Source organism: Bacteroidota bacterium, from assembly GCA_026391695.1.
In the GTDB taxonomy this organism is placed as follows: Bacteria; Bacteroidota; Bacteroidia; order Bacteroidales; family JAGONC01; genus JAPLDP01.
The window spans coordinates 1-57,671 of record JAPLDP010000088.1 but is presented as its reverse complement, the minus strand read 5'-3'; the positions used below and the strand labels follow the sequence as shown (position 1 = coordinate 57,671).

Genomic DNA, 57,671 nt, shown 5'->3' with positions numbered 1-57,671 from the left:
ATAAGCGAGGTAAAGGCCCGATATGTATACCCAAAAAGATCGGCGACTTCATGAGCGGGTCTGTTTTCGACAAAATACATCCTAAGGGCTTCATACTGCTTATGCGCCACTAATGTCGGTGTAAAGAAGAAAGATACTGGTTCCATGTACTGTATATTATTTTTAATATGCCGTATACAAAAATAAGAAGACGGACGGGTAAATGCGATATCTTATTGTATATCTGAGCGTAAGCAATAATAAAAGGGTAAATCAAGGTAATAAAAATACGGGTAATTACTAACGTGAAAATCTATGATGAATTGAAAAAGAAGAATCAAAAAAAATATTATAATCATTTTTTTTCTTCGATAGAGAAAACAAAATTGAGTTTACCTGAAAAGTATTTTCCTAAAAAGGAATTTTTGCAATTTCATTTAGATACTATTTTTAATTCCAGAAATCCCTAAATGATCAAACTGAAAAAAAGGTATTACTATATCCAATTTTTTCCTTAATGCCTGAATATTCCAGTTGAATCGGCGCCACACTGAGTACATATTTTGGCCAAACTGAACATTTAATTCCGGTCAAACTATACATGCCATTCCGTTAAAAGTGAATATCTTAGAAGAAAAATCTCCTTTTTTTTGATTTCATACCTGTTTATTCCATCAATATTATTCCTTATTCCAGCGATGATGACAACACTAAACTGAATGTTTTAGACAAACTGAGGTTGGTTGCCATGAAAAAGAATAGAAAACCAATACTTTATGAGTTACCAACAATTAAAAGATTCTGCCAATTTATATAGTAAATTTGCAGTGAAAGAGGAGGGACAATGGAAATACGGACAGACTTATATCTGGGTGACTGTAAAGAGCAACTTAAATTACTCGACGAAAATTCCGTCGATCTTATCGTTACATCGCCACCGTATGCCGATCAGCGAAAGGATACATATGGAGGCATTCATCACGGTAAATACGTTGAATGGTTTTTACCAATTTCTGAACAGCTCCTCAGGGTTCTTAAACCAACAGGGACTTTTATTTTAAATATTAAAGAGAAAGTCGTTGACGGTGAGAGAAGTACTTATGTGATGGTACTTATTTTAGAAATGCGTAAACAAGGTTGGCTTTGGACAGAGGAATTTATATGGCATAAAAAAAACAGTTATCCCGGCAAATGGCCAAATCACTTTCGTGCTGCTTGGGAACGACTTCTTCAATTAATAATAAGTAATTAATTTTTAGATATTTCTAATTCGGGTAAGGCAAATCTTGCAAGTCCACACTTAATTTCTGGCTTTCTAATTCAATCTATAAAACCCAAAGAATATCTCTTTAAAATGACGACTATGAGTTATGAAGGAAAAATGCTTGAAGATTTAAATATGCCAACTCGAAAAGAAGTTGAAGACGCAATATTAAGATCGCTGTTCAAACACAATGGAGTGATTAAGGAATTTGGTGCAGGAGAAGAAATTGTCAGTGAAATTGCAGTTGATTTTAATTTGAATTTAAAACAATTAAATGCTTTTCTAGAAACTACTGTTAGAAAAGAAAACCGTTTAAAGAAATCCTCGCTTTGGCATCGTTTACTTTTTCGTGCTGCTGATAATTTAGCTAAAAATGATTTGGTTACTCGACCAACAAAAACAATTCATATAACCAACAAAAGGGAGTGGATGCTAACAGAAGCAGGTTATGACAAAGCATTAAAAATACTTGGTATTCCACTAGTTCAAAAAGAAACCTTATCTATTAAATCTTATGAAGTTCAAAAAATAGTTAAAAAGCTTAATGAGCAGCAAAGACCTCAAAATTATACTCCATTTGAAAACAGCAAAAAAGTAATGGCACTTACTAAGGAGGTAAAACTGCGGTATAGAGGGTTTCGTCAAGCAATTATTGAAGCCTACGACTGCAAATGTACGGTTTGTGGGATGAAGATTACTTCTCCTGATTCATTACAATGGGAAGTTGAGGCAGCACATATTGTCCCTTACCGTTTAAATGGCAAAGATGACATATGGAATGGTTTAGCTTTATGTCATTTACATCATTGGGCGTTTGACGTTGGTTGGTTTACCTTGGATGATAATTATAATGTTCAGGCTTCAACTCAAATTCAGTATTTACCAAATGATTTTGGTAAAATCGGCGATTATAATTTTATTTTTGAATTAACAAAAGAAAAACAGAGAATTTATTTACCAGACAGAGTAGAAATTTTTCCACATCAAAATGCCATTGACTGGCATCGTCAAAATATTTTTCATCATTAATTCAAACAACTATGAATAAAAATACGATATTGTATTCCTTGAATGTACAAGATGCTCAAACTGTTTCTCTGGAGGTGATTGGAAGAAAATTAAATCCGGATGAAATAAGAAAAATAGAGGACCTGATTGCTCAAAATATAAAGTGGTATGATGTTATTGCAGATGCTATTCATGAAGTAATTGACTTAAATAAATAGTATCGTGGATATAGTTTCATGAAATCCATAGAGCAAACCGAGTATAAATCGAAAGGTAATTATTATAAAATCTGTGGGAAACGATTCTGGGAGTTAATTTCCGGGGAACCTGATTTATACATAAAATTAATTGAACCTCTGGGTCATGAAGCTGAGAAAAGAAATATTGAATTCAAAAAATCTTATGGAAGCCTCATCAACAGATTAACAAAAGAATTTCTTGAAGATTTCTGTAATGAAAATGGCAGTATTAATTGGGAAAAGCTGCTGATCTTTAATTCTTCCTCTGATCCCCAAGGTTAACCGGTATATTAAGTGAATATTCTGGAGCAAACTGTACCACTAATTCCAGAGCAAAGTGTACTACTTATGAGGGTTGAAATGGATTTGTCATGGGAAATCGGTTTTCAAAAGACCTGACATTCCGGCAGAAAGTGTACTATAACGTAATGAGTTTACCTTTAGCTATTATGTATTATTTGAAATTGTCGGTAATTCTTTGTTTATCCTCATTTTCTTTATCGTTTTTGTGATAAAGTTCAATGAAGATAATTTTTTGTTCTTCTTTAAAGTATGCATAAATCAGGCGCAATCCCGAATTTACTCCACGGCCTTTCAATGCTTTACAGGCAATCCTTTTTACTTTGATTACGCACGTTTCCAGGCCCAGATTATCCATACGAAAGCTGAACGGTGGTCTATCACCGGGCTTCTTTCGCAGGATAGTTTTCACCTCTTCCAGGTCATCGTTCAATGTCCGGTACCTTTTCAGAAGCTGTTTTAAATCCTTATCAAATTCTGAGAGTGTAAAGAATTCCATCATCTAATCATCGTTTTCGTCATACACTCTCACAGAGTAGGGGAGTTCCCTGTAAAAAGCTAACTCATAGCTGATTTCTTTCCCTTCATCTGTGACCTCACAAGGCAAATCATTATGCGAATAATCGCTGATTGCTGTTGCCGACCAATCGCTCATTTGCGCAATGACCCTGTCAATCACTTCTTTTTCACTGGCTTTTAATCCGGTTAAATCTGCTTTCACCAAAGGCAGATAACGAATTTTCGGATAACCATGGTAGTCGGTTTTAACTCTTTGCAGGTCATTTTTTTCGATCATCTGATTGATGATGGTATCTAACTTTTGCGGAACAGGCCCATAAGGTAACTTACGGTATGTTGCGCCTGTCAGATGTTCCTCATATAACTCATAATAATTGAAATCGGAGAAGTAAAGCAGCTTGTAAAGGACAGTCTCGCCGACATTCGGCTTACCTGCACATCTTTCAAGAATATATAAAAGCACATTCTTAAACTTATTGACTTGCAAAGTGGGGACAGAAATACGTTCCTCCGGCTTTTTGGCTTTAATTTCTGCCTCAGCTTCAAGATCCTGGCTTTCATGAAAATTAGCCGACATGAAATCATCTAAAGAAAAACCCAGGACAATTGACAACTTTTGCAACTCCAAGGCATCAATACTTCGGTTGCCCAATTCAACTTGGGCTAATGACGGTCGGGAAATATGAAGTTGTTTAGCCAGAGCTTCCTGCGACAATCCCTTCAGTTTGCGAAGTCCGGCTATCCTCTGACCTATTTGCTTTTGTGAAAGTTGTATGCTCATTTCAATTCGTGTTTTGCTAAATAATGGTACAAAAATAATTAATGTTTCAAAATAAAACAAATATATGTTTTAAATTCCGACATTAAAAGATTCTATTAATTTGATTAACCACAAAGGAACACGAAGGCATTCACCAAGGAACACAAAGGGCTTTAGAAATTATTTTATTTTTGAGGCACTAAATCCCTTAAATCATCATCTAAGAAACACCGGTAATGAAATGTTTCATGCTTGCCTGTTGTCGTGCCCTAAAATAAGTTTACACCCAATCGAACATCGGCCATCAAAAATCGACCATCGTGCAATCATCCTGCTTATCAGGTGCTCATTACAAACGCCTACTAACCTAAAGGATTATTACTCCTTGTCCTGTCTTCTGAACCCGATCTGGTGTTGGCTTTTATAATCAGCCTCATCCTGCTTTGCCTGGTCAAGCTGCCGAAGGTACTCGAAGATCAACTGTATCTTCTGATCCTGTTCAACATCTTTACTCTGCAATTCCTCGAGCTTTCTAAGTATCTCTTTTTGTGTTTCAAGCCATCCACGCATTTTAGTAAAGACACGGATAATCTGGATGTTTACCTGAATGGCGCGATCGCTGTTCAAAACACTTGATAACATGGCTACTCCTTGCTCCGTAAAGGCTGACGGAGGCTTTCGTAATCCCATCTTCTCGCGATTGGATATCACAATTTGTGATATCCAATTTTTCATCTCCCCGGATGTCAAAACAAACATAAAATCTGCCGGAAAGCGCTTTTGATTTCTTCTGACAGCTTGATTAAGTACCCTAGTTTCAACATTATATAATCCTGACAGATCCCTGTCAAGCATCACTTTCTGTCCCCGTATGAGATAAATCTTGTTCATGATGACTTCCTCAGGAACTATTAGCGTGTTTTTTTCAGCCATGGGTATTTGTTTTTCGACTGCAAATCACTCTTTCCATTAATCCGGAATAACCGGTTTTATGACCCTGTTTTTCAGAAAATCCGCCAATGAATATCGAACATTCGAACATTCGAACATTCGAAGTGGCCCGCCCCTGCGCAAGCAGGGGAAGTTGAAGTGTAAGGCGAAGGAGAAGGCGAAATAATTTTCGAAGTAGAAGGAGACCTGACATGAGATCTTAATGCGAACCGGTTAAAAGTGCCACCAAATCGCTAAATCTCAATTGACTAATTGACTGTCTTGTCCTAAAATAGGTTTACACCCACCTCGAACATCGGCCATCGACAATCGCGCAATCATCTTGTCGCCCCGCCTCCGAAGTCAAGGCCGATCATTTTTGGACTTTCATTCCACATCGGCCATCGGCCATCGACAATCGCGCAATCATCTGGTGTCTACCTTATCAGAAAACAATCCTGCTTTTCCAGGGGCAATATCGCCGGAATATGGGGTAATCCGGTAGATAAATTTTTTTGTATTTCCTGCTAAATATCCCGGAAAAAATCTGATTATCTGCAAATTCCGCCATTTATTGCATTCTTAATCCTTAAAATTCCCAATATCTATGACTGTTTTTCAATAGTTTGCCTCAGAATGTCATACCATTGAATGTCACCTGGCAGAGAATCGTTTTGAGTCTCTCCAATTACGAATTAATTTTATTCCATCAACCATTAATATGACAAACATGGAAACCTTTACACATCTTTCAGAATCCCATGGCGGTTTATTGTTCAGCCTTTTCTATCTGGCCGCCTTCATCGTGATGATTAGCCTCATGCTCATCCAGGGTATCAGGAGAAAGTACCCTGTTACTCCATGGATCCTCATTATTACGTTCAGCGTTTTGTTTTTGGTGTTAGGCAGTAAGTTGTTCACCTATGCTCCTGAACAGATAAAAACCTTTATCACAGGCCATCCGTTGACGAACAACGGATGTAAGACCATGCTAGGTGCCATAGCAGGGGGAATGGCAGGCGCATTCCTTGCCAAAATGCTGCTAAGGTTCCGCTATCCTTTCATCGATATGCTTGCCGGGACTTTTCCCCTGGCGATGGCCATTCAGCGTATGGGCTGCCTGTTTGCCGGCTGCTGTTATGGCCAGCCGACAACCCTTCCGTGGGGAATAAGCTATGGTGTCCATTCCCATGCCTATCATGCCCAGCTGATGCAGGGACTTATCCAGCCGGGAGACCTCACCTCGCTGCCGGTCCATCCTACACAGCTATATGATATCCTGCTCTGTCTCTCCATTGCCATTATCATTTACATGGCCCGGAAAAGATGGACCGTGCCGGGAAATAAATTCCTCTTTGCCATCCTTCTCTATGCTTCCGGCCGCTTTCTCAATGAATTCCTGAGGGATCCCGGCTCCAACCTGTTTTACGGTGAGGTGGTCCACGGGTTCAAATATGTCCAGTGGATACTTCTGCTGGCCATCCTCCTGCTGACCCTGGCTATCGTCATACGTAAAATGACATGGCGGTCTGTACCGGCTCTGGTCCGGTACAGGGAAAGCACAGTCAGAAATTCGTTTGTATTCCTCCTGACCATCTCGGTTATCTATCTTGGAAGGAACTGGTTTAGCGCTGCAGAGTTAATAATTCTGGTACTTGTCGTTTTACCTGCAATCGTCCTCATGGCATGGCAATGGAACCGGCGTATGTCTGTGGCCGGTCTGCGATGGATTCCTGCTGCGGCCTGTATGGTTTATTTCGTATTCACAGGGCAGAAAGCGGAACAAAAAGATCCGGAAAAGAAATCCTCGTACATGACAATCGGAGTGGATGGTATGTTCGGAAAATTTGATTACACCGTTAAAACATTGGTTCGTGATGAATGTGGAGATTATATGGCTGATAATTATACACGTCTTCACAAGTATTATGCATATGGAATAAGTTATTCATACAATCTGACACAAGGAAAATACCGTAAGGACGCGCTGGTAGTCCGGTTGCATTACGGGCAGGAAGATGAATTTGTCCCCCATGCAAATAAGATCACGCACCGGCTTTTCGGTATCACACCGTTTTATCAGTTCGACAGCAAATGGATCGGATTCGGGCTGGGATTAAATGCAGGAAAGCTCCGGTACGCAGAAATTGCCCGTGAGGATGCTGTTCTTGAGGTAAATGACACGTATATAAATCCTTTGTTTAATGTCAGGGTTGGAACTAATGTTTTCTATGCCGTTTACAGGTATTCGGATAACGCACCATCGTCCTCGCCGTTTCCAAGGCATAAGATCGGTCTGGGATCAGGTGCTGGAAAAACCGACGGGACAACCATTGAAGCCGGTCTCTCGGATATTAATTGCCACGGATTTCCTAAAGCCGTTTATTTCTATATGTTGGTGCCTGTCAAGAATAAATATGAGATCATGTCATTTGTTTCTATTGGGCAAAATGAAGACAATAACCGGATGAATTACCAGGTTGCGTTTGGGTTGCATTACCAGTTCAATAAAAAATAAATTTCCTTAGATTTCAGGGACTCCAACTACCGATGTTAGTTTGAGTCCCTATATGCTATGGGACTCAAACCGCCGAAGGTGGTTGGAGTCCCAATCTTTTTTACCTTTGAATCCTGGGACTCAAACTACCAACGGTAGTTGGAGTCCCATTCTTGGCATATGAACAATAGGACTATCTATATAATCAGCGCTCTTGTTTTTCTTCTGACTGCCTGGTTCTCGGAAGGATATAATCACCCGGATGAACATTTCCAGATCCTTGAATTCGCCGCGATGAAGCTGGGACAGAATGATACGGCGCACCTTCCATGGGAATACGGTGCTGAAATGCGGCCGGCTATACAACCTATGATTGCTTATGGCGTTCACAAAACCTTTTCCTTCATGGGGATAAATGATCCCTTCTTCATCACGTTTTTTCTTCGCCTCCTTACTGCTGCAGTCTCATTTCTTAGCATCTATATGCTTTTCCGGCTTTATTCGGTTTCCTTAGTAGATAAAAAGCTGGTCACTGCCTTCCTTTTAATCTCGTTCCTGCTCTGGTTTTCATTATATAACAGCGTCCGTTTCGCCTCTGACACCCTCTCCGGCAGGGTGTTTATCATCGGCTTTGCCTGGCACCTCCTGAGAAAAGAAGAGGATATCACCAAATACTTTATTACAGGCCTGCTCCTCGGACTCTCTTTTATCCTCCGCTACCAGATGGTTTTTATGATCGCCGGTTTTGTTGCATGGCTCCTGTTTATTAAAAAAGCAAGCATACGAAACCTGGTGATGCTTTCGCTCGGCTTCTTGCTGATTTTTGGCGTGGGGATATTGGCCGACCGTTGGCTATACGGAGATTGGACACTGACAGCATGGAACTATTTCCAGCAGAATATCCTTTTCGACAAGATTTCCGGATTCGGAGTCCATCCCTGGTGGTATTATTTCGAACAAACATTTATCATTGCACTTCCTCCTTTCAGCCTGGTCTATATTTTTGCTGTAGTACTTTATTTTATTTACAAGCCAAAGGAGATCATCACCTGGACTCTTGCACCTTTTCTGCTGGTTCATTTTATTATCGGGCACAAGGAGCTTCGCTTTCTCTATCCGATGATCGGATTTCTACCTGTCATGATCATCAGCGTATGGGATCATCTCCTGCAAAAAAGAGTTGAAAAGTTAGCACAGAACATATTTGTAAAAATCTTTATCAAAGCCTTCTGGATTACAAATTTTCTGTTGCTGCCGGTGATTATTTTTCGCCCTGTCGATGACCGGATGCCGATATATAAGAAGCTATTCCACGCTAAAAGCGGACCAGTGCTTGTTTACTACAAAGAGCAGGATCCCTATCAGTGCTGCCTTGACATGTACTATTACCGGAGACCCCAGCTGTTCACCAGACAGATCGATTCCATCAGCCAGATAAACCCTGGCCCTGATACCATTACCTATTTTGTCACGGTGAAACCTGTTGAATTCCGGGGAACCTCTTACAAGCCGGTACTCATCTATTCTGCTCTGCCTGAATGGATGAAGCGGTATGATTTTAACGGCTGGGTGGAGAGGACAAAGTTCTGGAGGGTTTATAAGTTAGAGCGTTAATAGGACTCAACCCGCCAAAGGCGGTTGGAGTCCTAATCTTTTTTTTACCTTTGCGCGCTGCATTTCCTGATGTGTTGATTATGAATAAGCAAATGGAACGAACCGAATACCACCTGCAATCGCTTGTTTCCGGAAGACTATTCGAAGATACCGGTTGGATACTTGATGCTCCGGGAGAAGAAAAACCTTCACTGCTCAGGGCAGTCTTCAAGAAGAAACAGTTATACATCCGCGACGCTAGTTTTGGTCTCTTCAAGTTTGCTGACTGGCTTCCGGTAAGGAATATACTTAAAGATTCTTCTGCACCGGTGACATACAAAAGCCAAGGCCTCGCAAAGCAGCTTGGGCTGCATAACCTTTTCATCACCTTCAGCGGATACTGGCCGGAGAAAGGGGTCTTCATGAAGACCTGTTCATTTAAAGAAACCGAAGCCTATTCGGTGTGTGCCCGTCTGGAGCCGCACAACGGTGAGGTGCTCGTCGTGGCGTCGGCAGGTAACACAGCCAGAGCCTTTGCACGGGTGTGCTCCGACAATCACATTCCGCTGCTGCTCTGTGTACCTGAAGATAACCTCGATGCCCTGTGGTTCGATGAACCACTTAACGACGATGTGAAACTTTTTGTCACCTGTGCCGGAGGCGACTATTTCGATGCCATACACCTATCCAACCTGGCGTGCAATCATCAGCGGTGCATTCCCGAGGGGGGCGCCAAAAATATAGCGCGGCGTGATGGCATGGGCACTACGGTGCTGTCGGCAGTGACAACGATTGGACGCATACCGGATTACTATTTCCAGGCTGTAGGCAGCGGCACCGGCGCCATTGCAGCGTGGGAAGCCAACCTGCGGCTGATAGAAGACGGAAGGTTTGGTGAGAAAAAGATGAAGCTGATGGTGTCGCAGAACATTCCCTTCAAACCTATGCATGATGCCTGGAAAGCCGGCTCACGCGACATACTGCCGATGGATGATGCCATCGCCCGCGACTGCATCAGGGAAATTGACGCCAAGGTCCTGTCGAACCGCAAGCCACCCTATACGCTGGTAGGAGGGTTGTTTGATGCGCTTACCGACACCGATGGCGATGTGATCATTGCCACTAATGCCGAGGCACGCGCTGCCGCCAGCCTTTTTGAACAGACTGAAGGCATCGACATACACCCCGCAGCAGCCATTGCCACCGCCAGCCTCATCAAAGCCATAGAGGAAAATCAGGTCGGAAAGGATGCCGTCATTATGCTCAACATCACCGGCGGAGGAGAGAAACGTTTCAGGCTGAATAAAAAGTTCAATTATCTAAAGCCATCAGTGGTCTTCGATATACATCCGGATCCGGAAATGGTGAAAAGAAGCATTGATGATATATTTTAATTATGCGTAATCGCGAGCAACAGATCATCCGCACATCGTGGATAGGGATAACAGGTAATGCTATTCTGTCCCTGTCGAAGATCATCCTGGGATTGCTGTCGGGTAGCTTGGCTGTTGTAGGCGATGGCATTGACTCGGCCAGTGATATCATCACATCGTGGATTACCCTTTTCACTGCCCGCATCATCTCCCGCCCGCCGGACCATAAATATGCCTATGGCTATGCCAAGGCCGAAACCATCGCCACCATTGTCCTGGCCTTTATCATCTTCTTCGCCGGCGCCCAGCTGTGCATCTCCACCATCGGCATCATCATCAGGGGCGAAACAGGCACCATGCCTACGATGCTCGCCATATATGTCACTATCGCCTCCATTGCCGGCAAATTGTTCCTAAGCATCGTCCACTTCAGGGTGGGCCGGAAAATAAACAGCGCCATGCTCATCGCCAATGGCCGCAACATGCAGAATGATGTCATCATTTCATCCGGCGTGTTGATAGGGTTGACTTTTACCTTTATCCTGAAGCTTCCTGTTGTCGATAAAATCACTGCTCTTTTCATCAGTTTCTGGATCATGCGGGTTGGATTCCGCATATTCATGCACACCAACACCGAGCTGATGGATGGCGTGAAGGACCCGGAGATATATCATAAAGTTTTCGAAGCAGTTCAAGAGGTTGAAAATGCACATCATCCCCATAAGGTGCGTATACGGCAGATGGGGAATCTCTATCTTATCTCTATCGACATTGAAGTGGATGAGACGGCGAGTGTGAAGGAAGCCCACGCTATTGCCAAAAAGGTGGAGGAAAGCATCAAAAATAAGATTGTGGATGTGTATGATGTGGTGGTTCATGTGGAACCTTCAGGCAATGAGGAGGATGAAGCGTTTGGCGTGTCTGGGAAAACGCTGGGGCGATAAGTTTATTAAGAAATAGTTCAAATTATTTTATATAACTTTTAGTGTTCCAGAGGGGTGCACTGCTGTAGATTGAATAGTTATGTAATTAAAGATTTGGCTCATAGATGCAGACTTTTTTAGCATATTTCTCTTCTTCTTTCTTTGTCTGCCACACAAAGAAAGAAGCAAAGAAAAGTCACCGCTGCATAAAAATCACTAAAAATTGAGCACTCAGGCTAAAATTTATGAATTCCCCCGATTAAAATCGGGGTCAAACAGCATAAATTTTTTAACGCCTTCGTGCTCAATTTTTTTTACGTGATTTTTATGAGGCGGTGTCTTTTTAAAGGCCTTAGGGTTTGTAGGCGGGGCACCCACTGGGCGAAGATTCCGTTAAAAGCCAGACGGAGAAGTGAGGGAGCGAAGCGACCGAACGGCTCGGCTGGCTTAGGAATCGAGCCCTTAGTGGGTCGCCGAAAACCCAGGCTGTCCTTTTCTTTCGTACTTTCTTTTGGACACTCAAAAGAAAGTACATAAATAGAAAACATTCTCTATCCATCTCTCTCTTTCAATGAACTTCAACTCTATTCACATCAAAGTATATTAGCAAACCTAAGATCAAAAAATTGTTGTCATTTCGCATTCACGCCGGTAAATCAATTTATCTGGCACACCAAAATAATATTTAGCCCTTTTTATATCTTTGCACTTGCATTTCATTGTGAACAGCTGAGTTCTTAAAAAAACACTGATGATTCTATTCTTTCAAGGCCGGAATAAAATTTTCGCCGTTGGTACCCGGGAAATCATATCACAAAATGACCTTCAAAAGCTAAGCTGGTTATTTGACCAGGTCACCCGGCTGGACATGCCGGAAATCGGCGGTTATTTTATTGGACCGCGGAAAGAGATGATCACCCCCTGGAGCACCAATGCTGTGGAGATCACACAGAACATGGGCATTATTGGGATTATGAGAATTGAGGAGTTTTCTCCTGTCGCTTCCAAAGAGCATCCTTACGACCACATGCTGCAGCAGCTTTATGCCGGCCTGACGCAGGATCTTTTCACCATTCACCGGTTGCCGGATCCCATTTTATATATTGATGATATTGGTGCCTATAACCACCAGGAGGGCCTGGCCCTCAGCGATGAGGAGGTTGCCTATCTGGAAGGGCTGAGCCATAAGCTGGGCAGGAAGCTCACCGACAGCGAAGTCTTCGGCTTTTCGCAGGTCAACTCGGAGCACTGCCGCCATAAGATATTCAACGGCACCTTCATCCTCGATGGGAAGACTATGCCGCATTCCCTTTTTGACCTCATCAAGCTCACGTCGAAGAAGCATCCCAACAGGCTGGTGTCGGCCTATAAGGACAACTGTGCCTTTTTCCGCGGGCCGCGCATTGAGCAATTTGCGCCGGCGACACAGGACAAAGCGGACTTTTTCAGGGTCAGGGACATCGATTCGGTGGTGTCGCTGAAAGCTGAAACACACAATTTTCCGACGACGGTAGAGCCCTTCAACGGGGCGGCAACAGGCAGCGGCGGCGAGATACGCGACAGGATTGCCGGCGGGAAAGGTGGCACAGCCATGGCCGGCACAGCAGTCTACATCACCTCATACCCGCGCCTGGAACCCACGCGGTCATGGGAACAGTATACGGAACCACGGCCATGGCTCTATCAGACTCCCGAGGAGATATTGATAAAAGCATCCAATGGCGCCAGCGATTTCGGCAATAAATTCGGCCAGCCTCTCATTTGTGGCAGCTTGCTGACCTTCGAACATTTTACCGCACTGAAGAAATATGGCTATGATAAGGTCATCATGCTGGCAGGCGGTATAGGACATGCCAGATATGAAGATCATGAAAAGGATGCGCCGGGTGCGGGCGATAAGATCATCGTGATGGGCGGTGACAACTACCGCATTGGCATGGGCGGCGGCGCCGTATCATCTGTTGCAACAGGCGAGTATGGCAACCAGATCGAGCTGAATGCCGTGCAGCGCTCTAATCCCGAGATGCAGAAGAGGGTATACAATGCAATCAGGGCTCTGACAGAATCGGACCACAACCCTATTGTGTCGATACATGACCATGGCGCCGGCGGTCACCTGAACTCCCTGTCGGAACTTGTCGAAAAAACAGGCGGCACGATAGATCTGTCTAAGTTGCCTGTCGGCGACCCTACGCTGTCGGCAAAAGAGATCATCGGCAATGAATCGCAGGAACGTATGGGCCTTGTCCTGAAAAGTGAAGATGTAGACCTATTGAAACATATAGCCGAACGGGAACGGGCGCCCATATATGTTGCCGGTGAGGTGACGGGTGATCAAAAATTTGTCATTGAGGACAAGGTGACACATCAGAAACCTCTGGATCTCAAGTTGGACGACATGTTCGGCAAGCCACCCAAAACTATCATCACGGATATCGATTGCAATATTCCTTTTGATGAAGTTGAATATGATCCTTCCTGTCTTGAGAAATACCTTGAAGATGTGTTACAGCTGGAAGCTGTGGCTTGCAAGGACTGGCTAACCAACAAGGTGGACCGGTCGGTCACGGGCAAGGTAGCCCATCAACAGACAGCGGGTGTGGTGCAACTGCCTGTCGGCAACCTCGGCGCGGTGGCGCTGGATTACCAGGGTGAAAAGGGTATTGCAACATCTCTTGGCCATGCATCTGTTGCCGGTCTCGTCCACGCTGTCAGTGGCGCCCGCCTCTCCATTGCCGAAGCTCTCACCAATCTGGTATGGGCGCCGGTGGACGATGGACTTAAAGGCATTTCGCTCAGCGCCAACTGGATGTGGCCGGCTAAAAATGCAGGCGAAGATAAACGCCTGTATGATGCCGTAAAAGCTGTCAGCGACTTCGCCATTGCACTGGGTATTAACATTCCCACAGGAAAGGACTCCCTGTCGATGACACAAAAATATCCGGGCGGACAGGTCGTCATTGCTCCGGGAACAGTGATCATCACTGCCGCCGGCGTGGTGAAAGATGTCAGAAAAATCATCAGCCCGGTATTAAAAGATGAGCCGGATTCGGTGATGATCTATATTGATTTTTCACGCGACAGTTACCATCTGGGTGGCAGCAGCCTGGCACAGGTAGTTAATAAGCCGGGCAGGACTGCGCCGACAGTGGCTGATGCCGGCTACTTTTCAAGGGCTTTCCAGGCTATACAACACCTCATTGATATAGAGATGATCCATGCGGGCCATGATATCTCAGCAGGAGGCCTGATCACTACCCTGCTCGAAATGACCTTTACCAGTAATCACATCGGAATGGATATTGACCTTACAGGGATCGGGGAAAAGGATACCATCAGGCTACTATTCAGTGAAAATCCTGGCATTATCATCCAGGTCAGTAAAGATTCCAGTGCCTGTGACTATCTGGAAAAAGAAGGCATAGAATTTCATATTATCGGTAAATCTGTTATGAATCGCCGTTTGGCTGTGATTCATGGCGACAGGAACTATTCATTTGATATCGACTCTCTGCGTGATATCTGGTTTAAGACATCATATCTGTTCGACCGCCGGCAATGCGGCCCTGAGCTGGCTCTGAAACGTTACAGCAACTATAAAAAGCAGGTGTTGGATTTTAACTTCCCAGCTCATTTTACCGGGAAGGCAAGCCAATACGGTATAGACCTGAAACGCAGGTCACCATCAGGCATCAAGGCTGCAATCATCCGCGAAAAGGGTGTCAATGGCGACCGCGAGATGGCCTGGTCGTTGTATATGGCCGGCTTTGACGTGAAAGATATCCACATGACCGACCTTGTCGCCGGCAGGGAAACCCTTAAGGATATCCGGTTCATTGTTTTTGTCGGGGGCTTTTCCAACTCCGATGTCCTGGGCTCGTCGAAGGGATGGGCCGGTGCATTCTTGTACAATGAAAAAGCGAAAAAAGCCCTGGAAGATTTTTACAACCGGAAAGATACGCTGAGTCTGGGCATCTGCAATGGCTGCCAGCTCATGATGGAACTTGGGCTGATCCATTCGAACAGTGCGCCAAAGCCTCGTATGCTATTGAATGCCTCCGGCAAGTTCGAGTCGGCATTTCTTGGTGTCACTATTCACGAAAATCATTCTGTCATGCTGGGTTCGCTGGCCGGCAGCCGCTTGGGTATCTGGGTGGCACACGGTGAAGGACAATTTGAATTCCCGCAAGGTGAGCACTTATATAATATTCCTGTCAAATTCACTTATCCTGAATATCCCGGCAATCCAAATGGCTCGATGTATGCAGCGGCGGCTATATGCTCTGATGACGGCAGACATCTGGCCATGATGCCGCATATCGAACGGGCCATGCTCCCCTGGCAATGGGCTTATTATCCCGGTGACAGGAAAAAGGATGAAATATCCCCCTGGACAGAAGCCTTTGTGAATGCCAGGGAATGGTTGAAATCAAAACGGTAAAGCATGAGTATACACATACACGCTGCGAAAACAGATGTTGCACCCACTGTCCTGCTGCCCGGCGATCCGCTGCGGGCTAAGTTCATAGCCGAAAATTATCTTGAAAATCCTGTTTGTTATAACCAGGTCCGCGCCATGTACGGTTATACTGGAACATATAAAGGGAAAAAAGTGTCGGTGCAGGGCACAGGCATGGGCATCCCATCGGTGGCCATCTATACCCATGAGCTCATCTGCGATTATGGTGTGCATAACCTGATACGCGTGGGTTCCTGTGGTACTATACAGCCTAAAATTGGTCTCAGGGATGTCATCCTGGCCATGGCGGCGTCCACCGACTCCAACTTCAACATGCAGCGCTTCCGCAACATGGATTATGCCCCAACAGCCAGCTTCGCCCTTCTTAGAAAAGCATGGGATTATGCCGTTACGCATAATATAAAAGTCACTGTCGGGAATGTACTGACATCCGACATCTTTTATTATGAAGACGGACAGTCGGATCCTTTTAACATATGGCGAGACTACGGCGTGCTGGTGGTGGAAATGGAAACCACCGCACTCTACACCATCGCCGCCCGCCACGGCGTGAATGCCCTTTCTATTCTGACCGTCAGCGACAATATTGCTATTGGAGAAAAGTCAACCACAACGGAAAGGGAAACAGCTTTCAGGGAAATGATTGAAATTGCGCTGGAAATAGCGGAATGATTCAGTGATCAATGATCAATGATCAGTAATAGCCCAGGCCAGCGTAATTTTCTTTCATAAAAAATAATGCAATGTGTTGTTCTATATTTTTTTTTAACTTACGCTCCTTTTTCGAAACCCCATGTAACCAAAATCTAATTCTATGGAAGTAACCAGGATTTTTGATTTGTTACCCCATTATAAAGAGAAATTCACCCCTAAAGATGATACGCTGGCAGGCAAAGAAGATGGAAAATGGATGAAATATACGATCGGTGATTATATCGATTTTGCAGATAGCCTCAGTTATGCTTTCCTGTCTCTTGACGTGGAAAAGGGTGACCGGATAGCCACCATCAGCAACAATAGACCGGAGTGGAATTTCCTTGATATGGGCATATTGCAGATGGGAGCCATTCATGTGCCTATTTATCCCACCATCAGCGAAGCGGATTATAAATATATACTGAATCATGCCGAAGTCAAATACGTGTTCATTTCAGGCAAGGAAATACTCCGTAAGATCGAGCATATCCTGCCTGACATTCCTTCTTTAAAAGGCGTCTACGCTTTCAGGAAGACTACGGACTTGAAACACTGGAGTGAACTGGTCGAACTGGGCAGGCAAAACCAGCAGCCTGGCAAGCTGGAGGAAATTAAAAAGAGCATCACCCCTGATGATGTGGCCACGTTGATCTATACATCCGGCACCACAGGCCAGCCCAAGGGTGTTTTACTCTCACATAATAATCTGATCAGCAATTTTAAAGCGGTATATCACATTTTTCCCGTTGATGAATTCTGTAAAGCACTCAGTTACCTGCCATTGTGTCATGTTTATGAAAGGCTGGTCAATTATACCTGCCATTATAAGGGGACATCAATTTATTATGCTGAAAACTTCGGTACCATCGTCGATAACATCAAAGACATCAGGCCGCACATTGTCACAACTGTTCCGCGCCTTCTGGAAAAGATTTATGATACCATTATTGCCAGGGGATTGAAATTAAAAGGATTGAAGCGGATGATTTTCTTCTGGGCTGTTCACCTTGGATTACAGTTTGAACCGGATAGTGCTAATGGATGGTACTATGAGATGCGTTTAAAACTGGCTAACAAACTTGTTTTCAGCAAATGGAGGGAAGCCCTTGGCGGCAGGTTCAGGGTCATCGTATCGGGAGGTGCTGCCTTGCAACCACGCCTGGCACGTATATACACTGCTGCCGGAATACCCGTTCTGGAGGGATATGGCCTGACGGAAACGTCACCGGCCATCACTGTAAATGATCTGGTAAAAGGTGGCCGTAAGTTCGGAACAGTGGGACCTGTGATCAAAGATGTACAGGTCAGAATTGCCGATGATGGAGAGATCCTTTGTAAAGGCCCGAATGTGATGATTGGGTATTATAAGGAACCGGGAATGACACGTGAAGCTGTCGATCAGGAAGGTTGGTTTCATACCGGAGACTTGGGAGTTATTGAGGATGGGAAATTTCTTAAGATTACCGGAAGGAAAAAAGAAATTTTCAAAACATCTTTTGGGAAATACATCAGCCCACAACCGATAGAAAATAAATTCAAGGAATCACCATTCATCGACAGCCTGGTGGTCATCGGTGAAAATCAGAAGTTTGCTGCTGCCCTCATCGTTCCCGATTTCGAACACCTGAAGTCATGGTGCAGGATTAAAGGCATCGATTATACCACAAACGAAGACATCATCAAGCTGCCTGTGATAAAAAAACGATACCAGGTAGAGGTTGAAAAATTCAACAGTTTTTTTGGCGCTACAGAGCATATAAAAAAATTTGAATTACTCGACCACGAATGGTCAGTCGAATCGGGCGACCTCACAGCTAATCTTAAGTTAAAAAGAGAGCTGATCTGTGAAAAATATAAAGATATCATTGCCAGGATATTCAATATTTCAGACGACCTTTAATCTCATCATCACCCAAAATATCATCTATGACCAACATGACGCGAATTTTTGATCTGCTGGATCAATACCGGCAACAGTATATCGGCAAGACAGATGCTCTGTTGCACAAGGAAAATGGAGAATGGAAAAAGTTTTCCGCATCCGATTACGTGTCAATTGTCGACCAGGTGAGCACAGGTTTGCTTTCGCTGGGGATAAAGAAAGGCGACACCGTAGCCACCATCCTTAATAACAGTCCTTTCTGGAATTTCTTCGATATGGGGCTCATGCAGATCGGAGCTATACAGGTGCCTGTTTACCCGACCATCAGCGCCGACAATTTCAAATATATTTTCAACGAGGCAGAAGTCAAACTGATCGTCGTTTCCAACATGGATATTTACAGCAGGATACAAGGGGTGTTGAAAGATGTTCCGACATTAAAAGACGTGTACTCTATTGATGCGATCGATGGTCTGAGGAACTGGAAGGAATTACTCACCACCGGAACGGAAGAAGACTATGCCTTACTTAAGCAGATAAAACAAGGTATCCTCCCCGGTGACCTGGCTACCATCATTTATACTTCCGGAACAACAGGGCGGCCTAAAGGAGTAATGCTCTCACACTGGAATTTTATCACCAACTTCCTGGCGCTGTCAGAGATTTTGAAAGACAACATGGTGGATCATGCGCTGAGTTTTCTGCCACTTTGCCATGTGTATGAACGCATACTCAATTATATGTACCAGAATAATGGCATAACCATCCACTATGCCGAAAGTATCGATAAGCTGGGCGATTATATCCGCGAGGTACACCCTGAAATTTTCTGTGCCGTGCCCAGGGTCATCGAGAAGTCATTTAACAGGATCATGGCAAAAGGCAGGGACCTGAAAGGCTTGAAGAGATTAATCTTCTTCTGGGCTGTTAATCTCGGTTATAAATATGAGCTGAATAATGCCAATGGCTGGTGGTATCATTTTAAATTGAAAATAGCCGACCGTCTGGTCTTTTCCAAGTGGCGCCAGGGCTTGGGAGGGAAGCTGGACACTATCGTTTCGGGCGGCGCCACACTGCAGATGCGTCTGGCCAAAGTATTCCGTGCTGCCGGAATTAAGGTGATGGAAGGCTATGGTCTCACCGAAACATCGCCAGTTATTGCGGTTTCGAACTTTAAACCTGATGGTGTGAAGTTCGGCACTGTCGGGTATCCCCTTCCCGGCGTCGAGGTCAGAATTGCCTTCGACGGCGAAATCCTCTGCAAAGGGCCCAATATCATGCTGGGCTATTTTAAACATCCTGATGAAACTAAAAAGGTGATTGACACTGACGGATGGTTTCACACCGGTGATATCGGTGCCTTTGAAGATGGTAGATACCTGAAAATTACCGACAGGAAGAAAGAAATGTACAAGACATCCGGTGGTAAGTATGTCGCTCCGCAGGTTGTAGAAAATAAATTCAAGGAATCGCCATTTATTGAGAATGTCCTTGTCATTGGTGAGAACCGCCACTTTACCTCAGCCATTCTCATTCCGAATTTTGAACATCTCCGCTCCTGGTGCCGTGTTAAGGAGATAACATACACCACCGACAGCGATGCCATTCATAATCAACGTATCATTGCCAGGATACAACGCGAAGTGGATGAAACCAATGAAAAGCTTGACAAGACTGAGCAGGTCAAAAAATTTGAATTGCTCGATAAACCATGGACAGTAGAAGATGGCGATCTTTCACCTACACTCAAATTGCGCCGGAATTACCTGGAGGGAAAATACAGGGATCTGATCGAAAGGATGTATGCATCAGCCGGCGAATGACGCTAGTGCAATATCTTGTAAACCAGCTCTTTCAGAAGACCGCCATCCGGGGTAGTCACATTATCAACTCCCTTTGATTTAAGATCATATTCCCTCAAGAGGGAGATGACTGTCGTTATTTTAGCAGGGGAATAGTTTTGTGCCGCATTGGAGTAATCCTGTACAAAAAAGGGATTGACCGACAGCGCTGTCGCCACAGCATTCTTTGATTTGTCGGCCAGGTGATGATACATCAGAACCTTGATAAAGAAACCGTACAGAATGGATACCACTTTGACCAGCGGATTATCTTTTTCATTGGCTGCAAAATAATTGATGATCTGGTTGGCTTTTAAGATATTTTTGTTGCCCAGTGCCTTCTGCAGTTCAAAAACATTGTAGTCTTTGCTGATGCCAATATGTTGTTCGATATGGTCTTCGGTGATCTGTGTCGGCGCCGGTATGTTGATCAGAAGTTTTTCCAGTTCATTTACAATCCGGGTAAGGTCAGTGCCGAGGTATTCGGTTAACAATATGGCTGCTTTTGGCGTAATGGTGAAACCTTTTTGCTGCAGGTACGCACGGATCCAGTCAGGTATTTTATCTTCATAGAGCCTGAAGGATTCAAAAAAGATCCCGTTCTTTTCCACCGCTTTGAATAAACTCCGCCGTTTATCGATCTTCCTGTATTTATAACAGATGACAAGAACAGTTGATTTCAAAGGATTTTCAATATAGGACTGGAGGTCTTCAACTTTACGTATATCCTGGGCTTCTTTGACGATCACCACCTGGTGGCTGGCCATCATCGGATATCTTTTAGCTATGGATATGATACTCTCCGCATCGTTGTCGTGGCCATACAGGATGGTTTGGTTGAATGCCTTTTCGTCCTCTGCCAGAACATGTTCTTCGATATAATCCGAGATTTGGTCAATGAAATAAGGCTCCTCGCCGCATAAAAAATATACCGGGTGGTAGATCTTTTTATTCAGATCGGTCATTATTTGGGGAAAGTTCATTGGGACATGGTTCTATTTGGGTTTCAAGTTTCAGGTTCCAGGTTCCAGGTTTCAGGTTCCAGGTCACGGGTTCCAGGTCACGGGTCTCAGGTTACGGGTCTCAGGTCACTTAAAGACGCTAAAATATATAAAAACCTGCAACTTGCCACCTGAAACCTGCCACCTGAGACCTGCCACCAGGCCTATATCAGACATATTAAAATCTCAAATGCTTCACCGTCATCCCGTTATTTATCAGTTGTCTTAAAGAATCCACACCGATTTTCAGGTGCAGTTCGACAAAATTTTCTGATACATGCATATCGCTTTTTTCCGTTTTGATACCTGATGATATCATGGGTTGATCAGAGACGAGGAGCAGGGCGCCAGTGGGGATTTCATTGGCGAAACCCACGATGAAGATCGTGGCTGTTTCCAGGTCGATGGCCATGCATCGGGTTTTCCGCAGTTGTTTTTTGAAGGCGTCATCATGTTCCCACACCCTGCGGTTTGTCGTGTACACTGTTCCTGTCCAGTAGTCATGCTGATACTCGCGGATGGTTGTTGAAATGGCTTTTTGCAGGCTGAAGGCAGGAAGAGCGGGCACCTCAGGCGGAAAGTAATCATTGGATGTACCTTCACCACGAATAGCTGCAATAGGAAGAATGAGGTCTCCCAGCTGATTTTTCTTTTTCAGTCCGCCACATTTACCCAGGAAAAGGCATGCCAGTGGTGAAACAGCCCCGAGCAGATCCATGACTGTGGCTGCATTGGCACTACCCATGCCGAACTTGATAATCGTGATATCACCGGCAGTAGCGCTCGGCATCGACCTGTCCATTCCCTGTATGGGCACATTGTACCATTCGGCAAAAAGTTCCAGGTATTGACTGAAATTAACTAATATGATATATTTTCCGAACTCTTCAAGCTTAGTTGCCGTATAACGTGGAAGCCAGTTTTTAACAATATCTTCTTTGGTCTTCATGCGATGAATGAATATGTCGCAAAATTAACCATTTATGATTGCATGAACCACACAGGAAGCATATTTTGGCATGAATAGTTTGAAACATTTGCAGGTTGGTTAACAAGAAGTAAATAAATCAGATGGCCCATTTTCCGTTTTACAGGCAGCTTGACGCGATGGACTGCGGTCCGACGTGCCTTAGGATGATTGCAAAATATTACGGGAAGGACTATTCCCTGCAGACATTACGTGACCGCAGCTATCTGACACGCGAAGGTGTGTCGTTGCTGGGCACCAGCGATGCAGCCGAATCCATAGGATTTCGCACACTGGGAGTGCGCATCAGCTTTAAAAAGCTGGCTGACGAGGCACCACTGCCGGTCATTGTCCATTGGCATCAACGCCATTTTATCGTCGTTTACAAGATAAAAAAGAATATCGTCTATTGTGCCGATCCGGCATACGGTCTTATAAAATATTCCGCTGAAGAATTTAAACGTGGATGGATAAGCACACGGAAAGATGAAGAAGAGCAGGGTGTATGCCTGCTATTGGAACCCTCGCCCGACTTTTATGCCGCCGAGGATGAGAAAATCAACAAGAAAACCTTCAGCTTTTTATTCTCATACCTGAAACCATATCGAAAATTCTTCACACAGCTTATCCTTGGAATCTTACTCGGAAGCCTACTTCAGCTTATATTCCCCTTCCTCACCCAAGCCATCGTCGACATTGGTATTAACAACCAGGACCTGAGCTTTATAACACTGATACTTATCGCCCAGCTTGTCCTTTTTATCAGCCAGACATCGGTGGAATTTATCCGTGGATGGATATTATTACATATCAGCACCCGTGTGAACATATCATTAGTATCCGACTTTCTGATAAAGCTGATGAAACTGCCTATCGGATTTTTTGATACCAAGATGGTGGGCGACCTCATGCAGCGCATCAGCGATCAAAAGCGCATTGAAACATTCCTGACAGGTTCGTCACTGAATATCATATTTTCAACCTTCTCATTCATCATCTTCGCCTTTGTTCTGGCCATATACAGCATGAAGATATTTGCCATCTTCCTTATTGGAAGCATCCTTTATGTGGTGTGGGTTTACCTGTTCATAAAAAAACGCCGTGAGCTGGACTATAAGCGTTTTGCCCAACTGGCTGAAAATCAAAGCAATATTATCCAGCTCATCAATGGTATGCAGGAGATCAAGCTGAATAATTGTGAAAAACAAAAACGGTGGGAATGGGAGAGGATACAATCAAAGATTTTTAAGATCAACATCAAAGGCTTAACCATCAATCAGTACCAACAGGCGGGAGCCGGATTCCTGAACCAGCTGAAGAATATCCTTATCACTTTCATAGCAGCCAAATGTGTTGTTGACGGCAGCCTGACCCTTGGCATGATGGTGGCTGTTCAGTATATCATTGGCCAGCTTAACAGCCCCATAGAGCTGATGATCAGCTTTATGAGGTCGGCGCAGGATGCTAAAATAAGCCTTGAACGTCTCGGCGAGATACATCAGAAAGATGATGAGGAGACCCCTGCCGAAAGCCGTATTACCATCATCCCTGAAAATAAATCTATTGATATCGCAGATCTCTCTTTCCAGTATGAAGGACCGCATTCACCTCATGTGCTGAAGGATATTAGCATGAGTATACCGGAGAAAAAGGTGACCGCTATTGTGGGGCCGAGCGGCAGCGGTAAAACAACGCTTATCAAACTGTTGCTGGGTTTTTACAGGCCGGTGACAGGTGAAATAAAAGTGAGCGATGTCAGGCTCAGTAACCTGAGTAACCACATGTGGCGCTCCACCTGCGGTGTGGTCATGCAGGATGGCTTTATTTTCTCCGACAGCATCGCCAGCAATATTGCCATAGGTGATGAATATATCGACAAGGAGAAACTGCTTTATGCTGTAAAAGTGGCCAATATTCAGGATTTTATCGAGACATTACCTTTGGCATATAACACGAAGATAGGTGCTGAAGGGACCGGGCTGAGCCAGGGACAGAAACAGCGTATCCTGATAGCCAGGGCAGTATATAAAAATCCCGACTACCTGTTTTTTGATGAGGCTACCAATGCTCTCGATGCCAATAATGAAACCGTCATCATGAATAACCTGCAGAACTTCTTTGTTGGCAAGACCGTTGTCATTGTTGCACATCGCCTCAGCACCGTGAAAAATGCCGATCAGATCGTGGTGATCGACAAAGGCCGCATTTTGGAACAGGGTACTCATGAGGATCTGGTTAAGAATCGCGGGGCATACTATTTTCTGATTAAAAATCAATTGGAGCTGGGCAGTTAATGAACTCTGATAAATCACAAAATACGAAACGCATAGAGTTGCGCAGCGAGGAGATCGAAGAGATCCTCGGGAGACCGCCACGGAGACTCCTGCGTATAGGTATTACACTGATATTCATCGTGATCGTAGCTATCCTCACAAGCAGCTGGTTTTTTAAATATCCTGATTTTATCACCGCCTCTGTCGAGGTGACTTCTGAAAATCCCCCTGCCTTTCTGGCTGCCCGCGTAAATGGAAAGATCGAAAAACTCCTTGTAACCGATGAACAACCTGTCAGTAGTGGCGATGTCCTGATCATTATTGAAAATCCTGCCAATTATCAGGATGTTTTTCAACTGAAACAGAGCCTGGGAAAATTCAGGGACTTCCTGAACGGTTTTCATACAGCGGTCATTGATACCAGCATGTTCCACAAGGATTATATACTCGGTGGAATTCAAACCTATTACGGTGTACTGGTCACTAAATATGAAGAGTACATGCATTTTCTCAGGTTGGATTATTACACTAAGAAAATCCAGTCACTCAGGCAGGAGCTGAGCATGCACAATATGTATTACGAACGGCAGTACCGTCAGAAGGTCATCCTGGAAGAGGACTTTGCTCTTATGGAGAAGGAATACAACAGATATCTTAGGTTATACGACAGCGCTGCCGTATCTGTATCCGTTCTGGAAAAAGTCAGAAGTGATTACCTTGGGAAACAGCTGGCATTTGAAGAAGCCAGAACCAACCTGGCCAACATAAAAATAAACATATCCAGGCTGGAGCAAAATATTCTGGATCAGCAGTTACAGCAAGAGCAGAAACGGTCGGAATTACAGCTGGCCGTTAAGGAAGCTTATGAAACACTCACAGGGGAGATTGATGTGTGGGAAAAGGATTATATTTTGAAATCTCCAATTGAGGGAATAGTCACTTTCAATAAATACTGGAATGAAAATCAAAATGTTGAAGAGGGTGAAGAGGTGATGGCCGTGGTACCAGCACAGGAAAGCCGTATCATCGGGAAGCTGGAGCTGAACACACGGGGAGCCGGCAAGGTGAGATCAGGACAGACTGTCAACATCCGGTTCAATAATTACCCATATATGGAATTCGGAATGGTCAAAGGCCGCATTGATAATATGTCGATGGTCCCATCGGATAAGGACTTCTATCTTGTTGAGGTGTCTTTTCCTGAGGGATTGATCACAAATTACGGGATCAGACTCGACTTCAGCCAGAAAATGCTTGGACAGGCCGAAATTGTCACCGATGATATCCCGTTGCTGGTGCGCATCATTCAGCCTCTCAAGTCATTGCTGAAGAACCGTTCCTTCAGGCAAATACCTGAAAAATCCCCGGACAAGACGGTCACCCCCCATGATTAAGCTGAATCTCCCCTCATATCAACCCAGATATCAGGAATTCAGGGATACACAGAAAATTTTCGACCCTGTCCGGAAAAAATATGTCCTTCTCACCCCGGAAGAATGGGTGAGGCAACATGTTCTGAATTACCTGCTCATTTATAAGAAAGTTCCCGGTTCCCTTATTGCCGTTGAAAAGAAATTGATGATAAACCAGATACTGAAACGAACCGACATCGTCGTTTACAATAATCTGACCATGCCGGTCATGCTGGTTGAATGCAAATCACCGAATGTAAAGATCAACCAGGATATATTTGATCAGGTTGTACGATACAATCTGTCGCTGAAGGTTAAATATGTCATGGTGACAAACGGCCTGGAACACTATTGTTGCAGGATGGATTACGAGAATCAATCCTGGGCATACCTTACCGAAATTCCCGATTATTCAGCCTGGTGATCTTGTGTCAGATATCTTTTATCAGCTCCAGGAATCGTTTATAGGGTATAGCCAGGAGGCTTTCAGCATGAAAGGCTCCGTTAGCCTGGCTGATCATCGACACTTTCGTCGCAATTTCTTCATTGGGTGCTTCATAAATATCCAGAAAATCGTATTGGCCGAGAATGGCATAATGTGATATGAATTTCACTTCCGGACATTTTTTTCTCACCTGTTCAAGCCAGTTTCTGCCAAGCTTGGCCCTGTCTTTCATTTGCGACAGGACTTCAGGCGATAATTTTGTTAACAAAATATAGGTCGGCATAGTCTCCCTCCTTATAATATTTGGTTGTTTAGTTACATGCTAATATAGTAAAATTCCACGTAGACTTCAAATTTTTTTTCGAATACAATAAAAACTTCAATGTCACTTGAGGAAGCTGTCTTATAAATTCGTGCAAAAAATATTTTATTTCTTAAAAAAAATTAAATTTGCATACCATAATATTCGTGTAATATGAAAAATACAATCATTCAGATCGGTTTATCGATAATCATCATCCTTTTGGCTTATTTGGTATACAGGAGTGTGATGCAGCCTGTTAGGTTTAACAGGGAAAAAGATATGCGATCGGTACAGGTCGTTCAGGGGCTTAAAGATATCCGGATCGCGGAAATAGCATATAAATCCAAACATAGCAAGTACACATCGAACTTTGACACCCTGCTCGATTTTATAAAAAATGAACAAATCCCTGTCATCAAGATGATTCCGGATCCCAATGATACCACTTTTACCAAGACTATTCTGGATACGATAGGTTATATTCCGGTCTACGATTCGTTATTCTCAAAAAGGGAGGGCTTCAGGATCAATGATCTTCCTGTTATCCCGTTCTCCAGTGGCCAGAAATTCAAGCTTGATGCCGGCGAAATAGAACGAAGCAAAGTGAGGGTGCAGGTCTTTGAAGCGTCAGCCCTGAATGAACAGTTTCTTACCGGACTCAATCCACAGTTGGTCAATAATATGAATGATAAACTCTCATCTACAAACCGGTTTGTGGGCTTAAAAGTCGGTTCTATGATAGAGGTTACAACTGACGGCAACTGGGAGTAGTGATTACTATGCTGTTATGCCGGATTTTTTCACTGAAGATTTTTTCTTTGCTGATGAAACACTGAATCAGGAAAACACCGAAACATGCCGGTTGTCCATCCAGCTGTGTGCGGAGGGACTTGCTTTTTCTATCCTGAATCCTTCTGCCAACCTGTTTTTAGCTGTCGCCCATCATCAGTTTACACCGGGATATAAAAAGTCCTATGCGGAGCAAATCACCAGTTGTATACAGCAGAATCCATGGCTTTCAAAGTCTTATGAAAAGGTTGGGATCATTGCTGAAACCTTGAAATCAACACTGATTCCTGAACCCTTATACATGGAGGAAAAGAAACTGTCCTACCTTACCTTTAACCATGATCTCCTGGCTGACGAAGTAGTGATGGCTGATAAATTATTGAACCTCCAGGCTTATAATATATTTGCCTTGCCCAATGACCTTTTACATTCACTTAAGGAACTCTTCCCCTCCTCCGGCATTCATCACTTTTCGAGCTCGCTGATTGAGATCCTTCTCATGAAATTTAAAAACCTGGATACGGAAGATACTGTTTTTACCTATGTACGTCCATCTTTTTTTGATGTGATGTATCTGAGAAATCAACAGCTGTTTTTTTGCAATTCATTTAAATACAGTACCAAAGAGGATTTGATTTACTATCTCATTTTTGTTTTTGAACAATTGAAAATGAATCCCGAGAAGGTCCAGTTAAAGATTATGGGTGAAATTTCAAAAGAAGATGCTGTGTTTGAAATGCTGTTCAGATATATCCGTCATATTGAATTCATTGATAGGAATGAGGACTTTGTTTACAGCCATGTCTTTGACAGTTTGCCAAAACATAGTTACTATAATTTATTAAACTTTCATTTGTGCGAATTATAAGCGGAAAATTCAAAGGGCGCAGGATCATCCCTCCAAACAATCTTCCTGTTCGTCCTACAACTGATCAGGCTAAGGAGGCTCTGTTCAATATCCTGTCGAATTCGTTCGACTTTGAAAACGGTAAGGTGCTCGATCTGTTTGCCGGTACAGGCGGCATATCGCTGGAATTTGCCTCCCGTGGATGCCCTGATGTCACCTCGGTGGAACTCCATTTCAAATGTTCCCAATTCATTAAAACTATGTCATCGGCTTTGGATATCAGGAGCATCAGAGTGATCAGAACAGATGTGTTCCGGTATATAAAATCGTCGAAGGGAAAATTCGATCTTATTTTTGCCGATCCTCCCTATGACCTGGCAGGGCTGGAAACCATTCCAGAAAAAGTTTTTAAAGCCGCCATTCTGAATGAAGGCGGCATATTGATACTTGAACATCCCAAAGGCTTTGACTTTACAGGACACCCTTGTTTTACGGATATGCGCCGCTATGGGCATGTAAACTTCTCATTTTTTATGAAAAGCTCAACCACAAATACTGATCATTGATCATTGAAATCCACCTCTTCTGGCACGAAAGGTCTCGCATCACCTCCATTTCTCAATATGTCCCTCACAATGGAAGAATTCAATGCTGTGTATTCGGATGCCGTCAGCAGAAATACTGTTTCGATATCAGGATCTATCTGTTTATTGATCTGCCCGATACTGCGCTCAAATTCAAAATCCGCAGATGTCCTTAGTCCACGCAGAATATATCTGGCCTTTACTTTTTTGCAGAAAGTGACTGTCAGCCCTTTATAACTTGTAACCGAAATGGTCGGGTATTTCTCAAAGACTTTTTTAATCCAGAGCATTCTCTTTTTCAAAGGAAAGTACTGCGACTTTTCGGTATTTTCCCCGACAGCGATGATGATTTCATCAAAAAGAGGAACAGCCCTTTTAATGATGTTTTCATGACCTTTTGTGATGGGATCAAAAGATCCTGGAAAGACAACGATTTTTTTCATGGATGGGATTTTAGACAAAATTAATAAATCCATTTTTTCCGCATGATTTTATATTTTTGTTGCAATAAAATCATTGAGTGATTTTAAAGTAAGCATGATGGACCGAAGAGTAGATATTTCCACTAAAGTAAGCGGCTACCTGCTGCAGATCAAGGCTGTTAAGCTGAGCCTAAAGGAGCCATTTACATGGGCCTCCGGAATCAAATCGCCTGTTTATTGCGATAACCGCATCACATTGTCATATCCGAAAATCAGGACATATATACGCCAATCGTTCGTTAACGTGATCAATGAAGAATTTGGAACCATCGACCTGATAGCGGGTGTAGCCACAGGTGCTATTGCCCAGGGTGCGCTGGTGGCGCAGGAACTGGGGCTGCCCTTTGTTTATGTGCGATCGGAGAAGAAAACGCATGGTCTCAGCAATGTCATTGAAGGTCATGTGGAATCCGGCCAGTCCGTCGTCGTCGTTGAAGACCTGGTATCTACCGGCAGCAGCAGCCTTCATGCTGTTCAGGCCCTGCGTGAGGCAGGCTGCAGCGTCAAAGGAATGGTCGCCATCTTTACTTATGGCCTTAAAAAAGCACTAGATAATTTTGCGAGCGAGAACTGCAAACTCATCACACTGACAAATTACAGTGATCTTATCGATAAAGCCCTGGAAGAAAATTACATCAGACCTGACGACCTGAAAACCCTAAAAAAATGGTGCGAGGATCCGGAAAAATGGGGACAGCCCGTATAGAATGACAATTTCAGGGCATGCTCATCACCACACCACGAACCAATTTTCTGAATATCTTGGTAAACAGGCTCAAAGAGATTTGTGAAAGACAGGTTTAACCACCGGTAAAAATAAATTCAATTTCTTTCTGATGACAGGTAAGTTTCTGACCATCGGAGCATTCAATCATGAGCCGTCCAAACTCATCCATACCTGTAATTTTGGCATGAATGTGCCTCTCATGGTAACGGTATGGATGAAAACGGCCATAACGGTACAAATGCTTCAGATAGTCACCATCCAGTTTTTCCAACTCCCCATGTATTAGTTGCATATATCGTTTATTCAGATCATTACACAAAAGTTCCAGGCAGTCGTTCAGGTCATGATGCTGGCCGGTTATCATTTGTAATGACACAGGATTGGGGGCATCACCCCTGAAATGTAATTGGTTTATGTTGTAACCGATGCCTGCGACAGCATAAAGAAATGTATTCCCAATGATGGCATTATTGATCAGTATACCGGCAACCTTCCGGTCGCCAATGTAAAGGTCATTGGGCCATTTGATATGTATAGCCGACATGTTAATGAAACGGGTAGTGAAATCAAACAGTCCAAGCGCTATGACTTTATTCAACAGGAACTGGTTTTCGGCAGGGATGCATGTCGGATACAGGATGATGCTGAATGTCAGATTCATATTGACTTCACTTTCCCAGATATTCTGTTCCTGCCCCTTACCTGCAAACTGATTTCCAGCAACAATGACAGTCCCTTCGGTTAGCAACTCCTTTTCAAGTAAAGAGAGGGCGTACCTGTTGGTCGAATCAACCTCCTCAATTTCAAAGATTTTCCGGCCTATTACTTGTTTCGGTGATTCCATGTCATACAGTCTCACATGCAAAGGTAGTGATCTTTATGGTACAGATTTTGCGCATAGACACTCTCCTGTTCAAATGACAGTCATCTGGAACTAACATTCAACAGATTATTAATTATTAATTTCAATTTCTCCCCTGTCTTTGAACAAAATACATGTCTGGTAAGTTAATAATTACGTAACTTTGCAAATAAACCGGATAGAAAAACATGGCCAGAGGCAAGAAAAATAATGAAACCGGAAGTTTAGTGGAAGCTGTTGTTGAAGCGATTTACAAAAGAAAAGGCCGGAATATCTTAGGCCTCAATCTTGAAAAGATTCCCAACGCTGTTTGCAAGTACTTCATCATTTGTGATGGCACATCCATAACGCAGGTATCTGCAATAGCCGAAAGCATCGATGGCGAAGTTAAAAAAAAACTTGGTGTCGATCCCTGGCACAGTGAAGGCTATGAAAACGCAGAATGGATATTGCTTGACTACGTGGATGTTGTCGTACATATCTTCCAGGAAAAGACCAGGTCTTTTTACCGGCTTGAAGAACTTTGGGCAGATGCAAAAATGAAAAAATACCGGTCTGAAGAGTGATTTTATTCCCTTAACTTTAAAAATGAATTAGAGAGGACATAATGGCAGAAGATAATAATCCGCAAGGTTTACAAAAAAATAAAAGCACCAAGCCGAAGTTCAGCTTTTATTGGATTTATGCCATACTGGCGATAATATTTTTTGGCACGTATTTCATCAATTTCCAGGGTGATGCCAAAGAGATTGACCAGGGCCAGCTGAAGAAGATGTTGGAAAGCCAGGATGTGGAAAAGATTGTGGTGATCAACAAGGAGTATGCTGAGATTTATATCAGGAAAGAAAAGCTGAATGAATCTCCATATAAGGATCTGAAATCCACCGGATTCAGAGGCCCGGCCTACCAGTATAAATATACATTCACCTCTCCTGAGACATTTGAGGAGTTTGTTCTTAAGACACAGGAAACCCTGCCAACCCCGATTTATATAACCAACAAGACCAAACGCAATTGGGGAGGCGATATACTCGGATGGTTGCTCCCTATTGGCCTGCTGCTCGTAGCATGGATATTCATCATGCGGATGATGAGCCGCGGAGCCGGTGGTGGAGGCGGCCAGATATTTAATATAGGCAAGTCCAAAGCGAAATTATTCGACAGGGATACCACCGTAGCTATTAATTTCAATGATGTTGCCGGACTGGAAGAGGCCAAAGTGGAGGTGATGGAAATAGTGGATTTTCTGAAAAATCCCTCAAGGTATACTGAGCTGGGGGGTAAAATTCCTAAAGGTGCTTTACTCGTTGGTCCTCCGGGGACGGGTAAAACCCTGCTGGCCAAAGCGGTGGCGGGAGAAGCCAAAGTGCCTTTTTTCTCCATTTCAGGTTCTGACTTTGTTGAAATGTTCGTTGGCGTCGGCGCATCGAGAGTCAGAGACCTCTTCAAGCAGGCAAAAGAAAAAGCGCCATGTATCATCTTCATTGACGAAATCGACGCCATAGGCAGAGCCCGCGGGAAAAATCCTATTACCGGCGGCAATGACGAGCGCGAAAGCACCCTGAATCAGCTCCTCACCGAAATGGATGGTTTTGACACCAACACGGGTGTCATCATTCTGGCTGCCACCAACCGCGCCGATATCCTTGACCGTGCCCTGCTCCGCGCCGGACGCTTCGACAGACAGATATACGTTGAACTGCCCGACATTAAGGAAAGGGAGGCAATCTTTAAAGTGCACATGAAACCTTTAAAGCTCGATGATACAGCGAAGGTAGAATTCTTGGCCAAGCAGACACCCGGATTTTCCGGTGCCGATATTGCCGCTGTATGTAATGAATCGGCATTGATTGCCGCACGCAAAGGTAAAAAGATCATCGGCAAACAGGATTTTCTCGATGCTGTTGACCGCATCATCGGTGGTCTTGAAAAACGTAACAAGATCATTTCACCGGAAGAGAAAAAGGTTATCGCCTTTCATGAATCAGGGCATGCGGCTGTGAGCTGGCTTCTGGAGCATGCTCACCCGCTGGTGAAAGTGACCATTGTCCCGCGTGGCAAAGCCCTTGGCGCTGCCTGGTACCTGCCCGAAGAACGCCAGATCACAACGTTTGAACAGATGTTCGATGAAATGACGGCCGTATTGGGCGGACGTGCATCTGAAGAGGTCCATTTCGGAAAAGTGTCAACAGGCGCTCTCAATGATCTCGAAAAAGTGACACGACAGGCATACAACATGGTGGTATACTTCGGCCTGAATGATAAAATCGGAAATATTTCCTATTATGATTCCACCGGTCAGCAGGAATATTCGTTTACTAAACCCTATAGCGAAAAAACTGCCGAAATCATCGACCACGAAGTCAGCAAGCTTGTCGAAACAGCCTATCGCAAAGCTGTTGAACTGATCAGGAAAAATAAAGTAAAGGTCGAAAAATTAGGACAGGTGCTTCTCGAAAAGGAAGTTATTTTCAGCGAAGACCTGGAACGGATTTTCGGAAAACGGCCCTGGGGAAAGGATACAAAAGAGCTTGTAAATGAATCTGTTCCGAAAAGTGAATCGGTGAACCAACCTGCAGAAGTACCTGCAGAATCCGGAAAAGATGAACCCTCAGTGAGCACCACTGACACCCCACTATAAAATAATTTTTATGGAAGATAGCACATCGAAAGAAAAAGTCCTCAAAAGGATTCGTAATGCACTGATTACGAAAACAAATAATCCATTTCCTTCGGTCGACTTTGAATCTTCGGTTTATAATGAAATTGAAGAATCACTCGATGTGGCTTTCGCCCAGGAATTTATCAGTGTATCCGGAAAGTTCGTGTATTGTGAAAATGAAAGGGATCTGCTGGACAATCTGCAGTTTATTGTTAATGAATATAAAGGGAAGAAGGTCTTTTGTCGCGAGGATATTATCAAAGGATATTTGCAGAAAGCTGAAATACCATTCAGTTCAGAGGAAGAGGAGTTTTTAAGTACCTCAATAGGTATCACAGGTTGTGAATATCTGATAGCCCGTCTGGGCAGTGTCATGATTTCTTCGCGGCAACAGTCCGGACGCCGGTTACATGTTTACCCGGAAATTCATATGATCATTGCCTATTCATCACAATTGGTGCCTGATCTTAAACAGGCCTTTCATCAGATGAAGGCCAGGTATGGCGACAAGCTGCCCTCCCTGATCTCCGTGATCACAGGCCCAAGCCGGACAGCAGATATTGAAAAAACTCTCGTTATGGGCGCTCATGGCCCACGCGAATTATACGTATTCCTGGTCGAAGACCAGCAATAAGCAAATTTATGGACCCTGGCTGGATTAAAATTTTCAGTTCCAATCACCTGTGGCAGGTTGAGATCAAGAAAAGCATCCTCAACGATGAAGGGATATCCAGTGTTATCGTGAATAAGAAGGATTCAGCCTACCTGTTCGGTGAATACGAACTATATGTCAGCGTTGAAGACGCATTTATGGCCAAACAATATATCAGTAAAACCGAAAGTGAGTAATTTTTTAATCAGAACCATTACAGGGATAATCTTCGTCATTGTTGTCGTTGGATCCATCATCTGGAAACCATACATCTTCGCCTTGCTTTTTCTGGTTATCACTATCCTCGGGCTACTGGAGTTTTACAGGATTATCAGCTCTGACCAGGTAAAAGTGAATAAAATTTTAGGATTGGCAGGAGGCATCCTGATGTATGTGACGTGTGCACTGGTAGCCAATATGGTCGCAGATACACGGCTACTCCTTATCAATTTGCCTGTGTTATCGGTCATCTGCATTTACGAACTCTACAGGAAATCTACCGCACCATTCACAAACATAGGCTATACTATTCTGGGTATTTTTTATATTGCATTACCATTTTCCCTCTTCAATTTCTTCTTTAATCCTGTGTTGATCACAGGAGCATTTCACTATGAAATTGTTTTGGGATTTTTTGCCATTCTCTGGATTAATGATACTGGGGCATATCTTTCAGGCATGGCACTGGGCCGTCACCGCTTATTTGAACGCATTTCTCCAAAAAAAACATGGGAAGGCAGCATCGGGGGAATGATTTTTAGTTTGATTACAGCCTGGGTTCTATCACATTTTTATCACATCCTATCGCCTGTACAATGGCAAATATATGCATTGATAATCATCATATTCGGAACACTTGGCGACCTTGTGGAATCCATGCTAAAACGCAGTCTCTCACTCAAAGATTCCGGTCATATCTTACCCGGCCACGGAGGAATTCTTGACCGTTTTGATGGTGTACTCATTGCGATTCCGATTTCATTTATATATTTGCTGTACGTTTTACAGATAATTTAATGATGGCAATTCATAAGGAAGGATATAAGATCATACTTACCGTTCTAGCCTTGCTTATTATCGTTTTAGCTGTCATTGAAGTGCTCTTTCCTCAACAGACTTTGGTACATTATATCCTATACGCCGCCGCTTTACTATTTTTCATCGCAGTTGTTCGGTTCTTCAGGGATCCTGTCCGTGAAGTTGTTCCTGATGATCAGCTGATCATCAGCCCTGCCGACGGTATTGTCGTATCCATCAAAGAAGTGGAAGAAAATGAATATTTTAAGGATAAACGTCTTAAAGTGTCCGTCTTTATGTCCGTCTTCAACGTGCATGTTAACTGGTATCCGGTATCAGGTAAAGTCAAGTATCTAAAATACTATCCTGGGAAATACCTTTTCGCCTGGAATCCAAAATCTTCACTCAATAATGAAAGGAATACGTTTGTACTGGAAAATAAATTGGGTAAGGAGGTCATGGTTTGCCAGATAGCGGGCGGTGTTGCGCGTAGGATCGTATATTATACACGGTTGGATAAAGAGGTGAGCCAGGGTGAAGAAATCGGCATCATTAAGTTTGGTTCCCGCGTCGACCTGTTCCTGCCACTGAATACAAAACTGTGTGTCAGCACACGACAGAGAGTCAGGGGAGGACAATCCATCATCGGCCGGTTTACCTGAAAAAAGAGCCCTTTCATTAAAGGATATTTTCCAGCTCACGAAAATCATAAATTTCGAAAATGACCTTTTCATGAGAAGGTTTTCTTTAAGGGACATACCACCACGTAATAATCGGCTATCCTTTCTGCCATAGGAGGATCATGGATGCCAAATACCTCTGGAGTTTAAAGCGAGACCATCAAATATAAAATTTTATGCGTGTGAAAAAAATTCTTGCATTTTGATTTTAATTGTTGTATTATTGCAGTATCAAAATAATATCAAAAAAGTATTAAATTAAATCATTAAACAAATGGAAACTATTACAGGTAAGGAAAAACTTTATTCGCCTATGTCAGGCTACACTGGCCTTATTTTCACTCTGGTATTGATTATCGCTCCTGTGGTTGGTATAATTCTTTTTAAGCTGGTATGGCTCGTTGCTATCCTGGTATTAGGTTTATTTTGTTTGGGTGGCTTTATGGTAATCAATCCAAACGAATCATCTGTGCTTGTTCTTTTCGGGAAGTACGTGGGAACAGTGAAAAAGAATGGCTTTTTCTGGGTCAATCCGTTTTTCGTCAAGAAAAAGATCTCTTTAAGGGCGCGCAACCTCAACAGCGATCCTATCAAGGTCAATGACAAGATCGGTAATCCGATCATGATCGGTATTGTGCTGGTATGGCGTGTGGATAATACGTTTAAGGCAGCCTTTGCCGTGGATGATTACTCTCATTTTGTTGATATACAAAGTGAGGCGGCTATCAGGAAATTGGCCGGTCATTATCCTTACGATAACTTTGATGACCAGATGACAGAGATCACGCTGCGTTCGGGCGGCGAAGATGTGAACAAGGTTCTCGAGGAAGAATTGACCGAAAGGTTATCCATTGCGGGTATTGATGTGATGGAGTCCAGGATCAGTTATCTGGCCTATTCTGCCGAGATTGCCAGCGCCATGTTAAGACGGCAGCAGGCCACAGCCATAATTGCTGCGCGGACAAAAATCGTGGAAGGAGCGGTAAGTATGGTTGAGATGGCTCTGGAACAACTCTCAACGAAAAAACTGATAGATCTTGACCAAGACCAGAAGGCCGCGATGGTCAGCAACCTGATGGTCGTGCTCTGCTCCGAACATGAAGTCAGCCCTGTCATCAATACCGGCACATTACATCAATAGAAGATGTCCAAGAAAAAAGCCTTTGTACTCAGACTGGATCCTGAATTATTAAAAGCCATTGAGAAATGGTCGGCCGATGAGTTCCGCAGTACCAACGGGCAAATGGAATGGATCATTTCCAAAGCATTAAAAGAAGTTCGAAGGTATCCAAAGGTTGCAGCTTCTGATGATAATAATGAGGGTGCCAAATGAGTAACATCTGGCTGAGATGTTATCCCTCACATCCTTAATTGTATATCCACCTCAACCCCAAACCCCTTCTCCTCAAGGAGAAGGGGCCAGGGGATGAGGTTGTGCAAAACCATTAAACACTTTCCCCTGCCAGGTATCTCTTTCTTCGAGCCGTTTTTCCATAGCCCCTGCAACCTGGTCATACCGTATAAGCCCCCAGTGTGGGCCGGCAATGTACCGCGGTGGTACCTCGGCAGCAAAACGCTCCACGACAATAGATGGATTTAGCCTCTCAAGAAAATCCACGATAAAATCCAGGTATTCTTCCAGGCTAAAGGGATTGAATTTTTCAGGATGCCTCTGATATTCTTCAGCCATAGGTGTGTTTTTTACGATAATCAGCTGGTGAAATTTAATGGTTGTCAGAGGCAGGGATGATACCATTGCTGCTTCGGCAAGCATCTCTTCCCGCGATTCACCGGGAAGTCCGAAGATCAGGTGTGCTCCTGTATGAATCCCTTTTAATGCAGTTTTCCTTATTGCCGCTGCCGACTGTTCAAAGGTATGACCACGGTTAATACTTACAAGTGTGTTATTATAACACGATTCGATACCATATTCAATAATTATGTAATGATTCTGGCTCAATTCGTATAAGTAGTCCAGTATGTCATCATCAATACAGTCGGGCCGGGTACCTATGACAAGCCCTGTAACACCGGGGTAATGCAATGCCTCTTCATAGATTTTTTTTAGCTTCTCCAGTGGCGCATACGTATTAGAATAAGGCTGGAAATAGGCCAGGAATTTATTTGCCCGCCGGTACCGCCGGGCATGGAATTCAATGCCTTCGGCTATTTGCAGCGTAACTGTCTTGTCGGGCCTGCAATAAGAGGGATTGAAGGAATCATTATAGCAATAGGAGCATCCTCCTGTTCCAAGTGTCCCATCGCGGTTGGGGCAGGTAAAACCGGCATCAATGGTAACTTTTTGTATCCGCTGGCCAAATTTCCTGCGGAAATATTCGGTATAGGAATTGAACCGCCGGTTATGGCCCCAGGGGAATGGCATCAGGATTGGGTAGCTTTGAGAAGCCTTTTCATAACCGAGAAAATGAATATGGCTGACAGCAGGCAACAAATGACCAGTACAAGCCACAGAGCCCAAAGTGGAATGCGGCTCCATAAAGCTCCAATGACACTTAACAGGTAGTTACCTAACGCCGTGGCAGCAAACCATCCGCCCTGCATTAATCCTTTATACTGCGGCGGAGCGACACGCGACACGAATGATATGCCCATGGGGCTGAGGAACAGCTCTGCGACAGTTAAAGTAAAATAAGTCGTTATCAGCCAATAGGGCGACACCAGATGGTCAGTAGGGGCAACTAATCCGGCAAGTTCCTTTGGACTGTACCCGATAAGACTGATAGATCCAATGACCATGATAATAAATCCCAAAGCTGTAATCAGCATGCCTATGCCGATCTTCTTTGGGGCTGGCGGCTCTATGCCTTTCCGGTTCATGTAACCAAATATGCCGATAATGATGGGTGTTAGTGCTACAATAAAAAATGGATTGAAGTGTTGGAACTTTTGTGGTGTAAAAGGATTTACATCCTGGTATCCGTGATATCTCAGATATGCTATTACCCCAAAACCGACAAAGGCGATGGCACCAAGGATACGGTCCCGCGATATGCTTTTTTTCCTGATGAGGAAATAAAGCCCGACGACCGAAATAAATATGGGGAGTAATCCGAACAGGTCGAACCATAGGTTCATCCCCTTACCGACAGTGGGTTGTGTATAGTCTCTGGCAAAAAATGTAAGTGTAAGGCCGTTCTGATGGAATGCCATCCAGAAGAAGATGACCACGAAAAATACAAGTCCCAGTGCAATCAGTCTGTCTCTGGTCTGTTGTGGTGTCAGCCTGACAACCTGGTCTTTCATGTCGGCCCGTGCAGCCTTCTGTTTTTCCGAAAAATCAGCATGTTTATAATATTTTCTGAATCCCCAGAAGATCAACATAGAGATGATTAGACTGATGCATGCCACACCAAAACCATAATGGTACGATTTACTTAAAGCGTTGATATAGTTTTCGGAGAAAATCCGCAATGAGTCGATAGTTATTGACGGATCCTGTAACTGGGCGACGGACAGGTAGTTATTCACATCTATCTCATGACCTTTTAATAAGGAATTGGCAAGTGCAGGAATCCTGGCATCATAAAAGAAATTGGATTTGTTCAGGATAAAGTTGCTTACTCTTTCAGCTGCTGTGGGTGCAAACATGGCGCCGATGTTTATGCCCATGTAAAAAATATTGAAAGCCAGATCTCTTTTGGAACTGTATTTAGGATCATCATACAGGCTGCCGACCAGAGCCTGGAGATTTCCCTTGAACAATCCGGTCCCCAGAGCAATGATGGCGAGGGCTGCAAAAACAGCACCTAATCCCGAGCCCATGGTGGTGGGCATGGCCAGAAGGAAATAACCCAGAAACATGACCACCAGTCCAACGCTGATAGTTTTACCATAACCCAGAACCTTGTCGGCAATGATCCCCCCCAGTAATGGAAGAAAATAAACGAAAAACATGAAGCCACCATAAATCTGGCTGGCCTTACCAGCCGAAAATCCATATTTTGCCTGCAGGAATAAAATGAAAATGGCTATCATGGTATAAAAACCAAACCTTTCACCCATGTTGGCGAAAAAAGCAACAAGAAGTCCTTTTGGATGATCTTTTAACATAAACGCATTGATTTAATGAATAATTAATAATTATAATTTAGGCTACAAATCTCTATTGATCATTGATTATTGATCATTGATCATTGTGTCAAGCTATGTTCAGACAAAAATAATTAAAAGTTCGGTTTTTCCAAATCACCATTTAAATTGTTGTGTCAGGTCTTTCCTTCTTTAAGGCTGGTCATGGTCTGTTACGCCGGAATTATTTTTAAATTTAAGTGTAATTTTTATCAGCATATATCGTCTTGAAGCTGTATGACCATCGATGAATTCAAAATAAAGGTTCTTCCCTTAAAAAATAAGCTGTTCCGTTTGGCGCAGCGGCTTTTGAATGACCGGGCTGAAGCGGAAGATATGGTGCAGGAAGCAATCATCAGGTTATGGACCCGGAAGGACGACCTTGATAATTATAACAGTATTGAAGCATTCGCGATGTCTATTACAAAAAATCTGTGTCTGGATATCTTAAAATCAGCTGGCAGAAAGAATGTTGACCTGGTTGAAGTCCAATCAGCTGTCGGCTTTACCACCCCTCATAGCGTGGTGGAGATGCGCGATACCATGACCATCATTCATCAGATCATTGCCACCCTGCCCGCCCAGCAACAGATGATCATTCATATGAGGGATATTGAAGGCTATGAATTTGATGAAATTGCATCCATCATGGATGTGAATCTGAATGTGATACGAGTCAATTTGTCCAGGGCAAGGAAAAAGGTCAGAGATGCCCTGATAAATATAAATAGATATGAATTACGAAAGAATTGAGTCATTGTTAAATAAATACTTTGATGGCGCAACATCACTGGCTGAAGAAAGGGAACTCCGTGACTTTTTTTCAGGCCATGATATCCCGGCCAATCTCAGTATTTATTCGCCTCTCTTCAGATATCATAGCGAATCAGCCAGGGATAAAATCCAGGATACTGATTTTGATGAAAAACTGCTCAGCAGGCTCACAGAAGAGAAACCTATTCTCAGGAAGACTAATCGCAGAAGCATCAATTGGTATTATATTACTGCCGTGGCTGCCTGCATAATTCTCCTGTTCACCGTATTCCTTCCTGCCGATAAAAATCCGGTCATGCACTTGTTCTCTTCAAAGGTCGGTGATACTTTCAGCGACCCGGAAAAAGCCTACAAAGAAACCGTTAAAGCCCTTCTGCTGGTTTCAAGTAAGTTAAATACCGGAACCGGTAAAATGAAGGGCTTGTCAAAATTTGAAGAAGGAGTGGATAATGTCGCATCGTTGTCAAAAATGGAATCTGGAAGGCAGGATATCGCAAAATTGGACAATATCAATAAAGGCCTGAAAGAAATGGCCAAAATCTCAAAAATAACCGATAATAGTCAAAATAATTAATATAATCTTAAAATCAACAACAATGAAACTAAACGTATTAAAATTAACATGGATTGCCCTGCTGTGTATGCCACTGATAAGTTCAGCACAGAAGTCACCGATGGACGCATTATACGAGAAGTATGTCGGAAAAGAAGGATTCACGTCAGTTCTGATTCCCAAAGACATGTTCCTTATGTTCCAGGATATTGAAACATCAGGCCAGGACAAGGATTTCAAAGATTTCCAGTCAGTGGTCGGGAAATTGGAAGGGCTTAAAATCCTCACCTATGAACCTCAAGGCAAGGGAGATTCATTTAACTTTTATGATGAGATTATGAAGACTTTTCCGATGAGCTTGTACACTGTCCTCATGGAGGTAAATGAGGGTGGGGAAAGTACGAAATTCTACATCAAAAAGGATGGACCCAAAATCACGGAACTATTAATGATCGGAAGAGAAGCTGATGAAACAGTTGTGCTCAGTATCACCGGTGATATTGATATGAGCTCTATTTCAAAGCTCTCCAAGTCCATGAAGGTGGAAGGTATGGAGAATCTGCAAAAGATCGAAGACGATAAAAAGTAATGCACGTGCACTCAGAGGTGCCACCGGAGCTGTAATTTAATGTCGGTCTTTGTATTACCGCTTATCGTATTCAGGTCTGAACCAACGGATGTCTTATTCGCATAAACCGTCCGGGCCAGCCTTACCCATAATTCAACCTGTTTATTCAGATGAAAGGTACCCAGGATGTTAATCCGGGTACCTTTGTCATAATAGGCCGGCACAGAAAACGAATACAACACGTCATGCTCATAACTGTAAATCCTGTCATCATATGACTCCGTATCAAACAGCGCATATCTGACTATAACCGACCATAATCCCTGTTCCGGCCTGACCGATATATCCTGTGAAATGACATAACCATTTGATTTCCGTCCATCTGGACTTGAATTTCTGAGATAATCAAAGTTGTTTTCCAGCTGAATTATTTTCAGAATGCTATACGATAAATGCAGTCGTATATTCTTTCTGTCCATCTCACCGGTTTGATCAACGACAGAGGTGGTTTGTTGCTTGTCAGATTGTTTGACCTTCATCCTGTATAGTAAGTATATCATAGCTTTTGATGTAGGCGAATAATTACATTGCAAAAAATACTCACAGCCTTTTGAAGGCGCGCTGACCTGATATTTGAGCCATGGAAAACTGAAATAATCGGCATATGCCTGAATGGTGACTTTCCTGCTCAGGTTGGTGTTGATGCCCATGAACAGGCCTTTTTCATTCCTGTTTTCGGAATTCTCTCCAAATGCCTTACAATATAGATTCTGGTAGTTTTTTTGATAATTCCTGTACAAGATTAAACAACACATATCAGGGAAGATATTGCTTTTGATACCTGCCACAAAAGCTTTTGCCATGTTGGAACTCATTGAAAATTCACCGAACAGGCTTACATTCCTTACTATCATGCGCATATCAACGCCTGCATTAAGATTGTCTGTTCCTGTAAAACCAAATAGATCATAGGCCACATCCCGGCTAATGAAGCTTGCACTATAGTGGCTTTTAAAAATGGTTAATCCCGTTTCCATGAACTGGTGCTTAAAAGTGAGATGTCCCCCGAAGATTCTTTCCGTCAAAGCCCCTTTTTTGGAATATTCATTTATTGTCCTGTGTAATCCGGAGGAATAAAAAGAGCTTACGGAAGTAACTTTCTCATTTGCCGGATTATATGTTGCTGTCGTCGCATCTTTCTTTCTTGAGGAATAGAATGCCGTAAATCCGAATTTGCCGGTATTTATGGTAGTGGCTATTCCTCTAAGGAAGTTGAATTCATCTGTTCCGGAATGGCGCGAGATACATTTAGCCGATCTGATCCCCTGGGTCATGCCAATCCAGTTCCTGAAATGTGAACCTGTCGAGAGGGTCAGGCCCTGTCCAAAATCAAGCTGATAATCACCAATGATAAGGGAATTAATCATGCCGAAATCGGTGAACATGAGATAGGAAGAATAAAAATCAAAGCCATTTCTTTGGGTTCCGGAAAAAAATTCCTCGCCGGGATCCTTTTCAGCCGTGATCCCAAAGCGGATCCTGTCATAGGAATTATATTGGCCACGGATATAAAAATATGCCGGATGGCCTAAATAGCTGCGTCCAGTTACCGGTTGCCCATCCTTCAAATCTGCGGAGATATATCCTTTTTGTTTTTCAAGTGTCTGGCCATAGCGCACCAGTATGTCCTGTCTTCCGGAACGCAATAATTCTGCAAACCGGATATTTTTTCGTGGCAACTGGCTGGAAGATGAAATGTATTGACTGATGTTTTTGATAACGGATGAAGTGAATGCCTCGATCAACTGAAGTTCATAGATCGTGAGTAATGGTCCATACCTGCTCTGATAGTCCTGCAGATTTTGTACCTGCTGTTCGCTGAAACCATATACCCTCTTCAGGAGATCCGGATCTGCTTGGTTTATATCGGACAGATTGAGATTTCGGGCGGGAACTGCCAACTGCAGGTCAACATAATCCTCACTGTTTTGTGATGTTTCAGCCATTTGCTCCAGATACAATTGCAGATTTTCCGGGGAGAGAAGTCCGGATGTATCTGTTTCCTGCGACCACAGGGCTGAACAGGAATAGCAAAGGAAAAGGTAAGTGAGGATAACCTGAGCCCGATTTTTTTTCTTTTTCATGCGTATCATCATTCTTTTCGATTATCCTGTGCTGATCATCTGATCCTGTATTGAAGGGAAGCCTGCGGATATATGCCAAGTTGCTGGTGGATGATGGTGGTGAGGTCGATGGAGAGCTTTTTCCATTGGATTCCCACACCCAATGTGGCGGCTCGTGGACTTGAACAGATACCCGCGCGGAGGAAGAAATTTTCTACCGGCCTGAATTCTATTCCCCCTTTTATGGCTGCCCTGGTGCTCATATCCATATCGGCCTGAAGCACCATCACCATCCTGTTCAATGGCCGGTAGGCCAATCCCAGGCTGAACAGCGTGGCTATCTCCGGTGCAGCTCCAGGAAATATTTTTATCGAAAGCGGATTATAAATGTGGACGGCGACGGTGGTTTTTTTATCTATCACTGTTTTAAGCCCCAATCCAAAGGTGACCGCCTGTCGATTGCCGTAGTCTTCACCCTGTATCACCGAACAGTACACCAGTTTAACGCCTGTTGAAAATGATGGCCCGAATTTTCGGGCATAGGACACGCCAATATTCCATTCTGAAAATGCGCTGTATCCGAAGTTGGATATGCATGTGCCAATAGCACCCTGACCGGCTGGCACCAGCAAGGCTCCGCATCTGTATCCCAGTTCCTTCATCATAAAACGATTTTCAAAAAAAAGCCCTGCAGTCATATAGTCAATTTCTACCATCATGGCCGGATTGTTCCATATAGACCAGACATCATTTATGCAAACCGTGGTGTTACCAAGGGCTGCGGAACGCGCACCGGCACCTGAATATCCATCCGAAGCTGTCAGCTCCGCAATTGATATCAGCATCATTACAGCAGCCATAGCAAGATGACGCAAGACCATTCCTGTAAAGGACAATTTATTGTACCACATGGATTACATTTTTTCATGAACATCCTGTCAAATAATTAATCCTGATCAACTGTTTTTGTGACCCTTCGAATTGTGTTTTTTATGACCTTATTTATAAATTTGCAGGTGTGATATAAAACAAAATAGCTATGGATGGTAAAATGATACTTGATTTTTTGAAAGCACTCTCCATGAACAATAAGAGGGAGTGGTTTCTGGAGAATAAACCTGTTTTTGAACGGGCAAGGAAAGATTTTGAAAGCTTTATCAATGTATTGATCCCGGAGATATACAAGTTTGACAACAGCATAGGCCTTCTGACTGCGAAAGATTGTCTTTTCAGGATCTTTCGTGATATCCGTTTTTCGAATGATAAAACGCCCTATAAAACCAACTTCGGTGCTTTTATAGCAAGGGGTGGAAGAAAGGGTATCTACCCGGGATATTATATTCATCTTGAAAGCGGACAATCGATGCTGGCAGGTGGTATATATATGCCCCAGCCTGAGGTGCAGAAAGCTGTCCGCCAGGAAATATATTATAATATCGAAGAGTTTAAATCCATACTTGAGGCGGATGACTTCATGAAATATTTTGGTAAACTGGATGATTTTGATAAAATGAAAAAGCCACCAAAGGAATTTCCGGCTGATTTCAAGGATATTGATCTGTTAAAATACCGCAGTTATACGATAGTTCACAATATCGCTGATGGACAGGTGCAGGATAAGTCGTACTTTAATAATGCGCTGGTTGTCCTGAAGGCTATGCATCCATTAAATACCTTTCTGAACAGGGCAATCGGAGGCTGACGCACGTCTACACGTCGATGTTGGCGTATTTGGCATTTCTTTCGATGAAATCCCTCCGTGGTGGTACTTCATCGCCCATAAGCATCGAAAATATTCTGTCGGCTTCTGTTCCATTCTCGATGGTCACCTGGCGCAAGGTCCTGAATTCGGGATTCATAGTAGTCATCCAGAGTTGTTCTGCATTCATTTCGCCGAGGCCTTTGTAACGCTGGATATGAATGTTGCTTTCACTGCCTTTGGCTGAAAATTCCTTAACCAGGTTTTCGCGTTCTTCTTCCGACCAGCAGTATTTTTCGTCCTTGCCTTTTTTTATAAGATACAGGGGCGGTGTGGCAATATAGACATATCCGTTTTCAATGAGTTCCTTCATATAACGGAAGAAGAAGGTCAGGATGAGGGTGGCAATGTGGCTTCCGTCGACATCCGCATCGGTCATGATGATGATTTTATGGTAACGGAGTTTATCCAGGTTCAGGGCTTTGCTGTCTTCTTCTGTACCGATGGAAACGCCGAGGGCGGTGAAAATATTTTTTATCTCCTCGCTGTCGAAGATTTTATGCTGCATGGCTTTTTCAACGTTGAGGATTTTACCCCGTAAAGGCAAAATAGCCTGAAACTTACGGTCACGGCCCTGTTTAGCTGTGCCGCCTGCGGAATCGCCCTCGACGAGGTATATTTCACATAAAGAAGGATCTCTCTCCGAGCAGTCGGCCAGCTTCCCGGGTAACGAAGACCCTGTCAGCACATTCTTCCGCTGCACCAGTTCCCTGGCTTTTCTGGCTGCATGACGCGCCGTGGCAGCGAGGATGACTTTATTGACAATGATCCTGGCATCCTTGGGATGCTCTTCGAGATAGTAAGATAACTGTTCGCTGACAAGCTGGTCAACATATCCCAGGACTTCTGAATTTCCCAGCTTGGTTTTTGTCTGCCCTTCGAACTGCGGTTCCTGGACCTTGACAGATATGATGGCTGTCAATCCTTCGCGGAAATCGTCACCATTGATATCGAATTTCAACTTCGACAGCATTCCTGTCTTTTCTGCATAATTCTTCAGCGTTCTTGTGAGTGCCCTTCTGAAACCTGCCAGATGAGTCCCTCCTTCATGTGTGTTGATATTATTTACATAGGCATGAACGTTTTCGGTAAAGGAGGTGTTGTACTGCATAACGATATCAATGGGTATGCCGCCTTTTTCGCCTTCCAGTGCAATAGGTTCGGTGGTCAGTTTCTCGCGTGTGGCATCGAGATATTCGATAAAATCGCGTAGGCCCGTTTCCGAATAAAAGGTATCAGAGGGGTGGTTGCCTTCATCATCATTTTCACGGTCATCCCTTATGGACAAGGAAATACCTTTGTTCAGGAAAGCAAGTTCCCTGAGGCGTGAGGAAATGATATCATAGCTGTATACGGTTTCCGTAAATATGCTGTCATCGGATTTGAAGGTAACTGTCGTACCGGTCAATTTGGTTTCGCCAACTACTTTAACGGGGTACAAAGGTTTACCGAAATTATACTCCTGCTGGTATATCTTTCCGTCACGATGCACCATTACCCTGAGCCATGATGACAATCCGTTAACACATGACACACCCACGCCGTGCAACCCACCCGATACTTTATAGGAGCCTTTGTCGAATTTACCGCCTGCATGCAGGACGGTCATGACAACTTCAAGAGCCGAACGCTGCTCCTTTTCATGGAGATCGATAGGAATGCCTCTGCCGTTATCAATGACCGTGACAGAATTATCTTCATGAATGATCACATCAATTTTATCACAATATCCGGCGAGTGCCTCATCGATGGAATTATCGATAACTTCGTGAACCAGATGATGTAAACCCCTGAAACTGACATCGCCGATGAACATAGCCGGACGCTTGCGCACAGCTTCTAAACCCTCCAGTACCTGAATATTATCGGCAGTGTAGTTTTCCCTCGCCTGGATAACCTTTTCTTCGTCAGTCATAATCAATCACTTAGCTTTATTATTATAGATATGCAAATGTAACAATATTTTCTTGAAAAAATTGTATAAAACACTAGTAAAATCAAGGATTTTATCAACAATTTCAAAGGAGAAATTAACGTCGCTTAAAAGCGTGAGTTTAGAACGAATACGACGCTCCGATTATAAAGTTGAGATTCTGTCCGGGATAGTTATTCCAGAATGAGTACCTGATATTGGTTATATTGTTAAGATCGATAAAACCTGCCAGTTTTTTTGAATACCGGTATTCCATCCCGAGGCTAACATCAACGAATCCATTCAGTTTTTTTGCCACCACCTCATTCGCTTCAAATGTCCTTGCATATGCACGGCCATATGCCCTGATGCCACTGTAGATCAAGAATTTATCCCGGATGGTATATTTCCCTGTCAGTGATACATCATAAGGCGGTGTATGCCAGGCTTTGACTTCATCATCCATAAAGTATTGATAGAAATTACCTGTGAGCAATAATGTGAACCTGTCAGTCGCCTGATACAGGAAATTTATTTTGCCCTTAATCTCCTTCACGTCGTTATAAACCACAGTGAATTGGTTCTGAAGATCTTTATTCCTTTGTGTGCTCGTGTCAGTGACAAAGAACGGCATTGAGCTGATGATTGAGCTTGAAAGGGATGCGTTCACATCAATATTTTTCCCTATATGTGTATTGATGCCGCCATATAATTTGAACCTGTTGCGGGTGTAATCCAGGGGTATGACTGAAATGATAAAGGGATTCTCCCTGCTCAGGGAGGAGAAACTGTTCCTTTTTACCTCGCCGCTTATTCCAATATATGCCATAAGAATATTATTGATGATATGTATGTTGACCTCAGCCAGCGGATAAAGATAGACTTTAACAGTGGAATCAAGTTCAACAGATGCCTTCATTCCGACATAAAAGCTGTATTCATTAAAGGCTCCCTCAATGAATGGCTGGAATGTCAGCAGGCCTGATTGGGCATTTACCAGACTATCCTTATTATTGTAAAAATCCAGGCTGGCAGCGAGTCCGAACCTTTGTTTATCGAAATTTTCAATCAGCCTGATATTCTTATCCAGAGAAGCTTTAAAAAATATCTGATGTTCGAGGCTTTCATAATGGTCTGCGAGATAATTATAGCTGAGGTTCAGGCTATGATTCAATTTCTTCTGATCAGAATAATTACTGAAAAGATTGAGATCTGCGCCAAAGGATAAAAAAACCTGTCGCAATATCTTTTCCGAGACATCATACATTTCAGTCATGGATTGGTCATAGCCATAATGGTGAACCACTTTCCGGTCGAAGGATACATCTCCCGACAAGGTATGATTTTTCAGGTAGCGTTCTGCTGACAATCCGATGCTGTTATCACTCCGGCTGCTGTTGGGATATCCTTTCATTTCGCCGGACGAGATATGTTTCACATGAAGACCCAGGCTATAGGTCTTTGAACCCAGTGATCCGGCAAAGAATTCTATATAGGGTGTCATATAATTCCCGAAACCGGCCTTTATTAAGTTTCTGAGTAAAACCGGCTGTGGCTCAGCCCTGGCCGTGACAGGCGTTATGAGCTGCGACCGGAATTTTGACAGAACCGGGTATGAATCAATGGAATAGCTCAGCTCAGGTTTGACAATCTCAGAATCGGGTATCTTTGGGATAGCCGTGATCTTGGAGGCCTCTGATATGACAGGTACGTATGGTGCAATGACAGTGATCTCCTCATTGTACGGCATCACCTGTGTATATGCAGGAATAATGATCACGCCTTCACATACCATCCCGATAATGAAATAACAGCACCACTTTTTTCCAATTGCCAGCTTCACCACTTTCATCAGCGAAATACTAATATGTCGATACAAGAATTGAATCATCGTGTCATTCATTTTTATTATCCACATCTTCGGCAGGAGTGATTTCCATATTATTAAGACTATCAAGTTTTTCCCGTGCAATAGCCTTGATATCCTCCCCTTCATAATTGTCGAGAATGCTCTGGAGTGTTTGTTTAGCCTGAAAAACATTGTTGAGCTTTACATAAATATCCGCGAGGAGGATGAATCCTTTAGCCACCCAATAATCATAGGAAGGATATTTGTTGACCAGAAGGAAAGTCTGTTTTTCCGACTCCTGATAATCTTCATTTTCATAAAGGATAAATGCTATATAATATTGTGATTCTGCGGCCATCTCATTCTGGCTCATGGCGCAGGTTTTTTTAAATGCTTCCAATGCACCGCTTTTATCATTAAGTTCGAGAGCAGATTTGGCCCTGATGAAATAGGCTTCAACCGTCAGTTCATTTCCGGCATTTTCCCTGGTGATCAGGTTATCAGCAGAGTGCATTGCCGCCTCATAATTGCCGAGCAGGAAATTGCATCTCATCTGGCCTGTGCGGGCAACAATGGCTGTGGATTCCCGTGAAGCTACTGACTCCAGATTTGTATAATCATCCAGTGCTTCCTGGTTTCTGTGTAAGCCGAATAATATGGCTGCTGCCTTGGCCAGGGCGTTCTCAGTAAAACCCGATGATGGCTGGCTGATGACAAATTCATAGCCCTGAAGTGCTTTCTCAGGATCATTGGCTTTTAAAGCGCACTCTGCCGCGTAATAGCTGGCATTAGTAGTAAAGACCCCTCCAAGGTACTTTTTAAGGTATTCGCTGAATCCTGCCGATGCTTTTTCACAATCACCGTTCATATACAGGTTTTCATTTGCAATATATGTCAGCGAGTCCTGCTGCGATACCGACAGGTCTGCAAAAGGAAACTGTGAGGCAAATGCAAAATATTCATCCACACGGTTCATGTCAGTGTAAATATCTCTCAGGCTTTCAAGTGCTTCTTTTGATTCGACTGACCCGGGATAGTCCTGTATGACCTTTTTAAGTGAGCTGATGGCTAGATCATTATTGTCACGGTTAAAATAGATGAGCCCTAGCTTGAGGAGTGATTTTTTAACATGCCGGCTTGAGGGGTATTTGTCGGTGATCAGCTTAAAATAGGTCAGTGCCTGATCATCTTTATTAAGTATGAGTGATGTGGTCGCCAGTTCATATATGGCATCTTCGGCGTACACGGATTTTTCAAATCTTCGGAGGAAATCCAGCAACAGCGAGGCTTTCCGGGCAAAGTCGCCTTTTCCGCCCACAGCCAGGGCTTTCTGGTACATGGCATAATCTGAACCGGTACCTCCCCTCTGGATAGCTTTATCATAAAATGCGATAGCATCATCATACTTCTTGTCGATAAAATGGCTGTCACCTATTCTAAGACAAGCATCTGTTATGAGTGCCGGTTCAGCTGACGACTGGTTTATGTATTTCTGAAAATAAGTGACCGCTTCCCCGTATTTCTTTTGCATATATAAACTATACCCCATATCATAGGCATTTCGCTTAAAAACATCAGTTTGCGAAGCAGCCGGTAATGCCTGGAATTTTTTGTAATATTCCTGGGCGAATTCAAAGGATGAAAGACGGTAATAGGATTCACCTATCCAATAATTATCAAGGGCTGTAATGATCTTGTCGTAGTTATTATCGAGTGATTTCCTGAACATTTTAATGGCCTCAAAATAATCCCTGTCATTGAAAATTTCAATGCCCCTGTAGTAGGTTATCTTTTGATAGGCAGCCAGCATCTTGTTATCCTTGGTTTTTATCTTGTCAATAGTTTCCAGGGCTTCACGGTAATTTTTTGTGGAAATGAACAGATCGACAAGATAGGAATAGGCTTCATCGGTTCTTTTTGAATCAGGATAATCAGCAATATATTGCCTCAGAGCTTTTATGGCTTCATTATATGGGTCGTAGGTTAACTCATACGATAGTTTGGCATAATTAAACAGCGCATTTTCTTTAATTTCGTTATCGAACCCAAGTTTATAGGCTGAAAGGAAGGCACTCTGGGCAAACTTTTTTTGGTCTTTATTGATGTAACAACTTCCAAGATGATAAAAAGCACTCTGTGAGAGGGAATCTGCCGGACCAGTAACTTTCTGCAATGCTTCGGCAGCCTTGTCATAACCGGATGTCTGATAATAGCAGTATCCGATCTGAAAATAATCCTGTCGTGTGGTCTTGCCCTTTTCTTCAGCAAAATATGCTTCAAACCAAGGCAGGGCCTCAGAATATTTTCCTATTTTGAAATAGGATTCAGCCACAATCCTGGAAATTTCGGAGTTCCGCTTATTGTTCTCATCGGCCAGCAAGGCACCGGATAAGCCGATGACTTCATCATAGTTACCCTGTAAATAATAAATATCCATCAGATAATAGGGGATGATGTCGCTGTATTCCGGGTCATCTTTGATCTTATTAAAACCTGTGACAGCTGTTTCAAGATCATTTTCCATGTAAGCTATATGAGAATAGTAAAAGGTTGCCTGGTTTGTATATTCCGATTCAGTGTCAATGATTTCGAAAAAGGCTTCCCTGGCCTCTTTATACTGTTTTTCTTTCATGTGGCTGTATCCCTTGCGGAAGTAATATTCAGCCACCTCTTTATTGGTCAGTTGCCTGATATCGGTTTTTTTGAAAAAAGCAAGTGCATCACGGTAATCTTTATCCCTGTAATATATTTTACCAAGCTGAAAATACGCATGTTGTACTCCGGAGCTTTCCGGATGGTTCATGATAAACTGTTCAAGAAGGTATTTTGCATCATTATTTGAAAGCTCATAGGCGCACAGGGCTTCATAATACTCCGAAGAGACCCTGATGCCCGAATTATTGTCGTTGATGGTTGTAACTATATGCGAAAATATCTCCTTTGCAGCACTGTATTTTTCCTTATTGAATAATTCAAGGCCAAGATAATAGCTGGCTTCCGGATCATCATAGCGGACAGTTTGCTGACTGTGGGCAGTGATTAAGGAAGCCATAACCAGGATGACGGCCGAAAGAAATTGTTTCATGATGTTTACGTGTACGCCGGCTAAAGTAGCAGTTATTTTTTCAGTGTGAAACGAGGGTAAAGTATACTTTTCAACAGGCAGTATTTAATTGACCTCACCCGTGTAGGGGGTGAGGTGGTTTGGTTAAATTCCCCGCAGTTCGCTGCGGAATTTGAGTCCAGAGTTTGCTCTGGGGTTCATACTAATTGATTATATAAACGAAGAGAAGCAGGAGATATTTTGGTAAAGAGAAAGAGGCTGTCCCAAAAGTGTTTGAAAATTGCTTTTGAGACAGCCTCTTCTTATGATGACAACCGCTTAGTAAGCCGGATTCTGTTACCCGGTTTACAGACTGTAAGTTTTCTGTAAAAAAACCGACAAGTCTGTGAGCCGGGCTCTATCATTTATCTGGACGCGGCATCACTGCCGTGTTCTTGCAGCCTACCCCTCCCGGTATATGGTTTTCGCCATGATCAGAACGAGCAACTCTGTCGGGGACGATACGATCGACCCCGTCCGGGATATATTTGGCTTTGCAACCCATAAGGTTTACCCTCCCGCTATGTCACCATAGCAGGCCGTGAGCTCTTACCTCGCGTTTTCACCTTAACCGGGTAAACAAGCTGTTTAGCAGGATGTTATTTTCTGTGGCACTGTCTGCCCCTGTAAACAGGAGCCTTCCCGTTAGGAAGTATGGCGCTCTGTGTTGTCCGGACTTTCCTCCCCGATATGTATCGGAGCGATAGAACAAACGATTGTCAAAGATCTTACGGCTGCAAAGATAATACGAATATCATTAAGGAGCAAATGATCGCTAATATTACTGATTAGGCGATTGTCAGTTGTCGATGGAACGATTTGGCGACCTGATATTTAGACGATTCAACGATTTTTCGATTTAATATCGAAAATCGAACATCGCCTAATTGACAATCGCCCAATCATTTTTCTGCCCCAAGGCTAGCGCGCCTCTGTGACGCGTGCTAAAGAATTGCGCTTTTCAAACGCGCTGATACCAGGCACGCGTTCGGAAACGCGCGCCAGCTGGGGAATATCCAATATCGAGTATTCGAACAAGGAAGTTGAAGTAGAAGTTAAAGATGTCCTAATCTCGTGTCGAAGAGATGGAGCCCCGGGTCACAAATTTGCTTTTTCCGGATAAACCATTGAAAGCCTGAATCCGGGTATGGAAACAGATATCCAGCTTATACGATATCATTGATTGAACAAAGCTTATTATGATTCATTACCTGGAAGGGCTACAGTCCGAGCCGGACAAGTAACACCCTATGGTGTAAAAATGGAGGTCGCAAATTGCGTCCTCCAATTTTAAAATTAGTACATTTTCCAATGAAAAATCTACATCTATGAGTGAAAAGAATTCTCTGATGGTTCCCGAGGAGGTGATCATGAGTAAAATCCTGGTTGTAAGAGGAGTAAAGGTGATGATCGACAGTGATCTGGCAGAACTTTATGGGGTAACTACCAAAAGGCTTAATGAGCAGGTAAAACGCAATACCAAACGCTTCCCTGAAGATTTTATGTTCCGGCTTACCGGGCAGGAAAAGCAGGAGGTGGTCGCAATTTGCGACCACCTCGAACGGTACATCAAGCAGCTTGAGCAGGCAAAGAAGGAGGTGGATGATTTTAAAAACAGACGCCAGATAGGATTTTAAACATGGCAAGGATCATTAGCTGGAACGCTTTTTTAATCTTTGTCAAATTCCCTGTTCTAATTTCTCGGACCACCTCAGTTTTTCTACAGAGAATATATGGCGGATGCGAAAATTTTACCTTGAATATAAAGAGAATTCAAAACTCGCACCGCTGGTGCGAGAAATTGGTTAAATAATATTTTGATGTGCACTCGTGGTAATTGTCAGTTATTTTTTTATTTATGTACTTTTCTTTGTCTTAATACAAAGAAAAGTACCAAAAGAAAGATCAAGGCTGGACTTCTTGGCGACCCACTTAAGGCTCGATTCCTAAGCCAGGTGAAACGTTCGCTACGCTCACTTCTGCACCTGGCTTATCACGGAATCTTCGCCCAGTGGATACCCCGCCTGCGAAGTCCAAGGCCGATCCTTTTTTGCTTTCTATGCTCATTTGGCGAGTAACTGTGACGCATGCATGAAAGTCATTTCATCAAATCGATTAATCAACTAATTTTCAAATTCTCAAATTAATTCCCTGCCCCGCCTGCAAACCCTAAGGCCTTTAAAAGGACACCGCCTCATAAAAATCACGTGAAAAAAAATGAGCACGAAGGCGTTAAAAAATTTATGGTGTTTAACCCCGATTTTAATCGGGGGAGTTCATAAATTTTAGCCTTCGTGCTCAATTTTTAGTGATTTTTATGCAGCGGTGACTTTTGCTCATGTATAAAATTTTAAATTTATGTATTCGCGAGCTCGCTGCGCTCGGTTCTTTGTTTCTTTCTTTGTGGGGCAGACAAAGAAAGAAGAAGAGAACTATGCTGAAAAAGTCTGCATCTATGAATAAAATCTGTATTTTCAGATCAGATCAATCTCCAGCACATCAAAATATTATTAACCCCGTAAGTGCAACACTGTTTTTAAAATTAGTCAAATAAACCCATCCACCAGGGTTATAAGGTGGTACGCTCTTGTAATGCTTTACTATCAACCTGTGTCTTGAAGCAAAAAGAGGGTGAAATAAAAAGATTAAAGAAACTTTTGCTATTTGATTAATAAAATGTACATTTGTTGGGTAAAACTAACATTAACAATAAAAAAGGCTATTAATGACGGAAATAACCAACAAACAATGGTCTGCTATGAGCGACTCGGCTTTAATGAAAACTATAGGTTCTTTCATTAAGCACCATCGCCTTGAACAAAACAAAACCCAGGCACAATTAGCGGCGGAAGCCGGCATCAACCGGGCTACACTGAGTTTATTTGAAAACGGGGTGAATAGTAATCTGATGACCTTTATTCAGCTTTTGCGTGTCTTAAAACTCTTGCACCTGTTACAGGAGTTTCAGGTTAAGCAGCAAATCAGCCCTCTTCAATTAGCCAGGCTCGAGCACTCTAAGAGAATCAGGGCACGACGCACCGGCTCAGATGAAAAGAAATCAACCCCTAAATCAGACTGGTAATGATTGCAACGGCATTTGTAAAAATATGGAATAATCGCGTTGGTGCCATTGCCTGGGATGATGCCATAGGGGTGGGTTCTTTTGAATTTGAATCTTCTTTTCTTAAAAATAATTGGGATCTAGCTCCATTAAAAATGCCCTTACCTGAGGCAAAAGGACGCATATTTTCTTTTTCAGAATTAAAAAACGATCCTGCATTTAAAGGGTTGCCGGGTTTGATTGCCGATGTATTACCCGATAAATATGGTAATGCTCTTATTGATGCATGGTTGTCGCGTAATGGGCGTCCGTCAGGCAGCATGAATCCTGTTGAAACGCTTTGTTTTATTGGCAAACGAGGTATGGGAGCACTGGAATTTGAACCACCGGAACCCAAAGGGACAAACACAGCCACAAAAATTGAAATCAACGACCTTGTGCAAATAGCCAATGATATTCTTACAGGTCGTAAAAGTTTCTCAACCAATCTTTCTGCTGACGAAGAAAAAGCCCTGCTTGCTATCTTAAAAATTGGCACCTCTGCCGGAGGAGCCAGGGCAAAAGCAGTCATTGCCTTTAACCCGGTAACAAAAGAAGTACGCAGCGGACAAGCCGAGGCTCCCAAAGGCTTCACCCATTGGCTTATAAAATTTGATGGCGTTACCGATACCCAGTTTGGGGCAACTCACGGTTATGGCCGTGTAGAAATGGCTTACCACCTGATGGCACAAGATGCAGAAATTGAAATGACAGAATGCCGGCTTCTTGAAGAAAACGGAAGAGCGCACTTTATGACCCGCAGATTCGACCGTGAACCGGGCAAAGGCAAAATACACCTGCAGAGTTTTTGCGCTATGCAGCACTACGATTTCAATGATGTAAACTCTTACAGCTACGAGCAAATGTTTGAAACCATGCGTATACTTGGTTTGCCTTATCCTCAGGCAGAGCAGTTGTTCAGGCGTATGGTGTTTAACGTAATTTCACGCAATTGCGACGACCATACAAAGAATTTTGCTTTTGTAATGGATAAAACCGGAGTATGGAAACTTTCGCCTGCTTTTGATGTTTGCCATTCATACCGCCCCGGAAGCACATGGGTGAGCCAGCAATCACTTAGTGTAAATGGTAAAAGAAAAGACATCACCCGTGATGATTTTTTGTCTGTCGCCAAAAAGATGAATATTAAGAAAGCTGAAAATATTGTAAACCAGATAAACAAAACTGTGCAGAACTGGAAACACTATGCAACGCAGGTTGACGTAAGTCCTGAACTTACCGGCGCCATTCAGAAAACCTTAATCAATGAGACTCAATTTTTTCGAACGTAGTGAAGAAAAAATTGCCAGTCGAATTGATCCCTATGAACGAAGTGAAATCGGGATCCTGGTCAAGTTCCCCAATTCTAGCGCGCGTCTGTGACGCGTGCTAAAGAATTGCGCGTTTCAAACGCGCTGATACCAGGCACGCGTTCGGAAACGCGCGCCAGCTGGGGAATATCCAATATCGAGCATTCGAACAAGGAAGTTGAAGTAGAAGTTAAAGATGTCCTAATCTCGTGTCGAAGAGATGGAGCCCCGGGTCACAAATTTGCTTTTTCCGGATAAACCATTGAAAGCCTGAACTTGGGTACGGGAAAATATTTTAGCTTATGCGATATTATTGATTGAACTAAGCTTATTATGATTCATTACCTGGAAGGGCTGCAATCCGAGCCGGATAAGTATCACCCTTTGGGGTAAAATGGAGGCCGCAAATTGCGTCCTCCATTATTAAAGATCACTACTGTTCGGATAAAAAGAGAGGAACATACCAGTAGCCTTAGCAATATTGCGTCCCGATGGGACTTAAAAAATCAGGGGTCGTTTATTGTTCTACCGATATTTGGTCCC

General features: G+C 43.3%; 49 protein-coding genes, 1 other RNA gene and 1 pseudogene (1 of these 51 running past the window's edge). 34 read left to right on the top strand and 17 right to left on the bottom strand.

Annotation, left to right across the window (positions count from 1 at the left end; translation table 11 throughout):
* Positions 1-146 carry the 5' end (the start) of a transposase gene (locus tag NT175_13915; protein MCX6235793.1) on the bottom strand. The gene continues 1,597 nt to the left of window position 1, outside the view, so the window shows 146 of its 1,743 coding nt (coding positions 1-146); the start codon lies at positions 144-146; its stop codon lies beyond the left edge, outside the window.
* Between the two features lie 677 nt (positions 147-823).
* On the opposite strand from NT175_13915, the pseudogene NT175_13910 reads away from it, so the two are divergent.
* The 4 genes and pseudogenes from NT175_13910 to NT175_13895 all read left to right on the top strand — a co-directional run bounded on the left by NT175_13910 (position 824) and on the right by NT175_13895 (position 2,772).
* Positions 824-1,213: pseudogene (locus NT175_13910) on the top strand (DNA methyltransferase).
* A 129-nt stretch (positions 1,214-1,342) separates the two neighbouring features.
* Positions 1,343-2,272 carry an HNH endonuclease gene (locus NT175_13905; GenBank protein MCX6235792.1) on the top strand — a complete coding sequence of 310 codons (930 nt, stop codon included), beginning with the start codon at positions 1,343-1,345 and terminating at the stop codon, positions 2,270-2,272.
* An 11-nt stretch (positions 2,273-2,283) separates the two neighbouring features.
* Positions 2,284-2,469, top strand: a complete 186-nt coding sequence (locus tag NT175_13900) for a hypothetical protein (GenBank protein ID MCX6235791.1) — start codon at positions 2,284-2,286, stop codon at positions 2,467-2,469.
* 18 nt (positions 2,470-2,487) lie between these two features.
* Positions 2,488-2,772 carry a PmeII family type II restriction endonuclease gene (locus NT175_13895; protein ID MCX6235790.1) on the top strand — a complete coding sequence of 95 codons (285 nt, stop codon included), beginning with the start codon at positions 2,488-2,490 and terminating at the stop codon, positions 2,770-2,772.
* A gap of 172 nt (positions 2,773-2,944) precedes the next feature.
* Here NT175_13895 and NT175_13890 read toward each other — a convergent pair whose 3' ends face one another.
* From NT175_13890 to NT175_13880, 3 genes are all read right to left on the bottom strand, one after another.
* A complete protein-coding gene (locus NT175_13890; GenBank protein MCX6235789.1) occupies positions 2,945-3,292 on the bottom strand; it encodes a hypothetical protein in 348 nt (115 codons plus the stop codon).
* On the bottom strand, positions 3,293-4,090 hold the full coding sequence (locus NT175_13885; GenBank protein ID MCX6235788.1) for a DUF4065 domain-containing protein: 798 nt from the start codon (positions 4,088-4,090) through the stop codon (positions 3,293-3,295).
* Positions 4,091-4,447: 357 nt separating this feature from the next.
* Positions 4,448-5,002, bottom strand: coding sequence for an ORF6N domain-containing protein (locus tag NT175_13880; protein ID MCX6235787.1), 555 nt, complete (start codon positions 5,000-5,002; stop codon positions 4,448-4,450).
* 727 nt (positions 5,003-5,729) lie between these two features.
* Here NT175_13880 and NT175_13875 point away from each other — a divergent pair.
* From NT175_13875 to NT175_13840, 8 genes are all read left to right on the top strand, one after another.
* Complete coding sequence (locus tag NT175_13875) at positions 5,730-7,517, top strand: prolipoprotein diacylglyceryl transferase (protein ID MCX6235786.1); 1,788 nt, start codon at positions 5,730-5,732, stop codon at positions 7,515-7,517.
* A 159-nt stretch (positions 7,518-7,676) separates the two neighbouring features.
* On the top strand, positions 7,677-9,110 hold the full coding sequence (locus NT175_13870; GenBank protein MCX6235785.1) for a hypothetical protein: 1,434 nt from the start codon (positions 7,677-7,679) through the stop codon (positions 9,108-9,110).
* 92 nt (positions 9,111-9,202) lie between these two features.
* Positions 9,203-10,483 carry a cysteate synthase gene (locus NT175_13865; GenBank protein MCX6235784.1) on the top strand — a complete coding sequence of 427 codons (1,281 nt, stop codon included), beginning with the start codon at positions 9,203-9,205 and terminating at the stop codon, positions 10,481-10,483.
* A gap of 2 nt (positions 10,484-10,485) precedes the next feature.
* Positions 10,486-11,406 (top strand): cation diffusion facilitator family transporter, encoded by a 921-nt coding sequence (locus NT175_13860; GenBank protein ID MCX6235783.1) that lies wholly within the window; start codon positions 10,486-10,488, stop codon positions 11,404-11,406.
* Positions 11,407-12,136: 730 nt separating this feature from the next.
* Positions 12,137-15,826 carry a phosphoribosylformylglycinamidine synthase gene (purL, locus tag NT175_13855; GenBank protein ID MCX6235782.1) on the top strand — a complete coding sequence of 1,230 codons (3,690 nt, stop codon included), beginning with the start codon at positions 12,137-12,139 and terminating at the stop codon, positions 15,824-15,826.
* Between the two features lie 3 nt (positions 15,827-15,829).
* Positions 15,830-16,537, top strand: coding sequence for a purine-nucleoside phosphorylase (deoD, locus tag NT175_13850; protein ID MCX6235781.1), 708 nt, complete (start codon positions 15,830-15,832; stop codon positions 16,535-16,537).
* A gap of 142 nt (positions 16,538-16,679) precedes the next feature.
* The gene (locus tag NT175_13845) at positions 16,680-18,461 is read left to right on the top strand and encodes a long-chain fatty acid--CoA ligase (protein ID MCX6235780.1); all 1,782 of its coding nucleotides are present in this window, start codon (positions 16,680-16,682) and stop codon (positions 18,459-18,461) included.
* Between the two features lie 26 nt (positions 18,462-18,487).
* On the top strand, positions 18,488-20,266 hold the full coding sequence (locus tag NT175_13840; protein MCX6235779.1) for a long-chain fatty acid--CoA ligase: 1,779 nt from the start codon (positions 18,488-18,490) through the stop codon (positions 20,264-20,266).
* A gap of 2 nt (positions 20,267-20,268) precedes the next feature.
* On the opposite strand, the gene holA is transcribed toward NT175_13840, so the two are convergent.
* Both holA and NT175_13830 read right to left on the bottom strand, forming a co-directional pair.
* A complete protein-coding gene (gene holA / locus NT175_13835) occupies positions 20,269-21,267 on the bottom strand; it encodes a DNA polymerase III subunit delta (protein MCX6235778.1) in 999 nt (332 codons plus the stop codon).
* Between the two features lie 196 nt (positions 21,268-21,463).
* Positions 21,464-22,234, bottom strand: a complete 771-nt coding sequence (locus NT175_13830; protein MCX6235777.1) for an AMP nucleosidase — start codon at positions 22,232-22,234, stop codon at positions 21,464-21,466.
* Positions 22,235-22,356: 122 nt separating this feature from the next.
* Here NT175_13830 and NT175_13825 point away from each other — a divergent pair, with 122 nt between their 5' ends.
* The 3 genes from NT175_13825 to NT175_13815 are packed head-to-tail and all read left to right on the top strand — an operon-like array spanning position 22,357 to position 26,361.
* Positions 22,357-24,546 (top strand): peptidase domain-containing ABC transporter, encoded by a 2,190-nt coding sequence (locus NT175_13825; GenBank protein MCX6235776.1) that lies wholly within the window; start codon positions 22,357-22,359, stop codon positions 24,544-24,546.
* A complete protein-coding gene (locus NT175_13820) occupies positions 24,546-25,919 on the top strand; it encodes an HlyD family efflux transporter periplasmic adaptor subunit (protein ID MCX6235775.1) in 1,374 nt (457 codons plus the stop codon). Before NT175_13825 ends, NT175_13820 begins: the two co-directional genes overlap by 1 nt.
* A complete protein-coding gene (locus NT175_13815) occupies positions 25,912-26,361 on the top strand; it encodes a type I restriction enzyme HsdR N-terminal domain-containing protein (GenBank protein MCX6235774.1) in 450 nt (149 codons plus the stop codon). The genes NT175_13820 and NT175_13815 overlap by 8 nt, the downstream gene beginning before the upstream one ends.
* 7 nt (positions 26,362-26,368) lie before the next feature.
* On the opposite strand, the gene NT175_13810 is transcribed toward NT175_13815, so the two are convergent.
* Positions 26,369-26,665: a GYD domain-containing protein gene (locus tag NT175_13810; GenBank protein MCX6235773.1), complete on the bottom strand. Its 297-nt coding sequence runs from the start codon at positions 26,663-26,665 to the stop codon at positions 26,369-26,371.
* Positions 26,666-26,857: 192 nt separating this feature from the next.
* Here NT175_13810 and NT175_13805 point away from each other — a divergent pair, with 192 nt between their 5' ends.
* From NT175_13805 to NT175_13795, 3 genes are read left to right on the top strand one after another with little or no spacing between them, the layout of a single operon-like run.
* On the top strand, positions 26,858-27,457 hold the full coding sequence (locus NT175_13805) for a hypothetical protein (protein ID MCX6235772.1): 600 nt from the start codon (positions 26,858-26,860) through the stop codon (positions 27,455-27,457).
* A 16-nt stretch (positions 27,458-27,473) separates the two neighbouring features.
* Positions 27,474-28,343 carry a DUF3822 family protein gene (locus NT175_13800; protein MCX6235771.1) on the top strand — a complete coding sequence of 290 codons (870 nt, stop codon included), beginning with the start codon at positions 27,474-27,476 and terminating at the stop codon, positions 28,341-28,343.
* The gene (locus NT175_13795; GenBank protein ID MCX6235770.1) at positions 28,331-28,888 is read left to right on the top strand and encodes an RsmD family RNA methyltransferase; all 558 of its coding nucleotides are present in this window, start codon (positions 28,331-28,333) and stop codon (positions 28,886-28,888) included. The genes NT175_13800 and NT175_13795 overlap by 13 nt, the downstream gene beginning before the upstream one ends.
* On the opposite strand, the gene coaD is transcribed toward NT175_13795, so the two are convergent.
* Positions 28,882-29,349 (bottom strand): pantetheine-phosphate adenylyltransferase, encoded by a 468-nt coding sequence (gene coaD, locus NT175_13790; protein MCX6235769.1) that lies wholly within the window; start codon positions 29,347-29,349, stop codon positions 28,882-28,884. The two genes, NT175_13795 and coaD, sit on opposite strands and share 7 nt — an antisense overlap.
* 97 nt (positions 29,350-29,446) lie before the next feature.
* On the opposite strand from coaD, the gene pyrE reads away from it, so the two are divergent.
* On the top strand, positions 29,447-30,094 hold the full coding sequence (gene pyrE, locus NT175_13785; protein MCX6235768.1) for an orotate phosphoribosyltransferase: 648 nt from the start codon (positions 29,447-29,449) through the stop codon (positions 30,092-30,094).
* A 94-nt stretch (positions 30,095-30,188) separates the two neighbouring features.
* On the opposite strand, the gene NT175_13780 is transcribed toward pyrE, so the two are convergent.
* Complete coding sequence (locus NT175_13780; GenBank protein ID MCX6235767.1) at positions 30,189-30,959, bottom strand: biotin--[acetyl-CoA-carboxylase] ligase; 771 nt, start codon at positions 30,957-30,959, stop codon at positions 30,189-30,191.
* A 206-nt stretch (positions 30,960-31,165) separates the two neighbouring features.
* Here NT175_13780 and rsfS point away from each other — a divergent pair, with 206 nt between their 5' ends.
* From rsfS to NT175_13740, 8 genes are all read left to right on the top strand, one after another.
* Complete coding sequence (gene rsfS / locus NT175_13775; GenBank protein ID MCX6235766.1) at positions 31,166-31,543, top strand: ribosome silencing factor; 378 nt, start codon at positions 31,166-31,168, stop codon at positions 31,541-31,543.
* Positions 31,544-31,584: 41 nt separating this feature from the next.
* Positions 31,585-33,618 carry an ATP-dependent zinc metalloprotease FtsH gene (gene ftsH, locus NT175_13770; protein ID MCX6235765.1) on the top strand — a complete coding sequence of 678 codons (2,034 nt, stop codon included), beginning with the start codon at positions 31,585-31,587 and terminating at the stop codon, positions 33,616-33,618.
* Positions 33,619-33,628: 10 nt separating this feature from the next.
* On the top strand, positions 33,629-34,273 hold the full coding sequence (locus NT175_13765; GenBank protein MCX6235764.1) for an LUD domain-containing protein: 645 nt from the start codon (positions 33,629-33,631) through the stop codon (positions 34,271-34,273).
* A gap of 8 nt (positions 34,274-34,281) precedes the next feature.
* Entirely contained in the window at positions 34,282-34,488 is a 207-nt protein-coding gene (locus tag NT175_13760) for a DUF2007 domain-containing protein (GenBank protein ID MCX6235763.1), read from the top strand.
* A complete protein-coding gene (locus tag NT175_13755; GenBank protein ID MCX6235762.1) occupies positions 34,481-35,308 on the top strand; it encodes a phosphatidate cytidylyltransferase in 828 nt (275 codons plus the stop codon). Before NT175_13760 ends, NT175_13755 begins: the two co-directional genes overlap by 8 nt.
* A gap of 2 nt (positions 35,309-35,310) precedes the next feature.
* Positions 35,311-35,970: a phosphatidylserine decarboxylase family protein gene (locus tag NT175_13750; protein MCX6235761.1), complete on the top strand. Its 660-nt coding sequence runs from the start codon at positions 35,311-35,313 to the stop codon at positions 35,968-35,970.
* A 292-nt stretch (positions 35,971-36,262) separates the two neighbouring features.
* Entirely contained in the window at positions 36,263-37,129 is an 867-nt protein-coding gene (locus NT175_13745) for an SPFH domain-containing protein (protein ID MCX6235760.1), read from the top strand.
* A gap of 3 nt (positions 37,130-37,132) precedes the next feature.
* On the top strand, positions 37,133-37,321 hold the full coding sequence (locus tag NT175_13740) for an Arc family DNA binding domain-containing protein (protein MCX6235759.1): 189 nt from the start codon (positions 37,133-37,135) through the stop codon (positions 37,319-37,321).
* 72 nt (positions 37,322-37,393) lie between these two features.
* On the opposite strand, the gene NT175_13735 is transcribed toward NT175_13740, so the two are convergent.
* Positions 37,394-38,371: a TIGR01212 family radical SAM protein gene (locus tag NT175_13735; protein ID MCX6235758.1), complete on the bottom strand. Its 978-nt coding sequence runs from the start codon at positions 38,369-38,371 to the stop codon at positions 37,394-37,396.
* Positions 38,371-40,059, bottom strand: coding sequence for a peptide MFS transporter (locus NT175_13730; GenBank protein MCX6235757.1), 1,689 nt, complete (start codon positions 40,057-40,059; stop codon positions 38,371-38,373). The genes NT175_13735 and NT175_13730 overlap by 1 nt, the downstream gene beginning before the upstream one ends.
* Before the next feature lie 255 nt (positions 40,060-40,314).
* On the opposite strand from NT175_13730, the gene NT175_13725 reads away from it, so the two are divergent.
* Genes NT175_13725 through NT175_13715 form a run of 3 tightly spaced genes read left to right on the top strand, consistent with a single transcriptional unit; the run spans position 40,315 to position 41,993 of the window.
* A complete protein-coding gene (locus NT175_13725) occupies positions 40,315-40,830 on the top strand; it encodes an RNA polymerase sigma factor (protein MCX6235756.1) in 516 nt (171 codons plus the stop codon).
* The gene (locus NT175_13720; GenBank protein MCX6235755.1) at positions 40,811-41,425 is read left to right on the top strand and encodes a hypothetical protein; all 615 of its coding nucleotides are present in this window, start codon (positions 40,811-40,813) and stop codon (positions 41,423-41,425) included. The genes NT175_13725 and NT175_13720 overlap by 20 nt, the downstream gene beginning before the upstream one ends.
* A gap of 22 nt (positions 41,426-41,447) precedes the next feature.
* Positions 41,448-41,993: a DUF4252 domain-containing protein gene (locus NT175_13715; GenBank protein MCX6235754.1), complete on the top strand. Its 546-nt coding sequence runs from the start codon at positions 41,448-41,450 to the stop codon at positions 41,991-41,993.
* 11 nt (positions 41,994-42,004) lie between these two features.
* On the opposite strand, the gene NT175_13710 is transcribed toward NT175_13715, so the two are convergent.
* Both NT175_13710 and NT175_13705 read right to left on the bottom strand, forming a co-directional pair.
* Entirely contained in the window at positions 42,005-44,116 is a 2,112-nt protein-coding gene (locus tag NT175_13710) for a helix-hairpin-helix domain-containing protein (protein MCX6235753.1), read from the bottom strand.
* 35 nt (positions 44,117-44,151) lie between these two features.
* Positions 44,152-45,006 carry a hypothetical protein gene (locus NT175_13705; protein ID MCX6235752.1) on the bottom strand — a complete coding sequence of 285 codons (855 nt, stop codon included), beginning with the start codon at positions 45,004-45,006 and terminating at the stop codon, positions 44,152-44,154.
* A gap of 128 nt (positions 45,007-45,134) precedes the next feature.
* On the opposite strand from NT175_13705, the gene NT175_13700 reads away from it, so the two are divergent.
* The gene (locus NT175_13700; protein ID MCX6235751.1) at positions 45,135-45,797 is read left to right on the top strand and encodes a DUF2461 domain-containing protein; all 663 of its coding nucleotides are present in this window, start codon (positions 45,135-45,137) and stop codon (positions 45,795-45,797) included.
* A gap of 7 nt (positions 45,798-45,804) precedes the next feature.
* On the opposite strand, the gene gyrB is transcribed toward NT175_13700, so the two are convergent.
* The 4 genes from gyrB to rnpB form a co-directional block, all read right to left on the bottom strand.
* Complete coding sequence (gene gyrB, locus NT175_13695; protein MCX6235750.1) at positions 45,805-47,769, bottom strand: DNA topoisomerase (ATP-hydrolyzing) subunit B; 1,965 nt, start codon at positions 47,767-47,769, stop codon at positions 45,805-45,807.
* A gap of 139 nt (positions 47,770-47,908) precedes the next feature.
* The gene (locus tag NT175_13690; GenBank protein ID MCX6235749.1) at positions 47,909-49,657 is read right to left on the bottom strand and encodes a hypothetical protein; all 1,749 of its coding nucleotides are present in this window, start codon (positions 49,655-49,657) and stop codon (positions 47,909-47,911) included.
* A 4-nt stretch (positions 49,658-49,661) separates the two neighbouring features.
* Positions 49,662-52,700, bottom strand: coding sequence for a tetratricopeptide repeat protein (locus NT175_13685; protein ID MCX6235748.1), 3,039 nt, complete (start codon positions 52,698-52,700; stop codon positions 49,662-49,664).
* 285 nt (positions 52,701-52,985) lie between these two features.
* An RNA gene (rnpB, locus tag NT175_13680) (RNase P RNA component class A) lies at positions 52,986-53,438 on the bottom strand.
* A 608-nt stretch (positions 53,439-54,046) separates the two neighbouring features.
* On the opposite strand from rnpB, the gene NT175_13675 reads away from it, so the two are divergent.
* From NT175_13675 to NT175_13665, 3 genes are all read left to right on the top strand, one after another.
* Positions 54,047-54,355, top strand: a complete 309-nt coding sequence (locus NT175_13675) for an ORF6N domain-containing protein (protein ID MCX6235747.1) — start codon at positions 54,047-54,049, stop codon at positions 54,353-54,355.
* 1,088 nt (positions 54,356-55,443) lie between these two features.
* The gene (locus NT175_13670; GenBank protein MCX6235746.1) at positions 55,444-55,800 is read left to right on the top strand and encodes a helix-turn-helix transcriptional regulator; all 357 of its coding nucleotides are present in this window, start codon (positions 55,444-55,446) and stop codon (positions 55,798-55,800) included.
* The gene (locus NT175_13665; GenBank protein ID MCX6235745.1) at positions 55,800-57,110 is read left to right on the top strand and encodes a type II toxin-antitoxin system HipA family toxin; all 1,311 of its coding nucleotides are present in this window, start codon (positions 55,800-55,802) and stop codon (positions 57,108-57,110) included. Before NT175_13670 ends, NT175_13665 begins: the two co-directional genes overlap by 1 nt.
* The last annotated feature ends 561 nt before the right edge of the window (positions 57,111-57,671 follow it).

Bases quoted from the DNA above. Each gene is read 5' to 3' on its own strand.
- NT175_13905 (MCX6235792.1), top strand. From the start codon at position 1,343: ATGAGTTATGAAGGAAAAATGCTTGAAGATTTAAATATGCCAACTCGA.
- NT175_13900 (MCX6235791.1), top strand. From the start codon at position 2,284: ATGAATAAAAATACGATATTGTATTCCTTGAATGTACAAGATGCTCAA.
- NT175_13895 (MCX6235790.1), top strand. From the start codon at position 2,488: ATGAAATCCATAGAGCAAACCGAGTATAAATCGAAAGGTAATTATTAT.
- NT175_13890 (MCX6235789.1), bottom strand. From the start codon at position 3,292: ATGATGGAATTCTTTACACTCTCAGAATTTGATAAGGATTTAAAACAG.
- NT175_13885 (MCX6235788.1), bottom strand. From the start codon at position 4,090: ATGAGCATACAACTTTCACAAAAGCAAATAGGTCAGAGGATAGCCGGA.
- NT175_13880 (MCX6235787.1), bottom strand. From the start codon at position 5,002: ATGGCTGAAAAAAACACGCTAATAGTTCCTGAGGAAGTCATCATGAAC.
- NT175_13875 (MCX6235786.1), top strand. From the start codon at position 5,730: ATGGAAACCTTTACACATCTTTCAGAATCCCATGGCGGTTTATTGTTC.
- NT175_13870 (MCX6235785.1), top strand. From the start codon at position 7,677: ATGAACAATAGGACTATCTATATAATCAGCGCTCTTGTTTTTCTTCTG.
- NT175_13865 (MCX6235784.1), top strand. From the start codon at position 9,203: ATGGAACGAACCGAATACCACCTGCAATCGCTTGTTTCCGGAAGACTA.
- NT175_13860 (MCX6235783.1), top strand. From the start codon at position 10,486: ATGCGTAATCGCGAGCAACAGATCATCCGCACATCGTGGATAGGGATA.
- purL (MCX6235782.1), top strand. From the start codon at position 12,137: ATGATTCTATTCTTTCAAGGCCGGAATAAAATTTTCGCCGTTGGTACC.
- deoD (MCX6235781.1), top strand. From the start codon at position 15,830: ATGAGTATACACATACACGCTGCGAAAACAGATGTTGCACCCACTGTC.
- NT175_13845 (MCX6235780.1), top strand. From the start codon at position 16,680: ATGGAAGTAACCAGGATTTTTGATTTGTTACCCCATTATAAAGAGAAA.
- NT175_13840 (MCX6235779.1), top strand. From the start codon at position 18,488: ATGACCAACATGACGCGAATTTTTGATCTGCTGGATCAATACCGGCAA.
- holA (MCX6235778.1), bottom strand. From the start codon at position 21,267: ATGAACTTTCCCCAAATAATGACCGATCTGAATAAAAAGATCTACCAC.
- NT175_13830 (MCX6235777.1), bottom strand. From the start codon at position 22,234: ATGAAGACCAAAGAAGATATTGTTAAAAACTGGCTTCCACGTTATACG.
- NT175_13825 (MCX6235776.1), top strand. From the start codon at position 22,357: ATGGCCCATTTTCCGTTTTACAGGCAGCTTGACGCGATGGACTGCGGT.
- NT175_13820 (MCX6235775.1), top strand. From the start codon at position 24,546: ATGAACTCTGATAAATCACAAAATACGAAACGCATAGAGTTGCGCAGC.
- NT175_13815 (MCX6235774.1), top strand. From the start codon at position 25,912: ATGATTAAGCTGAATCTCCCCTCATATCAACCCAGATATCAGGAATTC.
- NT175_13810 (MCX6235773.1), bottom strand. From the start codon at position 26,665: ATGCCGACCTATATTTTGTTAACAAAATTATCGCCTGAAGTCCTGTCG.
- NT175_13805 (MCX6235772.1), top strand. From the start codon at position 26,858: ATGAAAAATACAATCATTCAGATCGGTTTATCGATAATCATCATCCTT.
- NT175_13800 (MCX6235771.1), top strand. From the start codon at position 27,474: ATGCCGGATTTTTTCACTGAAGATTTTTTCTTTGCTGATGAAACACTG.
- coaD (MCX6235769.1), bottom strand. From the start codon at position 29,349: ATGAAAAAAATCGTTGTCTTTCCAGGATCTTTTGATCCCATCACAAAA.
- pyrE (MCX6235768.1), top strand. From the start codon at position 29,447: ATGGACCGAAGAGTAGATATTTCCACTAAAGTAAGCGGCTACCTGCTG.
- NT175_13780 (MCX6235767.1), bottom strand. From the start codon at position 30,959: ATGGAATCACCGAAACAAGTAATAGGCCGGAAAATCTTTGAAATTGAG.
- rsfS (MCX6235766.1), top strand. From the start codon at position 31,166: ATGGCCAGAGGCAAGAAAAATAATGAAACCGGAAGTTTAGTGGAAGCT.
- ftsH (MCX6235765.1), top strand. From the start codon at position 31,585: ATGGCAGAAGATAATAATCCGCAAGGTTTACAAAAAAATAAAAGCACC.
- NT175_13765 (MCX6235764.1), top strand. From the start codon at position 33,629: ATGGAAGATAGCACATCGAAAGAAAAAGTCCTCAAAAGGATTCGTAAT.
- NT175_13760 (MCX6235763.1), top strand. From the start codon at position 34,282: ATGGACCCTGGCTGGATTAAAATTTTCAGTTCCAATCACCTGTGGCAG.
- NT175_13750 (MCX6235761.1), top strand. From the start codon at position 35,311: ATGGCAATTCATAAGGAAGGATATAAGATCATACTTACCGTTCTAGCC.
- NT175_13745 (MCX6235760.1), top strand. From the start codon at position 36,263: ATGGAAACTATTACAGGTAAGGAAAAACTTTATTCGCCTATGTCAGGC.
- NT175_13740 (MCX6235759.1), top strand. From the start codon at position 37,133: ATGTCCAAGAAAAAAGCCTTTGTACTCAGACTGGATCCTGAATTATTA.
- NT175_13735 (MCX6235758.1), bottom strand. From the start codon at position 38,371: ATGCCATTCCCCTGGGGCCATAACCGGCGGTTCAATTCCTATACCGAA.
- NT175_13730 (MCX6235757.1), bottom strand. From the start codon at position 40,059: ATGTTAAAAGATCATCCAAAAGGACTTCTTGTTGCTTTTTTCGCCAAC.
- NT175_13725 (MCX6235756.1), top strand. From the start codon at position 40,315: ATGACCATCGATGAATTCAAAATAAAGGTTCTTCCCTTAAAAAATAAG.
- NT175_13720 (MCX6235755.1), top strand. From the start codon at position 40,811: ATGAATTACGAAAGAATTGAGTCATTGTTAAATAAATACTTTGATGGC.
- NT175_13715 (MCX6235754.1), top strand. From the start codon at position 41,448: ATGAAACTAAACGTATTAAAATTAACATGGATTGCCCTGCTGTGTATG.
- NT175_13710 (MCX6235753.1), bottom strand. From the start codon at position 44,116: ATGAAAAAGAAAAAAAATCGGGCTCAGGTTATCCTCACTTACCTTTTC.
- NT175_13705 (MCX6235752.1), bottom strand. From the start codon at position 45,006: ATGTGGTACAATAAATTGTCCTTTACAGGAATGGTCTTGCGTCATCTT.
- NT175_13700 (MCX6235751.1), top strand. From the start codon at position 45,135: ATGGATGGTAAAATGATACTTGATTTTTTGAAAGCACTCTCCATGAAC.
- gyrB (MCX6235750.1), bottom strand. From the start codon at position 47,769: ATGACTGACGAAGAAAAGGTTATCCAGGCGAGGGAAAACTACACTGCC.
- NT175_13690 (MCX6235749.1), bottom strand. From the start codon at position 49,657: ATGATTCAATTCTTGTATCGACATATTAGTATTTCGCTGATGAAAGTG.
- NT175_13685 (MCX6235748.1), bottom strand. From the start codon at position 52,700: ATGAAACAATTTCTTTCGGCCGTCATCCTGGTTATGGCTTCCTTAATC.
- NT175_13675 (MCX6235747.1), top strand. From the start codon at position 54,047: ATGAGTGAAAAGAATTCTCTGATGGTTCCCGAGGAGGTGATCATGAGT.
- NT175_13670 (MCX6235746.1), top strand. From the start codon at position 55,444: ATGACGGAAATAACCAACAAACAATGGTCTGCTATGAGCGACTCGGCT.
- NT175_13665 (MCX6235745.1), top strand. From the start codon at position 55,800: ATGATTGCAACGGCATTTGTAAAAATATGGAATAATCGCGTTGGTGCC.